The organism is Rhizobium sp. AN73 (genome assembly GCF_030757975.1).
In the GTDB taxonomy this organism is placed as follows: Bacteria; Pseudomonadota; Alphaproteobacteria; order Rhizobiales; family Rhizobiaceae; genus Agrobacterium; species Agrobacterium arsenijevicii.
Genome location: NZ_JARWME010000002.1, coordinates 2,819,608 through 2,877,278, shown reverse-complemented (window position 1 = coordinate 2,877,278; position 57,671 = coordinate 2,819,608). Strand labels below are relative to the sequence as shown.

General features: G+C 58.9%; 43 protein-coding genes and 4 pseudogenes (2 of these 47 only partly in view). 21 read left to right on the top strand and 26 right to left on the bottom strand.

Going from position 1 to position 57,671, the window contains the following annotated elements:
* Positions 1 to 1,385, top strand: a pseudogene (locus RBH10_RS23915) (adenylate/guanylate cyclase domain-containing protein) (it extends 310 nt beyond the left edge of the window).
* A 37-nt stretch (positions 1,386 to 1,422) separates the two neighbouring features.
* On the opposite strand, the gene RBH10_RS23910 reads toward RBH10_RS23915, so the two are convergent.
* Together RBH10_RS23910 and RBH10_RS23905 are read right to left on the bottom strand one after the other, a co-directional pair.
* Positions 1,423 to 1,905 carry a class I SAM-dependent methyltransferase gene (locus RBH10_RS23910; RefSeq protein ID WP_045021304.1) on the bottom strand — a complete coding sequence of 161 codons (483 nt, stop codon included), beginning with the start codon at positions 1,903 to 1,905 and terminating at the stop codon, positions 1,423 to 1,425.
* A gap of 45 nt (positions 1,906 to 1,950) precedes the next feature.
* Positions 1,951 to 3,291: a nucleotide sugar dehydrogenase gene (locus RBH10_RS23905; RefSeq protein WP_281038179.1), complete on the bottom strand. Its 1,341-nt coding sequence runs from the start codon at positions 3,289 to 3,291 to the stop codon at positions 1,951 to 1,953.
* A gap of 127 nt (positions 3,292 to 3,418) precedes the next feature.
* On the opposite strand from RBH10_RS23905, the gene RBH10_RS23900 reads away from it, so the two are divergent.
* Together RBH10_RS23900 and RBH10_RS23895 are read left to right on the top strand one after the other, a co-directional pair.
* Entirely contained in the window at positions 3,419 to 4,516 is a 1,098-nt protein-coding gene (locus tag RBH10_RS23900) for a glycosyltransferase family 4 protein (protein WP_281038180.1), read from the top strand.
* On the top strand, positions 4,513 to 5,256 hold the full coding sequence (locus RBH10_RS23895; protein WP_281038181.1) for a polysaccharide deacetylase family protein: 744 nt from the start codon (positions 4,513 to 4,515) through the stop codon (positions 5,254 to 5,256). Before RBH10_RS23900 ends, RBH10_RS23895 begins: the two co-directional genes overlap by 4 nt.
* Here RBH10_RS23895 and RBH10_RS23890 read toward each other — a convergent pair.
* Positions 5,248 to 6,207: a glycosyltransferase family 32 protein gene (locus tag RBH10_RS23890; RefSeq protein WP_281038182.1), complete on the bottom strand. Its 960-nt coding sequence runs from the start codon at positions 6,205 to 6,207 to the stop codon at positions 5,248 to 5,250. The two genes, RBH10_RS23895 and RBH10_RS23890, sit on opposite strands and share 9 nt — an antisense overlap.
* A gap of 211 nt (positions 6,208 to 6,418) precedes the next feature.
* Between RBH10_RS23890 and RBH10_RS23885 the strand changes: the two genes are divergently transcribed.
* The 7 genes and pseudogenes from RBH10_RS23885 (at position 6,419) to RBH10_RS23855 (ending at position 16,102) form a co-directional block, all read left to right on the top strand.
* On the top strand, positions 6,419 to 8,311 hold the full coding sequence (locus tag RBH10_RS23885; protein ID WP_281038183.1) for an ABC transporter ATP-binding protein: 1,893 nt from the start codon (positions 6,419 to 6,421) through the stop codon (positions 8,309 to 8,311).
* Positions 8,308 to 10,209, top strand: a complete 1,902-nt coding sequence (locus RBH10_RS23880) for an ABC transporter substrate-binding protein (RefSeq protein ID WP_281038184.1) — start codon at positions 8,308 to 8,310, stop codon at positions 10,207 to 10,209. Before RBH10_RS23885 ends, RBH10_RS23880 begins: the two co-directional genes overlap by 4 nt.
* A gap of 1 nt (position 10,210) precedes the next feature.
* On the top strand, positions 10,211 to 11,209 hold the full coding sequence (locus tag RBH10_RS23875; protein ID WP_045021136.1) for an ABC transporter permease: 999 nt from the start codon (positions 10,211 to 10,213) through the stop codon (positions 11,207 to 11,209).
* Positions 11,206 to 12,381, top strand: coding sequence for an ABC transporter permease (locus RBH10_RS23870; protein WP_281038185.1), 1,176 nt, complete (start codon positions 11,206 to 11,208; stop codon positions 12,379 to 12,381). Before RBH10_RS23875 ends, RBH10_RS23870 begins: the two co-directional genes overlap by 4 nt.
* Positions 12,382 to 12,453: 72 nt before the next feature.
* A complete protein-coding gene (locus RBH10_RS23865; RefSeq protein ID WP_281038186.1) occupies positions 12,454 to 13,662 on the top strand; it encodes a glycosyltransferase family protein in 1,209 nt (402 codons plus the stop codon).
* Positions 13,663 to 13,705: 43 nt separating this feature from the next.
* Positions 13,706 to 14,953, top strand: coding sequence for a glycosyltransferase family 4 protein (locus RBH10_RS23860; protein ID WP_281038187.1), 1,248 nt, complete (start codon positions 13,706 to 13,708; stop codon positions 14,951 to 14,953).
* Positions 14,950 to 16,102, top strand: a pseudogene (locus RBH10_RS23855) (glycosyltransferase family protein). The gene RBH10_RS23860 and the pseudogene RBH10_RS23855 overlap by 4 nt, the downstream one beginning before the upstream one ends.
* On the opposite strand, the gene RBH10_RS23850 reads toward RBH10_RS23855, so the two are convergent.
* From RBH10_RS23850 to RBH10_RS23825, 6 genes are all read right to left on the bottom strand, one after another.
* Positions 16,068 to 16,808, bottom strand: coding sequence for a copper homeostasis protein CutC (locus tag RBH10_RS23850; RefSeq protein ID WP_281038189.1), 741 nt, complete (start codon positions 16,806 to 16,808; stop codon positions 16,068 to 16,070). The pseudogene RBH10_RS23855 and the gene RBH10_RS23850 overlap by 35 nt on opposite strands.
* A 26-nt stretch (positions 16,809 to 16,834) precedes the next feature.
* Positions 16,835 to 18,040 (bottom strand): MFS transporter, encoded by a 1,206-nt coding sequence (locus RBH10_RS23845; protein WP_281038190.1) that lies wholly within the window; start codon positions 18,038 to 18,040, stop codon positions 16,835 to 16,837.
* 63 nt (positions 18,041 to 18,103) lie between these two features.
* Entirely contained in the window at positions 18,104 to 19,537 is a 1,434-nt protein-coding gene (locus RBH10_RS23840; RefSeq protein ID WP_281038191.1) for a M81 family metallopeptidase, read from the bottom strand.
* A gap of 12 nt (positions 19,538 to 19,549) precedes the next feature.
* Entirely contained in the window at positions 19,550 to 21,469 is a 1,920-nt protein-coding gene (locus tag RBH10_RS23835; RefSeq protein ID WP_281038192.1) for a beta-N-acetylhexosaminidase, read from the bottom strand.
* Between the two features lie 44 nt (positions 21,470 to 21,513).
* A complete protein-coding gene (locus RBH10_RS23830; protein WP_281038193.1) occupies positions 21,514 to 22,296 on the bottom strand; it encodes an SDR family oxidoreductase in 783 nt (260 codons plus the stop codon).
* Positions 22,297 to 22,381: 85 nt separating this feature from the next.
* Complete coding sequence (locus tag RBH10_RS23825; protein ID WP_281038194.1) at positions 22,382 to 23,245, bottom strand: MurR/RpiR family transcriptional regulator; 864 nt, start codon at positions 23,243 to 23,245, stop codon at positions 22,382 to 22,384.
* A 243-nt stretch (positions 23,246 to 23,488) separates the two neighbouring features.
* Between RBH10_RS23825 and RBH10_RS23820 the strand changes: the two genes are divergently transcribed.
* Entirely contained in the window at positions 23,489 to 23,974 is a 486-nt protein-coding gene (locus RBH10_RS23820; RefSeq protein WP_281038195.1) for a hypothetical protein, read from the top strand.
* 152 nt (positions 23,975 to 24,126) lie between these two features.
* Here RBH10_RS23820 and RBH10_RS23815 read toward each other — a convergent pair whose 3' ends face one another.
* The 5 genes from RBH10_RS23815 to RBH10_RS23795 all read right to left on the bottom strand — a co-directional run bounded on the left by RBH10_RS23815 (position 24,127) and on the right by RBH10_RS23795 (position 29,630).
* Entirely contained in the window at positions 24,127 to 25,239 is a 1,113-nt protein-coding gene (locus RBH10_RS23815; protein ID WP_281038196.1) for an ABC transporter ATP-binding protein, read from the bottom strand.
* Positions 25,240 to 25,425: 186 nt separating this feature from the next.
* Positions 25,426 to 26,658, bottom strand: coding sequence for an ABC transporter substrate-binding protein (locus RBH10_RS23810; protein WP_003504912.1), 1,233 nt, complete (start codon positions 26,656 to 26,658; stop codon positions 25,426 to 25,428).
* A 40-nt stretch (positions 26,659 to 26,698) separates the two neighbouring features.
* The gene (locus tag RBH10_RS23805) at positions 26,699 to 27,556 is read right to left on the bottom strand and encodes a carbohydrate ABC transporter permease (protein ID WP_003504914.1); all 858 of its coding nucleotides are present in this window, start codon (positions 27,554 to 27,556) and stop codon (positions 26,699 to 26,701) included.
* Positions 27,553 to 28,437, bottom strand: coding sequence for a carbohydrate ABC transporter permease (locus RBH10_RS23800; RefSeq protein ID WP_281038197.1), 885 nt, complete (start codon positions 28,435 to 28,437; stop codon positions 27,553 to 27,555). Before RBH10_RS23800 ends, RBH10_RS23805 begins: the two co-directional genes overlap by 4 nt.
* A gap of 11 nt (positions 28,438 to 28,448) precedes the next feature.
* Entirely contained in the window at positions 28,449 to 29,630 is a 1,182-nt protein-coding gene (locus tag RBH10_RS23795) for a Gfo/Idh/MocA family protein (RefSeq protein WP_281038198.1), read from the bottom strand.
* A 428-nt stretch (positions 29,631 to 30,058) separates the two neighbouring features.
* Here RBH10_RS23795 and RBH10_RS23790 point away from each other — a divergent pair, with 428 nt between their 5' ends.
* The 4 genes from RBH10_RS23790 to RBH10_RS23775 are packed head-to-tail and all read left to right on the top strand — an operon-like array spanning position 30,059 to position 33,956.
* The gene (locus RBH10_RS23790) at positions 30,059 to 30,814 is read left to right on the top strand and encodes a GntR family transcriptional regulator (protein WP_281038199.1); all 756 of its coding nucleotides are present in this window, start codon (positions 30,059 to 30,061) and stop codon (positions 30,812 to 30,814) included.
* Between the two features lie 26 nt (positions 30,815 to 30,840).
* Positions 30,841 to 31,863 (top strand): SIS domain-containing protein, encoded by a 1,023-nt coding sequence (locus RBH10_RS23785; RefSeq protein ID WP_281038200.1) that lies wholly within the window; start codon positions 30,841 to 30,843, stop codon positions 31,861 to 31,863.
* Positions 31,860 to 33,026, top strand: coding sequence for an N-acetylglucosamine-6-phosphate deacetylase (nagA, locus tag RBH10_RS23780; RefSeq protein ID WP_281038201.1), 1,167 nt, complete (start codon positions 31,860 to 31,862; stop codon positions 33,024 to 33,026). Before RBH10_RS23785 ends, nagA begins: the two co-directional genes overlap by 4 nt.
* A 3-nt stretch (positions 33,027 to 33,029) precedes the next feature.
* Positions 33,030 to 33,956, top strand: a complete 927-nt coding sequence (locus tag RBH10_RS23775; RefSeq protein WP_281038202.1) for an ROK family protein — start codon at positions 33,030 to 33,032, stop codon at positions 33,954 to 33,956.
* Positions 33,957 to 33,962: 6 nt separating this feature from the next.
* On the opposite strand, the gene RBH10_RS23770 is transcribed toward RBH10_RS23775, so the two are convergent.
* Both RBH10_RS23770 and RBH10_RS23765 read right to left on the bottom strand, forming a co-directional pair.
* Positions 33,963 to 35,219, bottom strand: coding sequence for an FAD-dependent oxidoreductase (locus tag RBH10_RS23770; RefSeq protein ID WP_281038203.1), 1,257 nt, complete (start codon positions 35,217 to 35,219; stop codon positions 33,963 to 33,965).
* Positions 35,220 to 35,251: 32 nt separating this feature from the next.
* Positions 35,252 to 35,953 carry a phosphatase PAP2 family protein gene (locus RBH10_RS23765; RefSeq protein WP_281038204.1) on the bottom strand — a complete coding sequence of 234 codons (702 nt, stop codon included), beginning with the start codon at positions 35,951 to 35,953 and terminating at the stop codon, positions 35,252 to 35,254.
* 134 nt (positions 35,954 to 36,087) lie between these two features.
* On the opposite strand from RBH10_RS23765, the pseudogene dxr reads away from it, so the two are divergent.
* Positions 36,088 to 37,280, top strand: a pseudogene (gene dxr / locus RBH10_RS23760) (1-deoxy-D-xylulose-5-phosphate reductoisomerase).
* Between the two features lie 118 nt (positions 37,281 to 37,398).
* Here dxr and RBH10_RS23755 read toward each other — a convergent pair.
* Positions 37,399 to 37,881, bottom strand: coding sequence for a hypothetical protein (locus RBH10_RS23755; RefSeq protein WP_306180920.1), 483 nt, complete (start codon positions 37,879 to 37,881; stop codon positions 37,399 to 37,401).
* 168 nt (positions 37,882 to 38,049) lie between these two features.
* The gene (hemA, locus tag RBH10_RS23750) at positions 38,050 to 39,267 is read right to left on the bottom strand and encodes a 5-aminolevulinate synthase (protein WP_045021181.1); all 1,218 of its coding nucleotides are present in this window, start codon (positions 39,265 to 39,267) and stop codon (positions 38,050 to 38,052) included.
* A 372-nt stretch (positions 39,268 to 39,639) separates the two neighbouring features.
* Here hemA and RBH10_RS23745 point away from each other — a divergent pair, with 372 nt between their 5' ends.
* From RBH10_RS23745 to RBH10_RS23725, 5 genes are all read left to right on the top strand, one after another.
* Positions 39,640 to 39,891, top strand: a complete 252-nt coding sequence (locus tag RBH10_RS23745) for a YMGG-like glycine zipper-containing protein (protein ID WP_003504940.1) — start codon at positions 39,640 to 39,642, stop codon at positions 39,889 to 39,891.
* 174 nt (positions 39,892 to 40,065) lie between these two features.
* Positions 40,066 to 41,991 carry an autotransporter assembly complex family protein gene (locus tag RBH10_RS23740; protein ID WP_281038207.1) on the top strand — a complete coding sequence of 642 codons (1,926 nt, stop codon included), beginning with the start codon at positions 40,066 to 40,068 and terminating at the stop codon, positions 41,989 to 41,991.
* Between the two features lie 45 nt (positions 41,992 to 42,036).
* Entirely contained in the window at positions 42,037 to 46,197 is a 4,161-nt protein-coding gene (locus RBH10_RS23735; protein WP_281038208.1) for a translocation/assembly module TamB domain-containing protein, read from the top strand.
* Positions 46,198 to 46,364: 167 nt separating this feature from the next.
* On the top strand, positions 46,365 to 46,841 hold the full coding sequence (locus RBH10_RS23730) for a chemotaxis protein CheW (protein ID WP_003504949.1): 477 nt from the start codon (positions 46,365 to 46,367) through the stop codon (positions 46,839 to 46,841).
* Positions 46,842 to 47,213: 372 nt separating this feature from the next.
* On the top strand, positions 47,214 to 48,950 hold the full coding sequence (locus RBH10_RS23725; RefSeq protein ID WP_372339800.1) for a methyl-accepting chemotaxis protein: 1,737 nt from the start codon (positions 47,214 to 47,216) through the stop codon (positions 48,948 to 48,950).
* A gap of 53 nt (positions 48,951 to 49,003) precedes the next feature.
* Here the strand turns inward: RBH10_RS23725 and fdhD are convergent, their stop codons facing one another.
* The 8 genes and pseudogenes from fdhD to RBH10_RS23685 all read right to left on the bottom strand — a co-directional run.
* Complete coding sequence (gene fdhD / locus RBH10_RS23720) at positions 49,004 to 49,819, bottom strand: formate dehydrogenase accessory sulfurtransferase FdhD (RefSeq protein WP_281038210.1); 816 nt, start codon at positions 49,817 to 49,819, stop codon at positions 49,004 to 49,006.
* A 276-nt stretch (positions 49,820 to 50,095) separates the two neighbouring features.
* Positions 50,096 to 50,506, bottom strand: coding sequence for a F0F1 ATP synthase subunit epsilon (locus tag RBH10_RS23715; RefSeq protein ID WP_281038211.1), 411 nt, complete (start codon positions 50,504 to 50,506; stop codon positions 50,096 to 50,098).
* Positions 50,507 to 50,635: 129 nt separating this feature from the next.
* The gene (gene atpD / locus RBH10_RS23710; RefSeq protein WP_003516750.1) at positions 50,636 to 52,090 is read right to left on the bottom strand and encodes a F0F1 ATP synthase subunit beta; all 1,455 of its coding nucleotides are present in this window, start codon (positions 52,088 to 52,090) and stop codon (positions 50,636 to 50,638) included.
* A gap of 23 nt (positions 52,091 to 52,113) precedes the next feature.
* Complete coding sequence (locus RBH10_RS23705; RefSeq protein WP_281038212.1) at positions 52,114 to 52,992, bottom strand: F0F1 ATP synthase subunit gamma; 879 nt, start codon at positions 52,990 to 52,992, stop codon at positions 52,114 to 52,116.
* A 34-nt stretch (positions 52,993 to 53,026) separates the two neighbouring features.
* Complete coding sequence (gene atpA, locus RBH10_RS23700) at positions 53,027 to 54,556, bottom strand: F0F1 ATP synthase subunit alpha (protein WP_281038213.1); 1,530 nt, start codon at positions 54,554 to 54,556, stop codon at positions 53,027 to 53,029.
* Positions 54,556 to 55,122 carry a F0F1 ATP synthase subunit delta gene (locus tag RBH10_RS23695; RefSeq protein WP_281038214.1) on the bottom strand — a complete coding sequence of 189 codons (567 nt, stop codon included), beginning with the start codon at positions 55,120 to 55,122 and terminating at the stop codon, positions 54,556 to 54,558. Before RBH10_RS23695 ends, atpA begins: the two co-directional genes overlap by 1 nt.
* A gap of 261 nt (positions 55,123 to 55,383) precedes the next feature.
* The gene (locus RBH10_RS23690) at positions 55,384 to 55,770 is read right to left on the bottom strand and encodes a phage infection protein (protein WP_045021196.1); all 387 of its coding nucleotides are present in this window, start codon (positions 55,768 to 55,770) and stop codon (positions 55,384 to 55,386) included.
* 78 nt (positions 55,771 to 55,848) lie between these two features.
* Positions 55,849 to 57,671, bottom strand: a pseudogene (locus RBH10_RS23685) (primosomal protein N') (it continues 393 nt past the right edge of the window).

Genomic DNA, 57,671 nt, shown 5'->3' with positions numbered 1-57,671 from the left:
TCAGCCACGTCGTCAATATCCGTGTGTCGCACATGATCTACAACATCGACGTGGGATATTACTCGGTCGTTCGCCGGCTCTGGATCAACAACCCGATGGGAGGCGCGTGGCAAAGCCTCGCATTGATCGTGATCTGGACCCACGGATGTATCGGCCTGTTTTTCTGGTTGCGTTACCGGGACTGGTATCCAAAAATAGCTGGGATATTCATGACTGTAGCGGTGATGCTGCCTCTATTGGCGCTTCTAGGCTTCAGTGATGCCGGCCGCTGGCTGGAGGAGGTGGATAGAAAATACTCGCTTCCCCCCGGGCTTGTCGATACCACCGTTCAAAGAGACGACATACCGTTGCAACGGGAGATGGAGACGCGTATCCGTTTCGTCACCGGCGCAACGGAAGCGATTTTCGCAGGCGCGGTAATGCTGGTTTTCGTCTTGCGCGGCGTGCGCAGCTGGCGGCAGAGATCGACCGCTATAGAAATCCGTTATGAACATGGCGCACAAGCGCGCGTCCCCGCCGGGCTCAGCATTCTGGAGGCCAGCAGACTTGCGGGCATCCCGCATTATTCCGTATGTGGCGGCAAAGGGCGCTGCTCAACCTGCCGGGTCAGGATTGTCGACAGCAATGGCCCGCTTCCACCTCCCGGAGACATCGAGCAAACCACGTTGAGGCGCATCCATGCCGATTCGGACGTGCGGCTCGGCTGCCAGTTGCGACCCACCCAGGATATTGGAATAGCGCTTCTCGTATCGCCACCCCAGCAAAGCGATCTGCCTATGGATGCCCAGCCGGCGCGGCCCGGCAAGGAAGAGGAGATCGCCGTCCTTTTTGCGATATCCGCAATTTCACCACGCTCTCCGAGGCCAAACTGCCTTACGATGTCGTGTTTCTTCTGAACCGCTACTTCACCATTGTCGGGCAGGCCGTCGAACAGGCCGGTGGACATCTCGATAAATTCATCGGCGACGGCGCCATGGCCCTTTTCGGGCTGGGCGATGATGCGGAAAACGCTTGCCGCAATGCCATGAGGGCAGCCGCGATCATATTGCGGGAGCTATCAATACTGAACGAGGGGCTGGAAAAGCAATTCGCCGTCCGGCTGGAAGTGGTGGTCGGAATTCACGCTGGCCCGACGATTGTCGGCATCATGGGATATGGCGCCGCGAAAACCCTGACGGCCATCGGCGACACCGTGAACGTGGCGAGCAGGCTGGAAACCAAGGCCAAGGAGTTCGGAGCCGCCATCGTCGTTTCCGAACCCGCCATCATTCAGGCAGGACAGGAGATTGCCGATCTGCGCAGCGAAAAAAATCGCCATTCGCGGGCGGAACTCGCAGATGAAGGTTTTCCTGCTCTCGAAGGAAGAGAGCGAGCGCTATCTATAAGGCAATCCCGGCATTCTCGCCGCCGGGCCGCCCAGCCTCAAATCTTGCGATAGAGAAAATAACGGTCCGTCGGCACGCTTTCCGGCACCGGTAGCGGCTTCAGCATGGGATGGTCCAGAGGCAGACCGCTGACCGCGACACCGCCTTTTGCCAGCATTCCCGCGGTAAGATCAGGCAGCCACGTCAGGGTGATCGCATCCTTTTCGGGATAACCCGTACCGATATCAGCATGCACCATGGCCGCCTCTACACCGATGAAGGCCGGAGCGGTTTCCGATATTTCGCCGATCACGAGATCTTCCTGCGCGGGAACCGACGAGGCGTGTGCGCCCATGGCCCTGTCAAAGGCAACGATGCGGCGTTCCGGAAACAGTTCCCGCAAGTGATTGAACGTGCGCCCGTTCCCAAGCCCGATTTCCATGATCGCACCTTCGTCAGGAAGATCGAGATCGGCCTTGACGTGGTTGAGTATATCCCGCTGCGCGGTCAACCGGCGAATGAAACTGTCTAGTCTGCTCATGTTCGTCCAATCAGAAATCCACCGGAAACCCTCTATGCGAGGCGATCAGGCCTTGATGATGTGTTTTGCGGCAATATCCCGGCGCGCGAAGACGTTGCGCGTGTCGATGATCAGCGGCGCCCATTCGCAGAGTGCGGCATAGTCGACATTGTCGTGATCGGTCGCCACGAGAACGGCGTCGAAGGCGCTGATCGACTGCCTGTCCCATGCCACGGATTTCATGCCCATCAGGTGGCTATATTCCCGGGTTTTCGGGATTTCGGCCACATAGGGGTCGAAATAGGCCGCTTCGCCGCCGCGTTCGTGAATAAGCTCTATGAGTTTCAGCGAGGGGCTTTCACGAATATCGGGCACATTCTTCTTGTAGGCGAGGCCGACGACCAGCACCTTCGAGCGGCTAAGCGCCTTGCCAGAGTGGATATCCAGCGCTTCCGCAACCCGGCCGATGACATGGCGCGGCATACCGGTGTTGATTTCGCCGGCGAGTTCGATGAACCGCGTCGGCAGTTCATACTCCCGCGATTTCCAGGTGAGGTAGAACGGGTCGATCGGTATGCAATGGCCGCCGAGGCCCGGGCCGGGATAAAACGGCATGAAACCGAACGGCTTGGTTTTCGCCGCATCGATCACTTCCCATATGTCGATACCCATCGCCTCGTAGACGACCTTGAGTTCGTTGACGAGCGCGATATTCACGGCGCGGAAGACGTTTTCGGTGATTTTCACGGCCTCGGCCGTGGCGTTTGTCGAGACCGGAACGATCTTCTTGACCACAGAACCGTAGAAGGCCGCCATCAGCTTCCCAGCCGCTTCGCCATCGCCCGCCACGACCTTCGGAATGGTCGAAGTCTCGAAATCGCGATTGCCGGGATCTTCCCGCTCGGGCGAAAAACCGATGAAGAAATCGACACCGGAGACAAGCCCGGTCCCTTCAAGAATGGTCTTCACCACCCCGTCGGTCGTGCCGGGATAGGTAGTCGATTCCAGAACCACGAGCTGCCCCTGCCGCAGATGGGCGGCAATGTCCCGACAGGTTTTTTCGACATAGGAAAGATCCGGCTCGCGATATTTCGTCAAAGGCGTCGGCACACAAATGGCGATCACGTCGCATTCGGCCAGCCTGGAAAAATCTGAAGTAGCGACAAAGCCGTCATTGAGCCTGACGCTTGCCAGCACCTCGTCCGAAACCGCCTCGATATAGCTGCGGCCCGCATCGATCGCGGTAATTTTACCCGGATCGATATCGAAGCCGACCACCTTGAAACCGGCTTTGGCGATCGTCATGGCCAGTGGCAGGCCGACATAACCGAGGCCGATAACTGCAGCTTTGGCGCTCTTGTTTTCGATGCTGGAAAGCAGGTTCTGGGAGATAACTGAAGAAGTCAAAGCGTGTCACGCTCCGCGCATGTGCAAAAGATGCCTTTCAGTTGGGCAAGAATGGCCGGGCTGTCAAGGCTCGCCCCTCTCAAATTCCGGTTGACGCCAGCGCCGCGGCCAACGCACAACCGTCGGCATGAAGATCGCTTTTTATTCACCGCTCAAATCGCCCAACCATCCCGTTCCCTCCGGAGACCGGCTGATGGCTCGCCTGCTGATGAAGGCGATGGCTCTGGGCGGCCACGAGGTTTCCGTCGCCTCCGAGCTACGCAGCTTTCTGAAACAGGCGGATGATCCGGCGCGAACCTTGCTCGCCGATGAGGCCAATCGCGAAATCGAGACCATTGCGACACGCTGGCAGCGACACGGTGCACCGGACCTCTGGTTTTGTTATCACCCCTACTACAAGGCCCCGGATTTGCTCGGGCCGGAACTGAGCAGACGTTTCAACATCCCCTACGCCACTGCCGAAGCGTCCTATTCCCCCAAACGCAATGGAATGGGCTGGCAGGTGGTTCAGGACGGATTGCTGACCGCATTGAACGCCGCCTCGGTAAATATCTGTTTCACTGCGCGGGACCGCGAGGGGCTTTCACGCGCATCGCCAACCCTTAACTTGGCGATGTTGCCACCCTTTATCGATGCCGACGCCTTTCTCAAGAATACACCCCGCCCCACCCCCGGAAAGCTCATCACCGTCGCCATGATGCGGGCGGGCGACAAGCTGGACAGCTATTGCGCGCTTTCCGAGGCACTTGCCCTGCTGCCGCAAGAGCTGAACTGGACACTGGATATCGTCGGTGACGGGCCGGAACGTGCGGCTGTGCAAGCCATGTTCAGTTCCTTCCCGGATCACCGTCTTGTCTGGCACGGGGAAAAAACCGCGACGGAAATCGCCTCTCTTCTTTCCAGGGCATCGCTTTATGTCTGGCCGGGGCACGGCGAGGCCTATGGTCTTGCCTATCTAGAAGCGCAGGCCGCCGGACTGCCCGTTGTCGCCGAAGAGGTGGCCGGTGTTCCGGAAGTGGTAAAATCCGGAACCACCGGATTACTGACACCAGAAAATGATACAGCCGCCTATGCCGCAGCAATTGAGACCTTGCTCGGCGATGACGGGCGGCGTGAAGAGCTGGCAAGGGCGGCCTGCCAGTTCGTAAAAAATGAACGATCTCTGGAAAATGCCGCAAAAGAGCTGAACGACATCCTGTTGCGAGCAAAGGCACGAACATCATGAGTCTGGAAAAACTCGTAGCGGCACTGGACGAATGCGGACGGCGCGGCGTGACGGCCGATCTCTGGCTGAGAGACGACGATGCGGTGGAGCCGACACCGGCGCTCGACACGCTGCTTGATCTTTGCAGCCGCTTTTCCGCTCCGGTCACCCTCGCAGTTATCCCGGAGATGACCACGGATAAGCTCGCACAGCACTTGGATGCGGCTGACATTGCCCAGATCGCCGTCCATGGCTGGTCGCATACGAATTATGCCGGCGAGAACGAAAAGAAGCAGGAACTCGGATCACACCGCGACCTGTCCGTTGTTCTCGACGAGTTGCAATCCGGGCTGGAAAAACTGCATGATCTGCATGGCAAGCGTTTTGTGCCGATGCTCGTTCCGCCGTGGAACCGCATCGATGCCAATATCGTGAAGGGTCTGGCGGACCTTGGATATCGTGCGCTTTCGGTTTTCGGACCGGAGAAGAACACCGTGCCGCCGTGCCTGAACACCCATGTTGATGTGATCGACTGGCACGGCAGCCGCGGCGGCCGTGACGACGACGTCCTTTTCGCCGAAACCGCCGCCCGTGTCCTGCGAGTTGCGGAGGATGGCGGCGCGACTGGCATCCTCACCCATCATCTCGTGCATGATGAAAACGTCTGGCGCTTTCTGAGGCAGCTTTTCGAAGTGACCTCAAACCATCCCGCCGCGCGCTGGCGTTCCTCGGCGGAACTCATCAACGAAATATCACCATGACTTCCAGGCAATCAGCATCCCGCCTGTCTCGTCAAGTCCCCGCCTGATGGCCTCCACCTCCTGAAACGCGGCGCGGTCAGCAAGAGCAGCGGCAACAAACCCCGCAGGCGCAAGACTGATACTTCCTGCGCGGGCGACGACGGTAAAGATCAGCGGGCCGGTCGACCACCAGGCAGGCGCGCGTGGCATCTCCTCAAGAATCCCCGGAAACGCTTCCAGCATCCTGCGAAAAACCGGATGACCGGCAGGCGCTGCGATGAAGGAATTGGCGAGAAGCATGCTGCCCTGTCCGGTATCACGCGGCGTTTTTTCATCGAACGCTGTCAACCCTGACAATGGCAGGAAAGCGTCGAAACTCACGTCGTCCCGCGCCGGATACCAGTCGCAATCGAGATAGATGCCGCCAAAACGCTCCAGCAAAACATAGCGGGCCACATCGACAGCACCGGGATAATCGCCCTTGTCCAGCATCATCCTGAAAACATCGTTCGAAAACACGCCCTCGCGCTCAAGATCGGTCTCCCGCCAGAGGTGATATTCGTAACCATGCGCCGCGGCGTGGGCGGCCCAGGCCTTGACCGATACCGGCAGAGCCTTTTCCCCGATCCATATCTGGTGAATGAGCCTCGGCACATCTTCCCTGCTTTTCAGGTTGATCGTGCGGCGCTCCTGCGGGGAAAATTGTGCATATTTTGCCAGCGTCTGCGGCGGTGGAACCAGCGTATATTGATAGCCGATTTTGGCGACCATATCGCCTTCGGCCTTAGCGAGCCGCAGCCGTGCCGCATGCAGCCTGCGCGGCAGGCCGAGCACCGTTCGCTCACCCATCAGGTGTCCGTCTTTTTCTGCAACCAGAGATAATAGAAGCGCATGCGCTTCGCCATATTGGCCTTCGTTTTGCAACTGCCGGGCTCTATCCAGCTGGGCATCGTAATATTTCTTGTCGGACATGGATCCTCACCCGGAAACGCTCGTTAACATATCGCCAAACACGAGCCATCAGGCAAGCCATAGCGTTTTGGAAGCCGGCTTTGAATTTGCTGCACATTTCGATGTTTCAGGAGCATAGACAGACAACAGACCCTGCGATAACGTGCCTTTAAGCCCTCCTGAGCAAATTGTCACAAGGCAACGATAAAGAGACGGCAAGGAACCCTTTGGCATGAGCGCAGGCGCAGATTTGCTCCGTATTGAAAACCTGCAGGTCTCGTTTTCTCTTATGGGTGGCACGATTGACGCCGTGAGGGGTGCCAGTCTTCGCATTCTTCCGGGAAAAGTCACGGCACTCGTCGGAGAATCCGGCTCCGGAAAATCCGTGATCGGCCAGACGATCATGGGTATCCACCCCAAGACGGCGCGCGTGAACGGCCGTGTGCTGTTCACCGATCCCGCAAATGCCGCCGCCGGTCCCATCGATCTGCTGCAACTGCCGAAGGACGGTCGGGAAATCCGCGCCATACGCGGAAATCGCATCGGGCTGATTTTTCAGGAACCGATGACGTCTTTTTCGCCGCTGCATACGATCGGCAACCAGATCGACGAAGCGCTGAGAATCCACAGCATCCTGTCGCCGGCCGAGCGCGCGGAAAAAATGTATGAAACGCTCGACCTTGTGGGGTTTTCCAACCCCAAAAAGGTCGTGAACATGTATCCCTTCGAATTGTCGGGCGGCATGCGCCAGCGCGCCATGATCGCCATGGCGCTGATCTGTCGCCCCGCCCTTCTGATCGCCGACGAGCCGACGACCGCTCTGGACGTGACCATCCAGGCGCAAATCCTTAAGCTGCTGCGCGATCTCCAGAGCCGGCTGAACATGAGCATGCTGCTCATCACCCACGATCTTGGCGTGGTAGCAAACATCGCCGACGAGGTTGCCGTGATCTACCAGGGCGAGATCATGGAAGCCGGAACGGTCGATGACATCTTCAAGGCACCGAGCCATCCCTACCTCAAGGGCCTGATGGCCGCCGTGCCGCATTTCGATATGAAGCCCGGCGAGAGGCTGAAGGCGCTGCGCGAAATCAACGTCGATCACGAAAGCCTTGTCGGCAAAAAAACCGCCGCAGTGAATAAAACCCCCGGCCCGCTTCTGACCGTGGACAATATCAGCAAGACCTTCACGACCCGGAAATCCAGCTGGTTCAGCCGCCGCGACGCCAACGCCACCAAGGCGGTCAACAGCGTCAGTTTTGAAATCCGCCGGGGAGAATGCCTCGGGCTGGTGGGCGAAAGCGGCAGCGGCAAGACAACCGTCAGCAAAATCCTCATGCGCGCCGTGCGCCCGGATGAAGGCTCGGTGACCTTTCACCGGCCGCAGGGCGATATCGATGTCCTCAATGCCAGGGACGGCGATCTCAAGGAATTACGGTCGAAGATTCAGATGGTCTTCCAGGACCCGATCTCGTCGCTTTCGCCGCGCATGACCGTGCGCAATCTCTTGAGCGAGCCGCTTGAAATTCATGGACGGGGCGATGCGAAATACCGCGCGGAGAAAGTCCGCAACCTCGTCAAGGCCATCGGCCTTGGCGAAAGCGCGCTGAACCGTTACCCGCACAGCTTCTCGGGCGGCCAAAGGCAGCGTATCGGCATTGCGAGAGCCCTGGCGCTCGGTCCCGAATTATTGATCTGCGACGAACCCGTTTCCGCCCTCGACGTTTCGGTACAGGCACAAATTCTCAACCTGCTCAAGGATTTGCAAAAAGACCTCGGGCTTACCTACCTCTTCATCTCGCACAATCTGGCGGTCGTGGATTATATGGCTGACCGCGTGGCCGTGATGTGCGAGGGCCGTATTGTCGAGCTGGCGCCGCGGGAAATCATGATGCGCTCCCCGGTGCATCCCTATACCAAATCGCTGCTGGCAGCCGTGCCTTTCCCCGATCTCGACCGTCCGCTCGATTTCCGCACCATCGGCAAGATCAGCGCGACGGGCAAGTTCGACTGGGGCAAGCAATTCCGCGACGAGGGTGATGGCGAAATGATCTCCGCCGATCTGGGCGACGGCCATTTCGTTCTTGCAAACGGCAATGCCGACATCCGGGAGCTTCGCCCTTGATCACGCGCCGCACCACCCTTGCCTTGATGGCCTCCGTATTTTTGCCGGCCTATGCGCGCGCCGCCTATACCGATCCCGCCTATTTCAAGGAGAAGCGGGACAAGGGCGAGTTGCCTGATATAGCGGAGCGCCTGCCGAAAAATCCGCGCGTCATCGATATGAAAGCACTTGGCCGGGAACCGGGAAAACACGGCGGCTCGGTGCGCATGCTGATCGGCGGCCAGCGCGATATCAGGCTCATGCCCATCAGCAACTATGCCCGCCTGGTCGGTTATGACGAAAAATTTGAGCTTCATCCGGACATTCTGGAAAGCTACGACGTTCAGGACGAACGCATCTTCACCTTCAAGCTGCGCGAAGGCCACAAATGGTCCGACGGCAGCGATTTGACGTCCGAGGATTTCCGCTATTTCTGGGAGGACGTCGCTCTCAACAAGGAAATCCACAAGGGCGGCCCGCCGATCGAACTTCTGGTCAACAACAATCCGCCCCTGATCGAAGTCATCGACCGGCTGACGGTGCGCTACACCTGGGAAGGTCCGAACCCGGATTTTCTGGCGAAGCTCGCGGCGGCGTCGCCCGCGCGGCTGTTCCTGCCCGCTGCCTATATGAAGCAGTTCCACATCAAATATCAGACTGCGGAAAACCTCGCCAAGCTCATCAAGAAAAACAAGACGGATGACTGGAGCGGGCTGCATATCAAGATGTCGCGGCAGGTCCGCCCGGAAAATCCCGCCCTGCCGACGCTCGACGCATGGCGCAATACGACTTCGCCGCCGGCCGAACAGTTCGTGTTCGAGCGTAACCCCTATTATCACCGTGTCGACGAAAACGGCCTGCAACTGCCCTATCTCGACCGGTTCCTGCTGAACGTCACCTCTTCCGACATCATCTCGGCCAAGACGGCGTCGGGCGATAGCGATCTGCAATATTTCGGCCTCGATTTCGCCGATTACACCTTCCTGAAGGATGCCGAAAAGCGCTTCCCATTGAAGGTAAATCTCTACAAGCGCTCTCAGGGGTCGCGGATCGCACTTTTGCCCAATCTGAATTGCGCAGATCTGGTGTGGCGGCAATGTTTCCAGGACGTTCGTGTGCGCCGCGCAATGTCGCTCGCAATAAACCGGCACGAAATCAACATGGTCTGCTTTTACGGGCTGGCAAAGGAAAGCGCCGATACGGTCCTGCCCGAAAGCCCGCTTTACCGGCCGGAATTTGCCGAAGCCTGGAGCGCCTTTGACCGGGCGATGGCCAACAGGTTGCTCGACGAAGCGGGTCTTGAGAAGCGTGACAATGCCGGCAATCGGCTTCTGCCGGATGGCCGCCCGGCCTATATCATCGTCGAGACAACAGGTGAAAGCACGCTCGAGACCGACGTGATGGAACTGGTGACGGATCACTGGCGGCACATCGGCATTGCGGTTTCCGTCCGCCCCACCCAGCGCGATGTCTTCCGCAAGCGCGCCATGGGCGGCGAGGTGTTGATGTCGGTGTGGATGGGCATGGACAATGGCGTGCCGACCCCCGACATGCTGCCGTCAGGCCTTGCTCCCACCGGCGACGACCAGCTGCAATGGCCGGTCTGGGGCATCCATTATCTTTCCGGCGGGCGCGAAGGCAAGGAGCCAGATCTGCCGGAAGCGGTGCACCTGCTGGACCTGCTTAAAAAATGGCGCCGAAGCGTCGCCGAAGAAGAGCGCGAGGCCATCTGGCTGGAAATGCTGGAAATCTACACACAGCAGGTGTTTTCCATCGGCATCGTCAACGGCGCACTGCAACCCGTCGTCCATGTCAAACGTATGCGAAACGTGCCGGAAAAGGCGCTTTTCGGTTTTGAACCCACATCGTATCTCGGCGTCTACATGCCGGATGCCTTCTGGTATGACGGAGACGCCTGATATGCTGCGGTATATTCTCAAGCGCATCCTCGTCATGATCCCCACACTGATCCTGATCTCGATGCTGGTCTTCACCATCATCGAATTGCCGCCGGGCGATTATTTCGAAAGCTACGTTGCCGAACTGCGCGCCATGGGCGAGACCGCAAACCTTGCCGAAATCGAAGAGTTGCGCATCCGTTACGGCTTCGACCAACCGGCGCCGATCCGCTATTTCCGCTGGGCGACCGGCATGCTGGTTGGCGATTTCGGTTATTCCTTCGAATATCAGCTGCCTGTAAACGAGGTGGTGGGAGACCGTCTGTGGCTGACAGTTCTGGTGTCCTTCGTCACCATCATCGTCACCTGGCTCCTGGCCTTTCCGATCGGCATCTATTCCGCCACGCACAAATACAGCTGGGGTGACTACGGCCTGACCTTCCTCGGTCTGCTCGGCATCGCCATCCCCAACTTCATGCTGGCGCTGATCCTGATGTATTTCGCCAACATCTGGTTCGGCATTTCCATCGGCCATCTGATGGACCGGGAATATCTGAACCAGGCGATGAGCTGGCCGAAGTTCAAGTCGATCCTCGAACATATCTGGATCCCCGTCCTCATCATCGGAACGGCGGGTACGGCGGGCATGATCCGCCGCCTGCGCGCCAACCTTCTGGACGAATTGCAGAAGCAATATGTCGTGACCGCCCGCGCCAAGGGGCTTCACCCCTTCAAGGTACTGATCAAATATCCGCTGCGCATGGCGCTGAATTTCTTCATCTCTGATATCGGCTCGATCCTGCCCGCGATCATATCAGGCGCGGAAATCACCGCCGTCGTGCTGTCGCTCGAAACCACCGGTCCGATGCTGATCCGGGCGCTGCAAAGCCAGGATATGTATCTGGCGGGTTCGTTCCTGATGTTCCTCGCATTCCTGACGGTGATCGGTGTTCTTGTCTCGGATATCGCCCTTGCAATACTTGACCCGAGAATCCGCTTTGGAGGTGGTAACGTCAAATGACTTCATCCATCCCCACACCGGGCGACGCCTTGCCCCATTACGTCTCGGCGGCACCGTTCGACCCGTCGCTCATCGAACCCAACACGTCTGGAATGGCGGCCTTCAGCAAGGCATCGCAGCTGCGGCTCATGTGGTGGCAGTTCCGCCAGCACAAGATCGCCGTCTGGTCCGGCGCTTTTCTGGTGGTGCTTTATCTTTCGATCCTGATCAGCGAGTTTCTCGCCCCTTACAATCTCCATACCCGCAATATCGATCATATCTACGCCCCGCCCCAGGGCATTCACCTCTTTAATGACGGCAAATTTGTCGGCCCCTTCGTTTATGGCCGGGAAATGACGCTGGACATGGACAATCTGAGGCGCGTCTACCGCGATGTGCCGACGGATATCCAGCCGCTGCGCTTGTTCTGCAAGGGCGATACCTACCATTTCTGGGGCATGATCGAGGGCAGAACCCATTTCGTATGCCCGGCCGAAGGCGGTGAGATGTTCCTGCTCGGCACCGACCGGCTCGGACGTGACGTGCTGTCGCGGATCATCTATGGCGCGCGTATCTCGCTGACGATCGGCCTTCTCGGCGTCGCCATGAGCTTCGTTCTCGGCATTGTGATCGGCGGTCTAGCCGGTTATCGCGGCGGCACGTTCGATCTCATCGTCCAGCGCATCATCGAAGTCCTGCAATCCATTCCGAGCATTCCGCTATGGCTCGCACTTGCGGCGATCATGCCAGTGACCTGGAGCCCGATCCTCGTCTATCTCGGCATCACCATCATTCTCGGTATGCTGGACTGGACAGGACTGGCACGCGCCGTGCGCTCGAAATTGCTTGCGCTTCGTGAGGAAGACTATGTTTTGGCTGCACAATTGATGGGCGCCGGCACGCCGCGCATCATTGGCAGACACCTTATCCCCGGCTTCATGTCGCACCTGATCGCGTCGGCAACGCTGACGATACCGGGCATGATTCTCGGCGAAACCGCGTTGAGCTTCCTCGGCCTCGGCCTCAGGCCACCGATCACAAGTTGGGGAATTTTGCTCACGGAGGCGCGCAGCGTCAGCGTCATTGCGCTATATCCGTGGCTTCTCATCCCGACGATTCCGGTTGTTCTCGTCATTCTGGCCTTTAATTTCTTCGGTGACGGACTACGTGATGCTGCTGATCCCTTCAGATAAAATGGAACACGCCTTGATAAACTGCTCTTCCGCCATCGCCTTTTTTGTGAAAGGCAAAAAGAGGTGTGGCCGATGACCTCCCGTTTGAACGACGCACGCATCCTCATGTACAGCCACGATTCCTTCGGCCTTGGCCATCTGCGGCGGTGTCGCACGATCGCCCACGCACTGGTCGAGGATTATCGCGGCCTCAACGTCCTCATCATCTCAGGCGCGACCATTGCCGGCGCCTTCGATTATCGCGCCCGCGTCGATTTCGTGAAGATCCCGAGCGTCATCAAGCTGCGCAACGGCGAATACACCTCCATGGACAGGCATATCGATCTTCAGGAAACGCTGAAGATGCGCCGCTCCATCATCTATCACACCGCCGAAAGCTTCCAGCCGGACATCTTCATCGTCGACAAGGAGCCCATGGGCCTTCGCGGCGAGGTGGAAGAAACGCTTACCTACCTCAAAAGCCAGGGAACCAAGCTCGTCATCGGCCTGCGTGACGTCATGGATGCGCCACAGCTGCTTGAGGCGGAGTGGAAGCGCAATGACGTGATGACCAAGATCGGCAAATTCTACGACCACGTCTGGATTTATGGCCCGCCGGATTTCCATGACCCGCTGACCGGGCTCGACGTTCCTCAAACGGTTCGCGACAAGATGGATTTCGTCGGTTTCCTGCAACGCTCCAAAACGCAGGCCGAAACCGTTGCGCACCGGCCGGAAGGCGACTATCTCCTTATCACCACCGGCGGCGGCGGTGACGGCAGCGAATTGATCGACGACGTCATCAACGCTTACCGCCATGATAGCGAACTGACCCACAAGGCACTCGTGGTTCTCGGCCCCTATATGCCGGCAGACCAGCGCCAGCGCTTCATGAGCAGCGTCGCCGATATTCCGTATATCGAGATCATCGAATTCGATAACCGCATGGAAGACCTCGTTGCCGGCGCCCAGGCTGTCGTGTCGATGGGCGGCTACAACACCGTTTGCGAGATATTGTCCTTCGACAAGCCCGCCCTCGTCGTGCCGCGCACGGTGCCGAGGGAAGAGCAGCTCATCCGCGCCAGCCGCGCATCGGAGCTTGGCCTTTTCGACATGCTTCTACCGGAAGACGCCGAGAACCCCGCAAAAATGGCCGCAGCTCTCAAAGCGCTGCCGAACCGCGCGCCACCTTCCGTCAATTCGCGGGAGCTGAAGCTCGACGGTCTGGAAAACATATCGAAACGGATAGCCGAATGGCTGCCGCCCGAGGGTGAAAAGGCGCCGATCACGCTGACCGCGTGACTGGCTCCCCGACAACCGCCGCTTCAAAAGAGACACGCGCAACGTGACCGATACAAAAAAAATCGTGGTGCTCCTCAAGGGCTATCCGCGCCTGTCCGAGACTTTCATCGCCCAGGAACTTCTGGGGCTTGAAAAGGCTGGCCTCACACTTGAACTCATGTCCATGCGTCGCCCGACGGATAAAAAACGCCACCCCGTTCATGATGAAATCCGCGCACCCGTCACCTATCTGCCGGAATATCTGCACGAGGAACCTCTGCGTGTTTTGAAAGCATTGTGGGCCTGCCGCAAGAAGCCGGGCTTCACCAAGGCGCTTCGCCGGTTTTTCAGCGATCTGCCGCATGATCTCAGCCGCAACCGCTTCCGCCGTTTCGGGCAGGCCGCCGTGCTATCCCACGAATGGCCAGCGGATGCCGAGTGGCTGCATGTTCACTTCATTCACACGCCCGCCTCGGTCGCCGCCTATGCGCACCTCATCACCGGCACGCCCTGGACGATTTCGGCCCACGCCAAGGATATCTGGACCTCCAGCGACCGCGACCTTGCCGCCAAACTGGAAAGCGCCCGCTGGGCTGTAACCTGCACGGCGAGTGGCTTTCAGCACCTCCGCGACCTTTCCGGCCTCAAGCAGAATGTGCACTTGAGCTATCACGGACTTGATCTCACCCGCTTCCCGCATTTCGACGCGCCGCGCCCGCAGAGAGATGGATCGAACGCCCTTGATCCGGTCAGGATTTTGAGTGTCGGCCGCGCGGTCAAGAAAAAGGGCATCGATATTCTGTTGCAGGCACTGGCCTCGCTTCCGCAGGATATCCATTGGCGTTTCACCCATATCGGCGGCGGTGACGAGCTTGCAGCACTGAAGAAACTCGCCGACGAGCTTGGCATTGCCGACAAGATCGTCTGGACCGGGGCAATGGACCAGAAGCAGGTGCTGGAGAATTACCGTGAGGCGGATCTGTTTGCCCTTGCCTGCCGCATCACCAGCGATGGTGATCGCGACGGTCTCCCCAATGTGCTGGTCGAGGCTGCCAGCCAGGCGCTAACCTGCATTTCCACCAATATATCAGGCATTCCAGAATTCTTTGTCAACGGTGAAAACGGGCTGCTGACGGAGCCGGAAAATCCGGCCGCCTTCGCGGAAGCGCTACGCACTGCAATCACCGATCCGCAATTGCGCCAGCGTCTGGGGAGTGCTGCCGAGAACCGTGTACGAACCGCCTTCGACAACCGCACCAGCATTGCCGAGTTGAAGGCCCTGTTCGAAACCGAGTGGGAAAAAACGCCATGACCGATGCGGAAAAGCGTCCTTCCGTTTTCTTTTACGTCCAGCACCTTCTGGGCATCGGCCATATCGCCCGTGCCAGCCGCGTTGCCAATGCCCTTCAGGCGGATGGTTTCGATGTCGTTCTGGTGACGGGCGGCACGCCGGTTCCGGGTTTTCCGGGCGAAGGCATCCGCCACGTCGAATTGCCGCCGATCGCCGTCAGCGACGAAAGCTTTTCCGGCCTTGTCGACAGCTCTGGCAAACCGGTGGATGACGACTTCAAGAAACTCCGCACGGATATGCTCATCGGCGCTTATCACGGTGCAAAACCGGATATCGTCATCATCGAGGCGTTCCCCCTTCGGCCGCAGGCAGGTGCGTTTCGAATTGCTGCCGCTTCTGGATGAGATTGAGGATAGTGAACCGCGCCCGCTCGTCATGGCGTCGCTGCGCGACATTCTGCAGGAAAAAACCAAACCGGGCCGGGACGAAGAAACCGTATCGCTGGTGAAGAAACATTTCGACGCGGTTCTGGTCCACGGTGATCCGGATTTCGTCCGGCTTGAAGAGACCTTTCCCCTTGCCGGTGAGATCAGCCAGCGCATTGTCTATACCGGCCTCGTTGCACCGCTACCGCCACCGGAACCGGCTGAGAAATTCGATATCGTGGTGTCCGCAGGCGGCGGCGCCGTTGGTGCGGCACTCGTCCGGTCAGCACTTGAAGCCGCCCCGCTGCTGGATGACATCAAGAGCTGGTGCCTCGTGACCGGCCCCAATATGCCGCAAGCGGATTTCGATGCGATCTCGGCGCAGGCAGCGGATAATGTTTCCGTTTTCCGCTTCCGCAAGGATTTCGCAAGCCTGCTCGCCGGCGCGCGGCTTTCGGTTTCGCAAGCCGGTTACAATACGGTCTGCGATATTCTTCAGGCAAAATGCCGCTCGCTCCTCATACCCTTCGCGGCCGGTGGTGAAACGGAGCAGAGCGCCCGCGCCGAACGTCTGGCGCGACTGGGACTGGCGCAGGTGCTGGAGGAGAAAGATATCTCCGCGCAATCCATGGCCGACGCGATCGAGGCGGCATTGGCCCTGCCGGAACCGGACACGATCACACTCGATCTCGACGGGGCGGCCGGAACTGCTAGAGCCCTACGCCGCCTTTTTGATGAGCGGTGAGGATCGCCTTCAACTCGCGAACCGCCGCCTCATCCGTACCCTTGCGCCCCGCACCGGTGAAACCGAGCTTTGCCACCCGGCTTTCCGGATCGTAAAACGGAACGGTGGAACAGGACGCATGGATTTCCGTGATGGGAAAGCGATCCAGCAGTGCCTGCACGATTGGCGGGCGCACACCGGCACCCGGCATGATGATAATCCGGCCGTCAGCCAGCTCGGATAACCGCGCCAGCGTCTCGATACCTTCGAGTGCCGAACGCGCACCGCCGGAAGTCAGAATTCTCGGAAAACCGAGCGCGATGGCAGCCTCCAAAGCCTCATCCATGTCGGGAACGACATCGATGGCCCGGTGCAGCGTCACATCCAGCCCATCGGCGTGACGGCGCAATTCTTCAAGCAGGGGAATATCAAGCGAGCCATCGGCAAGCGAGGCGCCAAGCACAACGCCGGAAAGCCCCGCCGCCCGTGCCGCGTCGATATCGCGTTTCATCACATCAGCCTCGTCGTGCGTGAACACGAAATCACCAGCCCGCGGCCTGATCATCACGCTCACCGGCAGGTCATATGCCGCCGCCCGATGCATGAAGCCGACAGAGGGCGTCACGCCGCCGCCGGACAGCGCCGCGCAGAGTTCGATCCGGTCGGCTCCGCCTCTGACCGCCGCTTCCAGCCCCGCCACATCGTCCACGCAAATCTCGAGAATCATCGTAACCTCTTTCATTCGAATGGCCGTTACCTGCGACGGCCCTTCCCATCAAGCGCGTAGAGCATGTAAACGCCACCAAGCCCCACAATTGCGCCCAGGATGGAGGTTCCCGAATAGTTGGAGACCTGCGTCCCAACGGCAAAAATCAACGCGCCCAGACCGGCGCCGAGGAAAATGTTGACGGCGATCAGCGAGCTTCCAAGCCCCGGTCGGTCCGCGATCAGTTCCTGCAAGTAAGTGATCGGGATACTGATGATGGCGGCAGCACCCAGCGCGCTGATGACAGTCTGGGCATAGATATGCCATGGCGCGGAAGCGAGCCCCTGCAGGATGAGATAGACGGCATAGAGCACTGCTCCCGCCGCAAGTGTCAGCGTTTGCGGCACCTTCTTCTCGATCCAGCCCCACAGGAGAATGAAAACGATCTCCAGCGCGGCAACGATGCCCGCGACAATACCGATATCCGCGACCGTGCCCTTCGCTTGGCCCGTTATGATGAGCGAGCGTATGGAATCATTGAGATGCAGCATTGAGCAGATCAAGGCGATGGCGATGATGCGCAGCAGCACCCGCCGCGAGCCGATTTCAGCAAGCGAAGCACGCAAACCGAACCGCGCCTGCGTGTTCACCGATACCGGCGTGGCGGCGCGCGGCAGACAAAAGGCCACGAGCAGAAAGCAGATAAGTGCGCAAATGCCTGAAAACAGGAAAGCCGTCAGCATATTGCCGGAACTCACCAGAAAAATACCGACGATGCCGGGCACCAGCACCCAGGAGAGCGAGATGGTTGCGCGCATGATCGAATTCACGGCGATCATATCGCCTGTCGAAAGATTGCGGGCATCGGCACGCACATGCGCGAAAATCAGCGAGTTCATCGCCCCGAAAATCGGCAGGAGAACCAGCTTGGCGCTCACGAAAGCCGTGGCATTGCCAACCAGATAAACCAGCATATAGCCGCTGACGCCAAAGAGCGCGATGAGCAGCATGGGCTTGCGATATTCGCCTAGCCTGTCGGCGACGATGCCCATCAGCACGCTGGCGCTGACATTGATGACGGCGGCAAACAGCATCAGCAGGGAATAGACGGTGTTGCTGAGCCCGATTTCGCGAATGCCGATCACCGCCTGATAAGGGGCGGTCGCGGCATTCGAAAAGCCGAAGAAAAGAATGGCGAGCGCCCCGATGCGGATCGACGGATTGTTGATAACGATGGAAAGAGCCGACGGCATGAAGGTTCGCCTGAGATGATCCGGCTGGGCCGGATCGCTGGATGAAAAGCTATCGAACCGCTGTCATCGCCAGCGGGCCGAAAGGATAGGTTGCGGCATATAATCGAAATGCGGCTTCCATGGGTAAAAATCGCCATCCCGGCGGCGATTGGGAAGGTTTTCGATATCCTGATTGATAACCCCTTCCGTCAGCGCCATGAGGTTGGGATTGGCGATGGGCGCGAGCTCCGGCGAAAGATAACCTGATTTGACGACCAGCAATCGCACCGCCTTCGGATCGAAACCGAGACGGGTGAAATCCGACATCATGTGATAGGGCCTGCGCCGCGCCGCCAGAATGACGGTGATACCCCCAATAGCGACCACAGCCTGCCGCTGACCCCTAGCACCTGGATCGTCCAGTTTCAGGACCTCGGCTTCGACGGTGACGGAGGGGCTCTCTGGATCAAGACTGCCGCCGATCTTCACAAAAAGCTTGGCCCCCTCACCCGCCGCAAAACAGGCTTCGACCGCTGGCCGGTCGGTGATGCCGCCCATCAGCGCGCCCTGCCAGTTGCGCGTAATCAGCGCCGCCAGAACATCGGCACGATCGCCCACTCCGCCGCCGGTCGGGTTGTCGCCCGAGTCTGCAAGAATGATCGGGCTGGTGGTCGTCTTTTCCGCAATATCCATGATAGCATCAAGCGGCTCGGTCACGGGACCGAAACGAAAATCCTGCCGGGCATTCCAGTAGGATTGCGCAATCTCGGCGGCAACCGCCTGCGCGGCCTCCCTGTCCGTCCCCGTCACCACAGCACAGGCCGTTGCCCTTGGTTCGTCGGCCCAGACGTAGCCGATCATGAAATTCGCATCCCATATGCCGGGCCGGGCATCGTGATCCGGTAGGACGGCATAGAGGCTTTTGGCCGGTTCATCTTCCGTGGAGGTCTTTTCACCCGGCAGCAGAACAGGGATTTTCGCCCAGGCCACACCGGGCTTCTCACCCGTTTTCAGTGCCTTGAGGAGCATCGTCCACGCCCGCACCATCGTCTCGCGCACATCGATATGCGGCGCAGTTCGGTAGCCGGCGAATATATCCAGTTGATCGATGATCTTCTGGCTGACGTTGCCGTGCAGGTCGTAGCTGGCAGAAACGACCACATTCGGCCCGACCACGGCGCGGGCGCTGGAAATCCAGTCGCCTTCCGCATCGTCCATGCCTTCGACATTCATCGCGCCGTGCATGGCGAGATAAAGTCCATCCAATGGTAATGAGGCTTTCAGACGCTCGAGGAATTCCTGCTTGAACGCATCATAGGCCACGCGCGAGACCGGACCACCCGGCACCGCCCGCGCATGTAGAAGCGGCAGCACCTCTGCCCCGCCTTCGCCCAGAAAATTGAAATACTCGGCCTCCAGCAACTCCGCGCCGCGAAAAACGCGAAAGTCTTCCTGACGCATCAGCACCGGCGAATAGGTGCTGCATTCGGTATGAATACCACCAACGGCAATACGCATCTCGCCTTCCTCTCAATAAACCGGGCTCAAGGGGACGATGGCGGAGAAACGCAGCCAATCCTTCTGCGCTTTTGGCGTCCACGCCGCCTCGGCAATGGCCGGCAGTCTCGGGAAAACCAGATGGTTGAAATAGGCACGGTTGAGGAAATGTTCCGACCAGATGCAGGCCTGAACGCCTTTCATCCGCTCCTTCAATTCCTCAGGAAAATCGCCCACCGCCTCATAAGCATAGGTATGCGAAGGCGGAACGGTGCCGGCCCAGCTTGCGCCCGGCTCCTGCCAGGCTTCATCCTGCACCATGTCGAGATAATAAGCCTGTCCCGGCGTCATCACCACGTCATAGCCCTGCTTTGCAAGCTCAAGGCCAACTTCCGGCTTCTGCCAGGCCATCAGCAATGTGCCAGCCGGATCAACGCCGCCGCCATGCGAAACTTCGTCCCAGCCGGCAAGCTGACGGCCGCGCTCATGCAACATCCCCTGAATACGTTTCATGAAATAGGACTGGATGCCGAAGGTGCCGTCGAGCCCTTCCTTTTCCATCAATGCCTTGGCAAGCGGCGAGGCAAGCCACGAACCATCCGCAACCTCGTCGCCACCAATATGGATCAGCCGCGAGGGGAAGAGTTCCACCATCTCGTCGAAGATCTTGCCGAGGAACTCATAGGTCGGCTCGATGGCCGGATTGAGCGCATTATTGGGATATCCCTGCACCGAGCGGTAGCTGTCCGGTGCCTCCTGCCCGTCCGTCAACTCCGGATAGGCAACAAGAGCCGCCGTGCTGTGGCCGGGAATATCGACTTCCGGCACGATTTCGATGTTCAATGCGGCCGCATGCGCAACGACCATGCGCACATCGTCCTGGCTATAATAGCCGGAAACGGGTTCGGCCCCGTTGCCAAGCTGCGGCAGAAGCGGCGCATCAGGGCCGCGCGTCGCGCCAACGGTGGTCAGCAGCGGATAAGCCTTGATTTCAAGCCGCCACGCCTCGTCATCGGTCAGGTGCCAATGGAACCTGTTCATGCGCAGCCAGGCGAGAATATCGATAAGCCGCACGACATCATCAGTCGGATAGAACTGCCGCGAGACATCAAGATGGCAACCGCGCCAGCTGTAACGCGGTGCATCGGTGATGGTGCCGGAGGCCGGGAAGCGGAACTTGGGATCGATCCGCGCGCCATGCAGCAATTGCGCCAGCACCGTCAGGCCATATTGCAAACCGGCAGCGGCCGAATATTCCACGACAACGGCTTCATCCGAGAAAGACAGGCGATAACCTTCCGCCTCCAGGCCGCTATGTTTCTTGAAGCGAAGCGGTTTGCCCTCATGAACCGGCGCAAGGCTGAAAGGCACATGCCCAACGGCAAAAAGCCTGCGGAACAGAGACAGCACGGTTTCCACCGCAAGCACTTCCTCAGCCTTTGCATCCTCCGTCGGGAAAAGTGCGACGGGGAAGGCCTCGCCGGGCTCGGCATCGATTTCCGCTGGCCAGGGCTGGATGGAAAAGGGCAGATCGAGCTTTCCTTCGGGAAGCAGGACCGGCGCGGGCTCGCTGTGACGCCCGTCCAGCATCAAATCGCCGACATCAACGGCGCGATGCGTACCGTCGGCAAGGCTGACATAGGCGGATTTCGCCCCGTCCGTGCGATGGCGGGCGGGTCTCAGCAGACCATCGACGGTGAAACGCCAGGATTTTCCAGCCTCGAGCACGAAGCCGGGCGGCGGCGCAAACTCATGGAAATTGGCATTGCGGCGCAGATAAACGGCATTGCCGCAAACGGGCTTGTCGATGGTCCGCGTCAGCGACGTGTAGACGATCCGGAAATCCTTCAACGGCTCATGGGAAAGATTGACCAAGGTAAAGGTAAACCCGCCCGAGGCGGAATTTTCGAGCGGATGCCATGAATTTTCAAGACGATATTGTGCGAGCGCCATGATGCTCCCCTTTATTGCGCATTGAACCCTCTGGAGGGCTTTGATCAGTAGTGTTCGGATTGCGAGAAAGTACGGGCAAGTGGGGCTTGCCCCGCCGTCAGCCCGCAGTCGACCGGCAGGCACACGCCGCTGATGGCGGCGGCCTGTGGGCCGGCCAGAAAGGCGACGGCGTTGGCCACATCTTCGGGCTTTACGATGCGCTGCAACGGATACCAGTGCTTCGCTTCCTCGAAGACCTGAGGATTGGCCGCGGCCCGCGCCTCCCACGCCTGCGTGCGCACGGTGCCCGGTGCAACGGCGTTGGAACGGATGCCGAATTTTCCGTATTCGACGGCGATCAGCTTCGTCAGATGGATCAGCCCGGCCTTTGCCGCGCTATAGGCGGGATGGCCGAACACAGCCATGCCGTTGACAGAAGTGATATTGATGACAGACCCCTCAGTCCGCTTCAGCGCTTCCTCGAAAGCCCTGAAGCAGAGAAACGGTGCTTCCAGATTGAGCGCATTATCCTTGCGCCATATTTCCGCGGTTGTGTCGTGCAGACTGACCGCCCTTGCAGCACCCGCATTGTTGACGAGGGTCGCGACATCGCCCAGCTCCGCGACCTCCAAGGCCAGCCTTGCAAGGTCTTGCGGATCGGTAACATCGCAGGTTTTCGAAACGAAAGCGGGACCGGAAAGCAGGGAAAGTGCATTGGCAAGGGCGTCGGGATCGATATCCACCAACACCACCTTTGCATGGCTTTCAGAAAGCGCCGCGGCAATTGCCCGGCCTATGTCACCTGCCGCCCCCGTTACGACGGCGACCCGGTCTTTCCTGTCCTGCATCTCATGCCACTCCTTCGAAGCTTTCAAATCAGTCTCGGAGCGGAATTTTCAGGCAAAACCGCTCACAGTTTTCACCATCCCGCCTTCAGTCACCCAGCAATTGCCGGTCATCCGGATCGCGATGTTCCACGAGTTGCTGCTTGATGTGACGCAGGGTCACCATCGACCGTTGCCGGTGGTGGTAGGCAGCAAGGGTCGCCAGAATATCGACGGCAGCCAGATAGGCGTAACGCGATGAGGTCGGGCGGAAGATATTGTTTCCCTCGGGCACGTTGACGGCCACGACGATGTCGGCGGCCATGGCGACAGGCGTATCGCTCTGGGTGAGCGCAATGGTGGTGACCCCCATTTCGCGCGCCAGCCTGAAGCATTTCACCAGCTCCATGTTGCGGCCGGAGAAGGAGGAACCGATAATCACGTCCTCCTTACGCGCGGCAGCCGTCATCATCAGTTGCATGCTGTGGTCGGCGCTGGTGGAAACACGCAGGCCCAGGCGAAACAGCCGGTTTTGAACTTCCGACGCGATCATCGAGGAATTACCGCCGGCACCGAAGGCATAGATCATGCCGCTATTGGCAATCTTGATCGCCGCTTCGTCGGCAAGGGCGGGGTCGAGCGTCTTGTGCAGCAGGAAAAGCGCCTCCTGTGCCTTGGCGAGCACTTCCTCGGCGACATCCGACGGGCCGGTGCTGGTCGGTTCCGAGGTAAGGTAGCGAATGCCCACATAGGCGGTCTTGGCGAGGCTGACCTTGAAATCCGAAAAGCTCTGGCAACCCAGACGCCGGCAGAAGCGCGTCACCGTCGGCGGAGAAACCTCGGCGCGAGCGGCAAGCTCGATGATCGAGGCATTGACGGCGAATTCGAAGTCCGAAACCAGAATATCGGCGATCCGCCGTTCCGATTGCGAGAACTGTCCCCTGTCGTCTTGAATCCTTGCGAAAATATCCATGCTCACCGGTCTCCGTTCTGCCAAAACTTAAGGCTTGGCCCCGTTTCCGATGCATCCTAATCCGAGACGCCCGTCAACCGTACATACCCATGAATCGACCATGCTTCGTCCCGTTGACGACACGCCGGATATCCTCAATCTGAAAATTATTTTCTCTGTTGATTGATAGATGAGCATATGCCAACAATCTTCGCCAGAGAAATCTCCAAACTGTGAAAATAATTTCAACGACGGACCCAAATCATGCGCGATCCATTCAAAAATCCCTTTCCCGAAACAAACGTCGCCCGCCACTCCATCTGGGAGATGCTGGTGACGCGGGATATCGACGCTTTCCTCACTGCCGACTGGTCGAAGGTCGCGGATGATTTCGTCGAGGACGGCTTTCTCGGCATCAACGCCAACCGGGATGCGAACCCGGATAACTGGCGCCTGTCCTTCCCCTCGCTTGAGGCCTATCGCGACGAATGGCTGCGACAGGCGAAGGATTTCCAGACACAGCAATTCGCTGAAGACCCGCGCAATGCGATCTTCACGACCACCACGCTGGAAGAGATCGAAGTGGAAGGTGAGACCGCGCTGGTACGCAAGAAGTTCGACGGCGGGCTTCGCAAGGCCGATGGCAGCTTCGACGTGATGAAATGGCAGACGCTCTATTATTGCCGGGTGCATGAGGGACGCTGGAAGATCAGCGGTTTCACCGGCTACATGCCCAATCCCATGCCGTGATCCAGCGGACATGCAAGAGAATATCGAGCGCCGGGCCAAAAGCCCGGCGTTGCTTTTTCGTCTGGCGACGACAGAAGAAGACCGCCGAAAACGGATCGCGTCAGGAAAAACCGGGCATGGGGAGACAGATTTCATGGCCCGGTTCCCGCCCATTATTGTATCAGCTTGAGGACGGAAAGATCGACACGCCGTTCCAGCGCGATACCGCTCTCATCAAACAGATGGCAATCCGATGCCTTGATACCGGTGACGATGAGTTCATCGACGATGACAGGCGCGGAACCGGAAAGAAGCGCGCAATAATTTTCACCCGTCGGCGCGACACCGTAAGCGATGGTATTCACCCCCAGCCGCTCGATGACGCTGGGCGAAACCTTGATATTGAGGTCGGCTGTTTCGAGACCGGTATGTTCCGGGCGAATGCCGAGCGTCAGCTGCGTGCCTTCAAGACCGGCGCGCGGCTCCACCGGCACGGTAATCGTCTGGCCCTCATACTCCACCGTCACACCTTCGGCGCTGACGGATTTGCAGGTGACCTTGAGGAAATTCATTTTCGGATTGCCGATGAAACCGGCGACAAACACGTTCGCCGGCTTGTGATAAAGCTCGAGCGGCGCGCCAACCTGGGCGATTTCGCCGCCATTCAGCACCACGATGCGTTCGGCCATGGTCATGGCTTCTACCTGGTCGTGTGTCACATAGATCATCGTCGCCTTCAGCGTCCGGTGAAGATTGGTGAGTTCGATGCGCATGTCGGCGCGAAGTGCCGCATCAAGGTTGGAAAGCGGCTCGTCGAACAGGAATATCTTCGGCTCGCGAACGATGGCGCGGCCGATCGCGACGCGCTGGCGCTGGCCGCCGGACAACATGCCGGGGCGCTGCTGCAGGCGCTGGTCAAGTTGCAGGATCTTGGCGACGCCCTCGACCTTTTCCTTGATCTTGGCCTCTTCCATCTTTTCGACGCGGAGGGGAAATGCGATGTTTTCGAAAACCGTCATATGCGGATAAAGCGCATAGGACTGGAAGACCATGGCGATGCCGCGTTTCACCGGCGGCAAGTCATTGACCTTCACACCGTTGATGACGATATCACCGGCGGAAATATCCTCAAGGCCGGCGATCATACGCAGCAATGTGGATTTGCCACATCCCGAGGGGCCGACAAAAACGACGAACTCGCCATCCCTGATGTCGAGCTGAACGCCCTTGATGACTTCGAAATGTCCATAGTTCTTGCGGACGTTGTTGAGATAAAGCTGACCCAAAACTTGCCTCTCCCGTCACCAGCCGACATCAGGCTGCGTTCAGAGACGTTCCGCAACACGGGAAAAATCGCGTCGAACCGGAACCGTTGAAAAACACAAGACGCCCCTTCCGTCATAACGGCAGGCATTCTCGCGGCGGATTATTGGGTTGCGGGCGATCTGCGCCCGCAACCGTATCAATGTGGATTATTTGTACTGCTCGAGAGCGGCAGAGGCCTTCTTTGCGGCATCTTCCGGTGTTGCCTTGCCGGTAACGACAGACTGCACCATCTCGATCATCGTGTCCTGGAAGCCCTTGTAGTCAGTAAAGAGCGGCTCGGGACCGCCATAGGCGATACCGTCGATCAGCGGCTTCCAGAAGGGGTCCTTGGCGATGAATTCATCAACCTTGGGCGACGGACGAAGCGGGGTGAGGCCAGCGCCGCCCTGCAGCTCATATTCGCCCTGCGGGCCGGGCGAGGTGATGAATTTGGCGAATTCGGTCGCCTTTTCTTCCACGCCGGTTCCCTTGAAGATCGCCAGGCTGTCGGTGATGAGCAGCGTGCCGGGGCCCTTGGCTTCAGGGCCGAGCGGCAGGGTTGCGATACCCCAGTTGATCTTGGTTTCCTGCAGGCGGGTTGCGGCACCCGATCCGGCCTGGATCATGCCGACCTTGCCATCGAGGAAGATGGCGCGGATTTCGTTCTGCTCATAGGCCGTCGGACCTTCGACGGAATAGGGCGTGATATCCTTGTAGGCCTTAAGCGCTGCGAGAACCTGCGGGCTGTCAACGGTGATCTTGTCGCCATCGATGACCTTGCCGTTGTTGGTGTAAACCCAGTGCATGAACTGGTGCATGGTATTGTCGAAGGTCTTGGCGGGCAGGCCGTAACCGGCAACGCCGGTCTTTTCCTTGATCTGCTTGGCAAAGGCGATCTCTTCAGCCCAGGTCTTCGGCGGCACTTCCGGATCGAGACCGGCCTGCTTGAACAGGTCCTTGTTCCAGTAGAGCGCCTTGGTCGAGAAAGCGACCGGCACGCCCCACTGCGTATCCTCGAAGGTGACCGTGTCGACGATGTTAGGGTAATAGGTCTTCTTTTCGTCTTCCGTCATCGGCACCGGAACGATGAGGTCGTTCTGGGCGAACTGCTTCAGCGTGCGCGAACCGACATAGGCCATGGCGACCGGGGTGCCGGCGGCAGCGAGCGTGGTTGCCTTGTCCTGGCACTGAGCCCAGCCGACGACTTCCGGAACGACCTTGTATCCGGCATTCTTGCCTTCCCATTCCTTGATGTATTTTTCATGGATGGGGTCCATCTTGTCGCCGCAATAGATCCAGCTGATCTCCTTGTCGGCGGCGTGTGCCGCCACCGTGCCAAGGGCAGTGGAACCGGCAAATGCGAAAGCGCAAAGCGCCAATCCGTAATGTTTCAGTGCCATAATTAGTCTCCCGTTTTCTGGTGGTCGTTCCTATTGTTGATTATTTCACCGCGCCGGCGGTAAGCCCGCTGACGAGATAGCGTTGCATGAAGAAGATGACGACCATGGCCGGCGCAATGCCGACGAAGCTGGCCGCCATCAACTCATTCCAGACGACTTCCTGACGACCGAAATAGGCGAACAGGCCGATGGGCAGCGGCATATATTCGGTCTTGGAATTGAAGGTGAGAGCGAAGATGAACTGCTGGGCATAAGCGCCGATGAAGGTGGTGATGGACACAACCGCGATGCCCGGCATCGCAAGCGGCAGGATCACCCGGCGGAAGGTATAGAAGTAGCTCGCGCCATCCACATAGGCCGCCTCCTCCAGTTCACGCGGGATACGCAGCATGTAGGTCCGCAAAAGCCAGATAGCGGTGGGGATCAAAAAGGCGGCACCGGGAATGATCATCGCCAGATAGGTGTTCAGCACACCCATATTGCGCATCAGCCGGTAAAGCGGGATCAACAGCACCGCGCCGGAAAACATGTTGATGGCCAGAAATGCGCCGAGCAATTGTCCGCGCCCGCGAAACTGGAACCGGGCAAAGGCATAGGACGCCGGCACCACCAGCAGCAGGACGATAATGGTCGAGATCGTCGAGATGAAGAAGGAATTGAAGACGTAGCGGGCAAAGCCCGGAACGCTGACCCACATGGTCCGGTAGGCTTCGAAGGAGCCGTTTTGCGGCCAGAACTTGTAGGGCGAGGAGAAAAGCAGGCTGAGCGGCTTCAGCGAAACCAGAAATCCTTCCACGAAGGGCGCCAGCACAAAGGTCAGGAACACGGCGATGCCGCAATAGATCCCGACGATTTCATACCACCTGTAACGGTTGATCATCGCATTCTTGTCGGTCATCGGCTGGCCTCCTGCGAGATACGGCTGGTGATGCGGAAGTAGAAATAGGTGAAGATCGACAGGAAGATGCAGATCAGCACGGCGCGAGCTGCACCCTCACCGTATTTGTAGGAACCGATCGCCGTTTTATAGGTGTCGATGATCATGGTGGTCGTCTGGCCTGTCGGCCCGCCCTGCGTCAGGATCCAGATGATATCGAACGAGTTGAAGGTCGAAATCAGCGAGATCATCGACATGGTGATCATGGCGGGCAGCATCAGCGGCAGCGTGATGCGGCGGAAGCGGTAGGTGCGGCTGGCGCCGTCTGTCCAGGCTGCCTCGTAGAGATCCTGCGGAATGGCCTGGATTGCCGCCAGCAGATAAAGCGTCACCATCGGCACGCCGATCCACACATCGGTAATGATCGTCGCCCAGAAAGCCGTGCTGCCATAGGCGAGGAAAGCAACCGGACCGTTCACCAGACCGATGTTCTGCAGGACACCGGAAATCATGCCGAACTGGCCGTTATACATCCAGCCCCACATGAAGATGCCGATAGCCATCGGCACGATCCAAGGCGGCATCGTCAGGATGCGAAACAACGCCCGGCCGGGAACGGCCGAATTCAGCAGCACTGCACCACATGTGCCGATGATCATCTTTATCGAGACGGAAAAGAACGTCCAGATAAAGGTCCGCGTGATGACCCCGGCAAAAGTCTCGTTGAAGATCTTCTCGTAATTGAAGAACCCTACCCAGTTCGTCGTCTTTTTCAGCGACGCATCGGTGAAGGACAGGATGAAGGTATCGACGAGCGGATAAGCAACGATAACCGTGATGTATAAAAGTGCCGGCAGAAGAAGAAGCCAGGCAAAGACGACCGCGCTGCGTTTCGCATCCATCGCCGCGCCCCTCAAGCCGATTTCACGGCGGGTGATTTCGGCTGCCCGTGGAGCGCCAGATCGTATTCCTCCCAGACGGGTTTGAGGTCGACCACCTTGCGGCCATGGCGCGCCTCGTCCATGGCAAGCGCCAGAATGCCGGCCTCGATCGCATCGAGGGCGGAAACCGGGAGCGGCGTACCCTTGACGATATGGGCGATCACGTCTTCGGCCATCTGCTCGTCGGCACCATAATGCTGCGAAAGCGTGGTTGCTGCCGAATAGGTCTTCGCGACGGTCTTTTCGTTGGTCCGGGCATTATGCACGTTCAGGAAGCCACGCACGAAGTCGCCTTCCGCCATGCCCTTGGCGCCGATGACGCAGAAACGGCGGAAATCGTCGGGAACGTTTAGATTGGTATGGAAGGCAAGCGACGCGCCGTTCTCATATTCGACGATCGCCGTCTGGTAGTCGATGATGTCTCCGTCACTGTCGAAGACCTTTTCGGAGCCCATCCAGCCGCTCGGCTTGCGATGGTAGACCTCCATGTCGTTGATGCCGTCATTTTGCGGAGCATTCGCGGGCGTGAAGCTCTTGCGCCCGCCGAAGCTCGAGACGAAACGCGGCCGCGCACCGACCACGCCATTGTAAAGATCGAGGTCGTGGCAGCATTTTTCCAGCATGAAGGAACCGGAATAATTCTCGTAGCGCCGCCAGTCGCGCATGAAGAATGCGCCATGATAGGGCGGAATATGCTCCGAAGCCTCAATGGAAACGACATCACCGAGCTTGCCCTCGGCCTGCGCCGCGCGCAGATCGCGGTAAAGCGGCGAATAACGCAGGACCAGACCGACCAACAACCGCTCATGGCCGTGCTTATTGAGCAACCGGGCGAGTTCGAGGCTTTCCTCGATGCTGACGACTATCGGCTTCTCGGAGAAGATGGTGCAACCGGCTTCAAGCCCGATGCGGATATGCTCCAGATGCATATGGTTCGGCGAGCCGATCATCAAAAGATCGAATGTCTCGCCGGCGATCAGTGCCTCCGGGCTATCATAGGCCTTGCCGGCCGAAATGCCTTTTTCTTGCAGACCCGGCAGACCGGCCGGGGCGGGATCGACATAACCGACGATCTCGAAATCCTTGTCGATCTCGTGAAAAACGTAGCCCAGATAACCGAGACGGAATCCGAGTCCGATAATTCCCACCTTCATGAACTTTGTTCCCTGTTCATTCGTAATTCATTTTCGCAGAAGCAACCATTTCTGTGCTGGTTATTCAGATATCTGCGATAATTTTCCGCCACGATGAAATTAATTTTCATGACGGTCAAGTTAAATTCGATCGCACGAATCTTGATGAAGGTCGGAGATCGATGTTTCCCGGCGAAACGGAACAACCCGACCACCGACGCAAAAAACAATACCAAAAAAATGCCAATCGTCTAGAGCAATTACCATCACCGGAAAATTTTTTTGGTTAATGCGAAAATATCAAGCACATAGCCTTATTATTTGGCAAAAGGTCGAAAAAAACACCGATTAATCGTACAAATTCGCCAATGGTTTTATTTTGGTATTGCCGATTATGATGCATATGGTATAGCCGGAACTCGCCACATCGATTGTGACAGAGGTTATGGATGAACGGGGCAGTGCTTAATCTGGACGACCTGCAATCGGGAGGCGGCGGCCCGCTGTACCTGAAACTGCGTCAGACGATTGAAGATGCCATCAATGGTGGCCGCCTCAAACATGGCGATGCCTTGCCGCCCGAGCGCGATATTGCCGAAAGCGCCTGTGTCAGCCGCGTCACCGTGCGCAAGGCGGTGGACGATCTGGTCCGCGATGGTCTTCTGGTCCGCAGGCACGGTTCGGGCACCTTCGTCGTCAAACCCATCACCCGCATGCAGCAGCCGTTGACCAAGCTCACCTCATTTACGGAGGACATGCGCCGCCGGGGCATGGCTGCAAGCACGCGCTGGCTGGACAGGGGATTGTTTTACCCGACCGGCGACGAGATGATGGCTCTCGGCCTTTCCCAATCCGCCATGGTTGCCCGGTTGACGCGACTGCGCCTTGCCAACGATCAGCCGATCGCGCTCGAAATAACCAGCCTGCCGGGCGATATTCTGCCGGACCCGCAACTGGTGGAAAACTCGCTCTATCAGGAGCTTGAGAAAAACGGCATCCGCCCCGTCCGCGCCATTCAGCGCATCTCCGCCCGCAACCTGACGGACGAGGAGACCATGTTGCTTGGGGTTCCGCCGGGATCGGCTGCACTTTCCGTCCAGCGTATGGCCTATCTCGAAAGCGGACGCCTCATGGAAATATCTCGCGCCCTTTACCGCAGCGACGCCTACGATCTCGTCGCCGAACTGACAATGACCTCCGAGTGAACCATATCGACCAAGGACACAAAACGATGACAACCCTGATGCGCCAGGAAATCAATGAGATTCCCGATGCCGTCGCCCGCCTGCTGGACAATGCCGATGCCGCATTCCGCGAAGCCGGAGGCAAGCTGAAGGCTCGCGATCCGGCCGTTATCGTCACCATTGCGCGCGGATCGTCCGATCACGCCGCGCATTTCCTGAAATATGCGATCGAATTGCAGACCGGGCTTCCGGTCGCCTCGCTCGGCCCCTCGCTCGCCTCGATCTACCAGACGAAACTGCGGCTGGAACGGGCGGCGGCCTTCGCCGTATCGCAATCGGGCAAAAGCCCTGACATCGTTGCTTTGGCGGAAAGCGCCCGCAAGGGCGGCGCGCTCACCTTCTCCCTCGTCAACACCTTGCCTTCCCCCCTTGGCGAGGCCGCCAATCACGCCATCGACATCCACGCGGGACCTGAGAAGGCGGTTGCCGCCACCAAGTCCTTCGTCAATTCCATCGTCGCCGGCCTCGCGATCCTTGCCGAATGGACGGAAGACAGCCTGCTGGCCAAGGCCGTCAGCGCCCTGCCACAGAATTTCGCCAAGGCAATCGCACTCGACTGGAGCCATATCGCCGAGGCGGTGAAGGGCGAGGATTCACTTTATATGCTGGGCCGTGGCCCCGCCCTTGCCATTGCTGCGGAAGCCGCATTGAAGTGCAAGGAAACCTGCGAGTTGCATGCGGAAGCCTATTCGTCGGCGGAAGTCATGCACGGGCCCGTCTCCCTCGTCGCGCCGAAATTTCCCATCATCGCTTTTGCCGCGCGCGACCGCGCCGAGACTTCCGTGACGGATATTGCCGCAAGCCTTGCCCATAAGGGCGCAAATGTTTTCGTCACGTCAGCCAAAGGCAGCCCGGCCAAGCCCCTACCCTTCGTGGAAACCAACCATCCGCTGACCGATGCCCTGTTGCTGATCGCGCCGTTTTACGGCTTCATCGAGCAATTGTCGCGTGCACGGGGCTTCAACCCGGATGCCCCCGTGGCATTGAAGAAGGTTACGGAAACCCAATGAGCGGCATCAAGGCATTTGTCGGCGCCCGCATTTTCGATGGCGCCGCTTGGCACGATGGCAAGGTGCTTCTGACCCGCGACGGGCATGTCGCTGATATCACAGACCAAGCGCCCGCCAGGGCAGAGCTTATCGATGCGGACGGGCTGTTGATTGCGCCGGGCTTCATCGACCTTCAGGTCAATGGCGGCGGCGGGGTTATGTTCAACAACCAGCCGGATGTGGCAGGCATTGCCCGCATCTGTTCCGCCCACGCCAAATTCGGCACCACGGCGCTGATGGTCACGCTCATCACCGACCGGCCGGACGTGACAGCCAAAGCGGCACAGGCGGGCATTGCCGCAGGCAAGGCACATGTGCCCGGTTTCCTCGGCCTGCATTTCGAGGGACCGCATCTTTCCGTTGCGCGCAAGGGCACGCATGATCCGGCGCTGATCCGCAAGATGGAGACGACCGATCTCGCTGTTCTGACAGCTTGCAAGACGGAGCTGCCCTTCGTGCTGACGACCATTGCCCCGGAAAACGTGACGGTTGAGCAGGTTGCAGCACTCAGGGACGCCGGCATCGTCGTCAGCCTCGGCCATACCGATATGGGTCTCAGCGTGGCGACGGCCTATGCTGAAGCCGGCGCATCGATGGTGACCCATCTCTTCAACGCCATGAGCCCGCTCGGTCACCGTGAACCTGGGCTGGTCGGGGCAGCGCTTTCAAACGGCAAGCTGGATTGCGGGCTTATCGCCGACGGTTTCCATGTCGATCCGGCAGCAATCGGCATTGCGCTCCGTGCCAAGAACGGTCCTGCCCGCATCTTCCTCGTCACCGATGCCATGTCCACCATCGGCACGGATGATGACGGTTTCGAACTGAACGGCCGGCGGGTCTATCGCAACGGCGGCAGGCTGACGCTTGCCGACGGTACGCTGGCGGGCGCGGATATCGACATGCTCTCCTGCATCCGCTTCATGCATGAGAAGATGAAAACACCGCTGGAAGAAGCTTTGAGAATGGCATCCGCCTATCCGGCGCAGGCAATCGGCGCGTCGGCCAAGGGAAAACTTCTGCCCGGCTTCGATGCGGATTTCGTCATGCTGACACCAGACCTCCAGATGCATTCCACATGGATATCAGGAGAAAAAATCTACGATGCCACGCGTTCTGGAGTGTGAACCATGATCGTTTGTTTCGATATCGGCGGAACGACCATCAAGGGCGCGATTGCCCATGCGCCGGACGATATTCGCCCCGTGCCGCGCATACCGACGCCAAAGACCAGTTTCGAGGACTTTGCCGCCGGCCTCAAATCCGTCATCGACAGTAGCGGCGGCACACCCGACTGCGTGTCACTGTCGATTGCGGGCGTCATCGATCTCGACACCGGCAGGGCAACGGTCGCAAACATTCCGAGCATTCACCGCAGAGTGTTAAAAGACGATCTGGAAAAAGCCCTGAACCTTCCCGTCATTGTTTCGAACGATGCGGATTGTTTTGTGATCGCAGAATCGGAAATCGGCTCCGGACGGGGACATCGCGTCGTCTTCGGCGTCATCCTCGGATCGGGTGTTGGCGGCGGGCTGGTGATCGACGGCAAGCTCATCAACAGCGACGGCGGATTTGCCGGCGAATGGGGGCACGGGCCAGTGGCCGCGACTTTGGCCGGCAACCCGCCTGTATCGCTGCCGCGCTTCGAATGCGGTTGCGGCCTCACCGGCTGTGTCGATGCAATCGGTAGCGCTCGCGGCATGGAAAAGCTGCACTCACATCTTCACCGGCAAGATATGACCAGCGAGGATATTATTGCCGCATGGCAGGCGGGAGATGCGGAAGCAGCAAGAACCATCGATGTCCTCGTCGATATTCTCGCCTCGCCGCTGGCGATGGTGATCAACGTCACCGGCGCAACCATTGTCCCGGTGGGCGGTGGGCTTTCGAACTCCAGAGAACTTCTGACCGCACTGGACGAGGCGGTCAGAAGCCGCATTCTCAGACGCTTCGACCGCCCGCTGGTCGTGCCTGCCATCTGCCGGATCGAGCCGGGTCTGATCGGTTCTGCGGTTATCGGGCTGAAATATGCGAAGGAAATCGGCAACCCCGCCTGAGTTGCCTTATACCGTCTCTATCTTTTCCCGACGGAAGCCCAGCCCCACCAGCCGGCCGGTCAAATGGGCAAGAAGCGGAAACCGCATGATCGCCAGCACGAAGGCTGGTGGTCCTTTCCGCTTTTCCGGCGTATCCGCCTGCTCCTTCTTGCGGCCGATACGCATCATGCGCTGTAGAAATTGCGTGGCCTTGGTGGGGAAGGATCGCCGTTTTTCGATGGCGGCAAGATCGTCATCGGCGATGGCCCGACCGGACAGAAGCACCGGCACCAGGACATTGGCGGCCGCGACAGCATCCTGAACGGCCAGATTGATGCCGACGCCGCCAACGGGCGACATGGCATGGGCCGCGTCACCGATGCAGATCAGGCCGGGTTTCCACCAGCACTTCAGCCGGTCGATGCGAACGGTCAGCAGATGCACATCATCCCAACTCGCAATCTCGTCGAGCCTTTCACGAGGGAAAGGGCAGATTTCCGCAACCCTGTCCCTGAACGCCACGAGCCCCTCAAGCTTTATGTCCTCGAAAAAGCCCTTTCGCACCACATAACCGCATTGCCAGTAATCGCCGCGGTTGATCATCACGAAACCCTGCCGCGAGCCCGCATGACCCATGGTGTCGGCCGGATCGCCCGGCTGTCTCGAAAGGCGCAACCACAACACCTCGGTCGGGACGCCGAAACGCTGGACCTCGAGCCCCGCTAACTCGCGGACGATGGAGTTACGCCCATCCCCGCCTACCACCAGATCGGCGGCGATCTCGATTAAACCTTCCGCCGTATTGACGATGAGACCGCCGACACGCCCGTCGCCCTCGATCAAACCGGTAACCGGCGCATTCATCAGTAACCGAAAATTTTCGTATTGCCCGGCCTTGCCAACGATGAAATTGAGAAAATCCCATTGCGGCATGAAGGCGATGAAGCGATGGCGGACCGGCAGCTTAGAAAAATCCGCAATCGTGATGCGCTCGCCGCCGATAACCGCGTTCAACCGTGGCGCACGCGTATGCGGCAGGCTGAGGAACTCATCGACGAAACCCAGCTGCTCCATCAGTTCAAGCGTCGAGGGATGGATGGTATCGCCACGAAAATCGCGCAAAAAATCCCCGTGTTTCTCGACCACGGTGACGTCGATACCGCTGCGGGCAAGCAACAGGCCAAGCATCAAGCCCGCCGGCCCACCACCGGCGACAGCAACCGAGGTGCGGATGTGCTGAACGGCCCTGCCGTCATTGTCCGGCACGACTTTCGCTTCTTCCATCACCGTCCCCCTATCCGTTCCGTTAAACGGCGCTATCGCGTATCCGTCGCCGGAAGGTTTGCATTTTTCGGCTGTGGCCAGCCATGCTCATCGAAACGGAAAAGCATTTCGGACCGGGCAAAGATAAAGGCGAAGGCCGTGGCAGTCCACATGCCGAGCAGCAGGCCCGCGGCAACATCGCTTGGATAATGTGCACCAACGATGACACGCGAAACGCCGATGGCAAGGGCGAGCGGAAAAAACGCCCAGCGAAAACGCGGTATCAGCATGGCGAAGACGCCGAAAAACGCCCCGGCTGCGGTCGAATGGCCGGAGGGGAAACTTTCATAGAGATTGTTGCCGCTAAACGGGGTGAGACTGTAGGCACCCAGTTCCACAAAAAGCTCCGGTCGAGCCCGTCCGATCAGGTACTTCAGAACATGAACCAATATGCCCGCCGTGCCGATCGTCAGGAAGAAATAGGCAAGGAGACGCCATGCCGTTCTCAGCCGTCCGGCATAGGTCCGCGCCTGCAACACCCGCGCACCGACATAGGCGAGTATGGCGAGCGCGCCCGTGGAATAAAGCATCCAGCCGAAAGTTCCGAAATTGGTAATGGTGCGATTGAACGAAACCACTCCGCCGGGAAGGGCCTGAGCGCTTTCGGAAAGGCGTGGATCGAAAGGAATAAAGACGCAGACCAGCACAAGGCTTGCCGCAAAAATCCATCCGCTGGATACTAGGAAACGTCGCATCGAGGCTCTCTTTTGTTTTTCTTGTACATGGCTTTGCCATCCGCAAAAACAATAGCCTGGCTGTGTCCTTGTTATGGCAGGTTTTCGCGAGTAGAGGCTAAACGTGCGAACCGGAAACGACCCACGGACCAAAGATGACAAATACCAGTGAAATGCCACGCAAGCTGACAATATTGGGTTCGACTGGTTCGATCGGTACGAACACGCTGGACGTCGTCAGGCAACTGGGTGGTCGCGGCCAATTCGAGATCATGGCGCTGACCGGCGCGGGCAACATCGATCTTCTGGCGGAACAGGCGCGTGAGTTCGAGCGCAGCTTGCGGTTACGGCCGACGATGACAAATATGAAGCGCTGAAAGCCGCCCTCGCCGGCACGGGCATCAAGGTTGCGGCGGGTAAATCCGGTCTCGAAGAAGCGGCTTTGATGGATGCCGGCTGGGTAATGGCGGCAATTGCCGGAACACCCGGCCTTGCCCCGACGTTGACTGCGGCGCGACGCGGCGCGGACATCGCGCTTGCCAACAAGGAATGCCTGGTTTCGGCGGGCGATGTTTTTCTTCGCACGGTCAAACAGGGCGGCGGCAGGTTGATCCCGGTCGACAGCGAACACAGTGCGATTTTCCAGTGCCTGACGGGTGAACACAAACAGGCCGTGGAACGTATCGTGCTGACCGCATCCGGTGGGCCGTTCCGCACCTGGTCGCGCGATGAGATGGCCAATGTCACGGCGGATATCGCCCGCGCTCACCCCAACTGGTCGATGGGATTGAAAGTGTCGATCGGCAGCGCCTCCATGTTCAACAAGGGTCTGGAAATGATCGAGGCGAAATACCTCTTCGATCTCAGGCCCGATCAGGTGGAAGTGATCGTCCATCCGCAATCGATCATACATTCGATGGTCGGTTATACGGACGGTTCCTACATCGCCCAGCTCGGCTCCCCCGACATGCGCACCGCCATTTCCTATGCCCTCACCTACCCTGAGCGCGGCGATCTCAATGTCGAGCGTCTGGATTTTGCCAAACTGGCGCGGCTCGATTTCGAAGCGCCTGACGAGGTCAGGTTTCCGGCACTCCGGCTGGCGCGAACGGCGCTGGAACGCGGAGGCTTGCAGGGCGCGGCCCTGAATGCGGCCGAAGAAACCGCATTTCACGCCTTTGTCGAGGGCGGCATCGGTTTTCTCGATATGGCCGAAATCGTCGAAACGGTCATGGACCGCATGCATGACGGCCGCTCAGCCACCACCATCGAAGACGTATTCGCGGCGGACGAGGAAGCCCGCAATCACGCGCGGGAACTGGTTGTGGACATCGGGAAAGCGGCTTGAACTATATTGCTGAGGCGAGCCTCAAAGGGCGACGTCCTCGACAGTTCAAATTGGTGCGCGGCTCCGTTTCTGGAGCGTTCGTTGCACGGTCGCGCCGAGCAGCCGACTTGCCAGCGGCCTATTCCGACTTCATCCAGTAAGATATGACGCGAATTTTGTCTGGACTGTTCCAGTGGACCGATAGTTCGAAATCCGGGAACACCCAGCGGTGAATATCATAACGTCCTACCCGGGTCGGCTCACCAAGTTTGGCAATTGCGTCAGCCTTTGTGTCCGAGAAACGAAGGCCTTTCCACAAGGGTCCCCCATAGGTTTCGACACCTGCCTCATAGCCCCAGCAAGCGGAGCTGGTCAGCAGGTTAGGACCAACAGCATTGCCATCGCTTTCATCCACCAGGCTCTGGTCCTTGAAGTGGAAGCCCACGCCGAACGCCGTGGCGTCGAGATCAAATATCGGCAGATTCCTGTCGAGTTTGACGGCATTTGACCAGCTCACGCCAAAAGGCGCCACAAGCTTCGTGACGGCTTCGCTCTCGAATGGCTTTGCGATCGCGGATACGAAATCTTCCGGCTCGGGATACTGGATCGGGCTCTGCATCATACCTAGTCCGCATTTGAGTGGATTGTGCTCCACTCTGTCTGGCACCGATGGAATTCAACAGCTGTATGCGCCTGATATCAAGCGAAGAGTATCCGATGTAACGCATTCAGCGTCAAAATTCGCCTCGGACGGCTCTTCGCTCTCTTAACGAGAAATATCTGCCCGGTATTACGCTACTGCACGCGCCAGCGCGCAATGCGACCAGAGCTGGTGCAGCGCGCCGACCAGCTGTTCGATGTCGGCATCGGTGTGCAGCGGTGTCGGCGTGATGCGCAGACGCTCGGTCTTACGCGGAACGGTCGGATAATTGATCGGCTGCACGTAGACGCCGTGATTGTCGAGCAGGATATCCGAAATCCATTTGCACTTGGCGGCATCGCCCACCATGACCGGCACGATATGGCTGGGATTGTCCATATGCGGAATGCCGCGTGCATCCAGAAGGCCGCGCAGCTTGCGCACACGGTCCTGATGGCGGGCGCGCTCGAAGGGGCTTGCCTTCAGATGTTGGATCGAAGCGATTGCACCAGCGGCAAGCGAAGGCGGCAGGGCCGTCGTGAAGATGAAGCCGGAGGCGAAAGAACGGATGAAATCGCAGACCGCCGTGGAACCGGTAATATAACCGCCCATCACGCCGAAGGCCTTGCCGAGCGTTCCTTCGATGATTGTCAGGCGGTCCATCAGACCTTCGCGCTCGGCGATGCCGCCGCCGCGCGGGCCGTACATGCCGACGGCGTGAACCTCGTCGAGATAGGTCATTGCGCCATAACGATCGGCAAGATCGCAGATTTCCTTGATCGGCGCGATATCGCCGTCCATCGAATAGACGGATTCAAAGGCGATGAGCTTGGGCGCATTTGGATCGGCAGCCTTGAGCTTCGCCTCGAGATCTTCGAGATCGTTGTGCTTCCAGATCACCCGCTCGCAACGGCCGTAACGGATACCCTCAATCATCGATGCATGGTTGAGCGCATCGGAGAAAATGATGAGGCCGGGAATTTTCTGGCCAAGTGTGCCGAGTGTCGCCCAGTTGGAAACGTAACCCGACGTGAAGATCAGCGCCGATTCCTTGCCGTGCAGATCGGCAAGTTCCTGCTCCAGCAGGACGTGATAATGGTTGGTGCCCGAAATGTTCCGGGTGCCTCCCGCACCCGCGCCACAGTGATCGATGGCGGCTTTCATGGCTTCGATGACTTTCGGGTTCTGGCCCATGCCCAGATAATCGTTGGAACACCAGACGGTTACGTCCTTGCGTTCGCCATTGGCGTTGTACCGTGTCGCGCGGGGAAAATTGCCCTGCTGGCGTTCGATATCCGCAAAAACGCGATAGCGTCCCTCAGAATGCAGGCTCTGCAGTTCCGTTGTGAAAAATGCCTCGAAGTCCATGCCATGCTCCAGAATTGACCAGATCGTTTTTCTGCCTCGACACCGGGACCGTCAACCCTTGCGAGCTGCTTTAACCACGTCTGCGTCAATTCGCCGTTGTTTTGAACCATTCCAATAAACCGTTTATAGATGCGGATGAAAAGTACAAAATTGATTCACATCAAAAAACCGCGAGATTTGGAACCTTTTTCGCACCGCGCCGTTGTCTGGCACGCAATCGATTTACGCTCGCAGGAATGCCCGGAAGATGAGGCTTCCCTAAACGGTATCGAATTGTTAGTTATCTGTAGCGGTCGGAGGTAGCAGTCGCCGCAGATAAATATGGGACGCCTACCGAGCCGAAGAGCTCATTGTAACGTTGGAGAGAGTTTCATGAAAAAGGCAATCATATTTGCGCTCGTCGGCCTGTCGCTTGCAAGCTGCACGCAGACTGAAAAGGGCGCTTCGATCGGTGCCGTTTCCGGCGCTGTTATTGGTGGGGCAATCACGGGCAACGTTCGCGGCGCAGCAGTTGGCGCAGCGATCGGCGGTGTCGGCGGCGCGTTGATCGGCAATGCATCCGAGCCGGGTTATTGCTATTATCGCGACCAGTACGGTCAGCGTTACACGGCGCGTTGCCGTTAATCGCTGCACGAGATACCGTTGCACAGAAGCCCCGGTCACCCGGGGCTTTTTGCGTTAATGGGGCAAAACACGAGCCAAAGAGTCCCCAAAGCCGTTCGCTTATGATTAAATTGCAATGTTAACGGACAGGAAACGGGTCAGAGCGATAATAAATGCTCAACCATAAAGCAGCTTATGCGAAGAACACGGACTAACCCGAAGACAGGTATTGCGTATCGGAAAGCTTGCACCGCTCTTGCGGTTGCAGTCACGTTCGCCCTGTATCCGGCGTTTACCCGCGACGCTTTTGCCTTCAAGCTGTTCGGCGTGCGCCTCTGGGGTTCGGAAGAACCGGAGATTGAAGTTATCAATCCGGTCAAATATGCCGTCACGCTTGATGCGGCCGACGCCGATAAATCCCTCAAAGGCAGCCTGGAAAACAGCTCGCTTCTTCTGGCCGACAAGGACAAACCTGCCTCCGGCGATCTCGGCCTTCTGATCAAGGCGCGCGATGACCGGGACCGGCTGATCGCGGCACTTTATGAAAACGCCCGTTATGGCGGCATCGTCAAGGTCACCGTCGCCGGCAAGGACGTGGATGATCTGCCGCCCAATCCGGTGTTCGATCATTCCGCGCCGGTGCCCGTGGTGATCACGGTCACGCCCGGCCCGGTCTTCACGCTTGGCAATGTCCGGCTTGAGGGTGATGTGACCGGCCGCAACCTCGAGCAATACGGCCTGACGACCGGCGGCGATGCCGGATCTCTGGCGATTATTCGCGCCGGCAACAAACTGATCGCCGATCTGAAGGCCGAAGGCCGCCCGCTTGCCAAGCTGACGAAACGCGAGGCGGTTGCGAACCACGCGACGAACACGGTCGACATTACCATGGCCGCTGAAGGCGGACCGGTCGCTCCCCTCGGTGCTGTAACTGTCACCGGCGAAAAAACCGTCGATGGCGACTTCATTCGCCGTTATTCGCGCCTCAATGGCGGCGAACCCTATTCCCCGGAAAAGCTGCGCAAGGCTGCGGACCGGCTGCGCCAGCTCGGCGTCTTTTCCAGCCTGACAATCAAGGAAGCCGGAACGCTTTCGCGCGACGGCTCCATTCCGCTCACCATCGAGGTGTCGGAAGGCAAGCACCGCTATTTCGGTGTCGGCGCGCAATATTCCACTACGGAAGGCATCGGCCTTCAGGGTTATTGGGGCCACCGGAACCTGTTCGGACAGGCGGAATCGCTGCGTATCGAAGGCTCGGTTTCGCGCATTGCCGAAGCGTCGAGCGTCGAAGGCATGGACTATTCGGCGGGCATCACCTTCACCAAGCCCGGCATGTTCAATCCGCGCACCACATTCAAGACCAGCCTGATTGCCAAGACCGAGCATCCCGATACCTATGAGGCGAAGACGCTGACGGGAGCCGCCGGTTTCAGCTATGAGCTGAACGACACCGATACCGCCGCTGCCGGTCTTGAGGTGCAATGGTCCGACACCGAAGACGCATTCGGCAAGAATGAATATCTGACCACCTCCATTCCGCTGGAGTTTGTTCGCGACACGCGCGACGACAAGCTCAATCCCACCGAAGGCTTTCGCGCATCGCTGGCTGCCAAGCCCAGCTACGAAGCGCTGAACGGCACGTTCTTCTCCTCCTTTGAAGGCTCCATTTCGGGCTACAAGGGACTTGGCGCCGAAGACCGGCTGATCATGGCCGGAAAGCTCTCCGGCGGCGTGCTCGTCGGCGGCAGCAACCTGCAGGACATCCCCACCACCCGGCGCTTTTATGCCGGCGGCGGCGGATCGGTGCGCGGTTACAGCTATCAGGAAATATCGCCCTATAACGCTGCCGGCGACGCGACCGGCGGCCGTTCCTATGTGGTCGGCTCCATCGAGGCCCGCATCAAGGTCACCGATACGATCGGCATTGTGCCCTTCATCGACGCCGGCGTGGTTTCGGATGAGGTGACTCCCGATTTCTCCGATATCCGGGCTGGCGCCGGTATCGGTTTGCGTTACGCGACGCCCTTCGGGCCTCTGCGTCTCGATGTCGCCATGCCGCTTGAAAAATATGATGGTGGCAACAATTTCGGCATTTATGCTGGCATCGGCCAGTCTTTTTAAACGCCGCCATCGAACACCCTAGCAACAGAGTGTAGATTACGCTTGATGAAAACTTTGATTCGATTGCTGAAATGGCTGGGCTATGCTGCTCTTTGCGGCGTGGTGCTGGTGTTGCTTGCGGTTCTGTTCGTCGGTCTGACCCCGATGGGCGCCAGAATTGCCGCAAAGCAGATTTCATCACTCGTATCCACGCCTGACCAGACGATCGAAATCTCTCCGCCCAGCGGTCTTCTGACCGGTCGCCTGCGGCTCGACAATGTCACCCTTTCGGATCGACAGGGACCTTACGCCCGTGTGAACCAGATTGCCGTCGACTGGTCGCCGCTCTCGCTTCTTGCCGGAACCTTCCATGCCGACCGGGTGTCAGCCGGATCGATCGATGTCGAGCGCAAACCGCTTGCCCCTGAGCAAACAGCAACCAAAAGCTCCGGCAGTTCTTCGCTGCCGATTGAAATCGGCATCGACGATTTCAATTTTCCCGACATCAGCCTCGGGCAGTCGCTTCTTGGTCGCCCCTTCGACCTGACCGCCGAAGGCAATCTCAAGGCCGCAAAGGACGACATCAGGCTGTCGCTCACCGCCCGCCGGCAGAATGCTCCGGACGCCGCCATCAATGCAGACATTGCATTTCTGCCGAATGAAAATGTCTTAAAGCTGAAAGCCGAGATGAAGGAGCCCGAGGGCGGGCTTCTCGCCACGCTGCTTTCGCTTCCCGGCACGCCAGCAGTGGCCATCGACGTGAACGGCGAAGGACCGCTTTCCGATTGGACCGGCACCTTGCGCGGCAATGTTGCCGGCAACCAGGTTGTCAATGTCACCGGCCACCATCTTCTTGGCGATGACGGCACACGCCGTATCGAGATTGCAGGCGGCGGCCAGCCCGATCTGCTTCTGCCTCCTGCTTTCCGCCAGCTTTTTGCCGGTGAGACCAAGCTCGATGCAAACGCCACGCTCTCGCCGCAAGGCCGCATCGAAATCGGCAGCAGCACGCTGGAGACCGGCACATTGCTGCTGACAGCCTCCGGCATCGTCGATCCGAACGGCCAGAACGATCTCAGCGCCAACCTCATCGGCACCGCCGGCCCCGTAGATTTCCGCTGGCCGCTCAACAATGGCGAGGTCCAGGCCCTCATCAACGGCCTTGATCTTTCCCTGAAAGGCAACGCCGATGCCGCCCATCTCGACACCACCGCGTCGTTGCGCAGCCTTTCCCTGCCGCAGGGCAAGCTTGACGACATAAAACTGACGGCCAAGAGCAGCAATCTCAACATTGCCAATCGCAGCGGCACCATCGAAACCGTTCTGTCCGTAGCGCAATCGTCCTTCGTCAGCCCGGATATCGATCGGCTGGTGCGGGCGCCCGTCACCATCAAGGCACCACTCAGCCTCACCTCTTCCGCCATCGGCTTTGACGGCGCGACGCTGGAGAGCGCCAGTATCGGCGGAACGCTGAACGGCAGTTTCGACCTTACCAATAACCGCCTGACATCCAGCGTACAGCTCTTCGCGCTGCCCGCCACCCTGCCGCCAGCTCTGGCGGAAAAATTCGACACCACTATTGCCCTGCAGGGCGATATCGACCTGACCATTGGCGGGCGCACCAGCGTTCAGAACCTCGTGGTCAAATCCGGAACGATTGAGGCGGCTGGTGGTGTCAGCCTCGAAAACGATGCGTTAAGCGCCAGCCTGACGGGCAAATTTCCCGCTCTCGAAAAACTGACGCCGCAGGCGAAGGGCGTTGCCGATTTTGCAATCGAAGCCAGCGGCGCGCTCACCGCACCCGATTTCAACGTTACCTTGAGTTCCGAAAGTGCGACCCTTGCCGGACGAAAACTCGAAGCGCTGAAGGTCAATGCCTCTGGCAAGGCCGATCCGGCCGCACCGCAGGCAAAACTGACCGCCAGCGGCAGCCTTGACCGGCAGAAGATCGACGCCAACGCCAACGTAGTGCAGACCGAAAACGGCACGGCAATCCCCGAACTTCATGTGGCGGTGGGCCGCAACATATTGAACGGGCAGCTGCAATTCTCGCAGCAGTTCCTCCCCTCGGGCAATCTCTCCTTCAATTTCCCGGACCTGGCACTGCTGGCGGCACTTGCTGCGCAACAGGCGGAAGGCGATGTTGCCGGTGATATAGCCCTGAGCAACGCCAATGGCCGGATTGCCGCAACGATAAAGGCGAATGGCGGCAGCATCCGCCAGGGCACGACGGTGATTTCCAAGCTCGCCGCCGATATCTCCATCGATGACCTGCAGGCTCTCGCCATCAACGGAAAGATCAGCGCCGACAGCGTCAACGCCGGCACTGCGGCGATTTCTGCGCTGAATGCCACCATCGGACATTCCGGCACGACGACCAATTTCGATGTCAACGGTCGCTACGACAACGCGCCGCTGGTGGCGAAAGGCAGCGCCAGCACCGGCGGAACGCCGATAACAGTGCGGATCGATGCTTTCTCGGCCGCCCCCAAGGGCATTGCCGTCAGGCTCGAAAAACCGAGCACCATTGCGATCGAGAACGGTACGGCCCGCATCTCCGGCCTGACAATTATCACGGGCGACGGGCGCGTCGAAGTCAACGGTAGCGCCGGATCGACACTCGACATCAACGCCGATATCCGCTCGCTTCCCGCAAGTCTGGCCAATGCCTTCGCCACCGGTCTGGATGCGGCGGGCAACATATCCGGTACGGTCAGCGCCAAGGGTGCAGCATCCGATCCGGCCGTCGACTATAATCTGAACTGGACCAATGCCGAGGTGGCCCAGACCCGTGCCGCCGGGCTTGCCGCACTCGGCATCAAGGCCAACGGCCGTTTTGCCGCTGGTACCCTGCAGATCGACACAAACGTAACCGGTCAGGGCGGCATGTCGCTTTCGGGCGGCGGCTCCCTCGGCATTGCCGGCAACCGCCCCCTTTCCATGGCCTTTACCGGAAAACTGCCCTTCTCCGCCATTGCGGCGCAAACTGCGGCACAGGGCCTCGACGTGGACGGCACAGCCGCCATCGATGTGAAAATCTCCGGCAGCGCTTCTGCCCCTGTCGTTACTGGCAGCATCACCACCGATGGCACGCGCCTGACCGATGTGCGCCGGAACCTGACGATCAACGGATTGGCCGCAACCGTCACCTTCGATCGCGATCGCGCCGTCATCTCCCGCCTGACGGGCAAGCTTGCGGGCGGCGGAACTATCTCCGGAACCGGCAGTGTCGGTATAGTCGGCGGATCGGGTTTCCCGGCAGACATTACCATCACCCTGGATCGCGCCGGTTATAATGACGGCACGCTGGTGACGACGGTCGTCAGCGGCACGCTGACGCTGAAAGGTCCGCTCCTGAATTCGCCCATGCTTGGCGGCAAGCTGACGCTGGACAGAAGCGCCATCACCATTCCGGAGAAACTTCCAGCCTCGCTGACGGAAATCGACGTCAAGCACAAGAACGCCCCACCGCAGGTGCGGGCGCAGGTAAAGGCACTCGGTAACGATCAGGGCGGCAGTGGTAGTTCATCGACCATCAATCTCGATCTGCAGGTGAGCGCTCCGAGCGGTATCTTCGTGCGCGGGCGTGGCGTCGATGCCGAACTGACGGGCAACCTGACCATTCGCGGCACGGCGGCTGTTCCCGTTATTTCCGGCGGATTTGAAATGCGCCGCGGCAGGCTCGAAATCCTGACCCGCCGCCTCGATTTCAAGACCGGCAAGATAACCTTCGGCGGCGGCCTCGTGCCGGTTCTGGATATGGCGGCAGAGTCTACCACGGGTTCCGCCACCATCACCGTCGCGGTTTCCGGCAATGCCAACGACCCGACATTCGCCTTCTCCTCATCCCCTGCTTTGCCGCAGGATGAAGTTATGGCGCAGCTGATCTTCGGCCAGTCCATGTCCAAGCTCTCCGCCTTGCAGATCGCCCGGCTGGCGGATGCCGCCGCCCAGCTCGCCGGCGGGCGTTCCACCTCGCTGTTCGACAAGCTTAGAAGCAATCTCGGCGTCGACGATCTCGATATCTCCACCGACTCCGAAGGGCAGGCCCGCGTTTCCGCCGGCAAATATCTCAATGAAAGAACCTATCTCGAGTTGCAGCAGAGCGGTGATTCCGGCGCGAAGGCGATCATCAACCTCGATGTCGGGCGCGGCGTGAAATTGCGCGGCGAAGCGGGTGGCAATGGCGAGGGTGCGGCCGGCATATTTTACGAGAAGGAATATTGAGACCGGCTGCATTTAGGTTTGCGAAACCATCTCATGCTACGAATCATCCATTGAAGGCGGAAACGTGATTTCCGACTGTTCAGGCACCAGGCAGAACGCCAAATTCGCACATGCAAGTGTCGGTGCACTTGCGCTGGCCTCCACAGCGAGCATTGGGAAGAATTCTGATGGCAATGATAAACTCTACGAACTTTGGCGGCGAGACGCTCGAAATCATCGCATTCCGCCTGCATGACCAGGAATTCTGCGTGAAGACGACGACCATCCGCGAAATTCGCGGCTGGGCGCCTTCCACGCCCATTCCGCACGCGCCGAAAGACGTCATCGGCGTCATGAACCTGCGCGGCTCGGTCATCCCGATCATCGATCTGGCTCACAAGCTGGGGATGAAAAGCACCGTTGCAAATGAAAGAAGCGCCATCGTGGTGGCCGAAGTGCACAACATGGTCATCGGCATGCTCGTCGACCGCGTTTCGGATATCCTGACGATCCCGGCAAATCAGGTCCAGCCGGTTCCTGAAATCTCGGCCTCTTTCGACAAGTCCTATTCCGAAGGCATCATCGCCAACGAACATGGCATGATCTGCTTCCTGAACCTCGCAAAGATGTTCAAGGGAACCGAAGCAGAAGATCTCGCCGCCTGATCAGGCGATTACAGTCTGACGCAAGCGTTCAACTGCGATTATCGACAACAGAACCAGACCGCCGGAGCACCTGCCCGGCGGTTTTTGTTTTCCCGCTAGTCCTGCAACTTAAATAAGAACATTTTAATATTATAGATATCTAATATTAAAAGCCGACGAATAGTACCCGGCCTGCACGATATCACGTGGGCTGATACCTGACCGAGGTTGAAAAGTCGCAAGTGCCTGCATTGCTGCCTTCGGTGGCAAAACCTGTTCGTTGTTCAACATTATACGGCCCGAACCGCACCTCCTGTGCGGCAGCACGTGCCGTGAGCCGATATTTGGGGGACGTTAATGCTGGGGTTAGGGAAAAGCGCAGATAACCGAAATATGCTCGATGCGATCTCCAGATCGCAGGCGGTCATAGAGTTCGATCTCAAAGGCAATATTCTCACGGCAAACCGCAATTTCTGCATGGCGCTCGGCTATGATCTTACAGAGATCGTCGGCAAGCACCATCGCATGTTCTGCGACGGGGATCTTGTCGCATCGCGTGCCTATCAGGAATTCTGGGAATCTCTTGCACGCGGCGAATTTCAGGCCAAGGAATATCGCCGCATCCGCAAGGACGGATCGGCCATCTGGATCGAGGCCTCCTACAACCCCGTCTTTCGGTCTGGAAAGCCCTATAAGGTCATCAAGATCGCAACCGACATCACCGCAAAAAAGATCAAGGCAGTAGAAGATGCGGGCAAGCTGGAGGCGCTTTCCCGCTCCCAGGCCACCATCGAGTTTTTGCCTGACGGAACGATCATCACCGCCAATCCGAATTTCTGCGCCACGGTGAACTACGATCTGAAGGAGATCGAGGGCAGGCATCATCGCATGTTCTGCGACCCAGCCTATACCGCATCCCCGGCTTACGCCAGTTTCTGGCAACGGCTGGCATCGGGTGAATTCATCTCGGATGAATTCGTTCGCTACGGAAAGAACGGCAAGGAAATATGGATCCAGGCCGCCTATAATCCGGTGCTGAACGAGGCCGGCAAGGTGGTGAAAGTTGTGAAATTCGCGACCGACGTAACACCACGCATGAGCGCCATCACCGCTCTAGCCGATGCGTTGCAGGCGCTGGCCGAAGGCGATCTGTTGCAGCGCCTCGACAATAGCTTCGTGCCCAGCATGGAAAAACTGCGCCACGACTTCAACGACGTGGTCGGCAAGCTTCAGTCCACCATGCAGACGATCGCCCATAACGCCTCGACAATCGCATCCGGCTCGGGTGAAATCCGCATAGCCGCCGATCAACTCTCGCAACGCACCGAACAGCAAGCCGCCTCGCTGGAGGAAACCGCAGCCGCGCTGGAGGAAATCACCACCACCGTTACCGATGCCAGCCAGCGGGCCGGCGAGGCCGGGAAGCTGGTGCTGCGCACGAAAGATCACGCGGAACATTCCGGTGAAGTCGTTCAGCAGGCAATTTCCGCCATGGACGCGATTTCGCGCTCGTCCGGCGAAATCACCAACATCATCGGCGTCATCGACGATATCGCCTTCCAGACCAACCTTCTGGCGCTGAATGCGGGTGTCGAAGCAGCCCGTGCTGGCGAAGCGGGCAAGGGGTTTGCTGTGGTGGCACAGGAGGTGCGGGAACTTGCGCAACGATCCGCCGTTGCGGCCAAGGAAATCAAGTCCCTCATCAACACCTCCCGCGAGCAGGTCGCCAATGGTGTGGATCTGGTCGGCAGAACCGGCGGTGCCTTGCGTGATATTCAGTCGCAGATGGGCGAAATCGATGCCAATGTCTCGGCCATCGTCGAGGCATCGCGCGAACAGGCGAACGGGCTTCGAGAAATCAACCAGGCAGTCAACGTCATGGATCAGGCAACCCAGAAAAATGCTGCCATGGTGGAGGAAACCACCGCTGCCAGCCACGGCCTCGCCAATGAGGCGGACAATCTGCACGAATTGCTGCGGCAGTTCAGAATATCGCGCGAGGGACAAGTATCACCTGCCCAGCCGACAGACAAAAGGCCCGCTACAATCACCAGACTGCCGGCACCACAGCCACGATACGCCACGGCAAGGGCTCACGGAAACACGGTAGCCGAATGGGCGGAGTTTTAGGCCCCGCCTCGGCTGACGCCGCAACGCCACGGACAAGACTGTGGCCTTCGGCGCTATAAAATAACGCGGTCCGCACGGGTGAAGATTTCAAAATCTTCACCCCGGACCAGTGCAACAAGCGTGATGCCCGCTCTCTCCGCGGTTTCGATGGCAAGCGCGGTAGGTGCAGAAATCGCCGCCAGAACCGGACAACCGAGGATCGCCGTCTTCTGCACCATCTCCACCGACAGGCGGCTGGTGACGGCCACAATACCTGCCTCCGCGGAAATACTGGCATTCACGACCGCGCCAGCCAATTTATCGAGCGCATTGTGGCGGCCCACATCTTCGCGCACAGCAAGCAAGCCGTCTTGTGGATTGAAGAAACCCGCGCCGTGAACGGCTCGTGTTTCCCGGTTGAGGCTTTGCGCCTCGCTAAGCGCCTTCACCGCGGCAACGATGTCATCCCCCTGGACCGACATTGTCATGTCGCTCAAATCAGGGACCACACGAACCGCCTGTTCTATGGATTCGATCCCGCAGAGGCCGCAGCCCACCGGGCCCGCCATATGCCGCCGTCTCACCCGCAGGGCATCGGCCTCGGCATCCATCAAATCCACCTGGACATCATAACCCTGCCCGGCCTCGACCACCTCTATGCTCTGAATTTCAGCGCGTGCCGATATGATTCCCTCGGTAAGGCTGAAGCCAACGGCAAAATCGATGAGATCGGCAGGACTGGCCATCATCACCGCATGGGTGCTGCCACCATAAGAAAAGGCGACAGGCACCTCCTCCGGCACGGCACGCTCACCCGTGGTAAGGGCGCCCTGTCGCAGCGCGGTTCTCGCAACCCTTCGATAACTTGCTTCAGCCGACACGACGATCATCCCTCCATGATAAGGAACGCGCCCTCACGTCAGTTTCTAATCGACAACGTCGGCGCTCCTCTTCGCCATCACATCTAGCCTATCGCCCAGATAATCGGAATCGATTTCCTCAAGCGACACTAAGTAGACCAAGACGCCTCCACATAAGTGGGAATCGGATTTCTTCTGTGTTGAGGAGAAACACATGGCTGCTGAAAACAAAAAAGCGACCGAAACGGCCGCTTTCTGTTTTAAATATTTTGTGGGCAGTCATTCTTTCGAACCCGCCCGGTGCTTTCAAGCGGCGACGAGAACCTCATGCAGGTTCGTCAGTTCGTAGAGGTGCTTTTCAAGCTTGGTCAGGTGTTCGTGGTGATGATTGCCTTCCTGGATTTCGGACCGTGCCGCATCGATACGCTTCTGCAGCGTGTCGGGGGACATATCATCGGCCGAAACGGCGGATTCAGCCAGAAGCGTGCAACCCGTCGGAAGAATGTCAGCAAAACCACCGAAAACGACATACTTATGCGTTTCGCCGGAGGCAAACTTCACCGTTACCAGACCGGGCTTGATTGTCGTCATGGTCGGCGCGTGATTGGCCAGAACCGTCATTTCACCCAGCGTAGCCGGGATGACGACTTCCGTAACCGTTTCGGAAACGAGCAGACGTTCCGGGGAAACGAGATCGAATTTGAAACTGTCAGCCATGGCTATTCACTTCTTTTCAATTACGCGGGCGTCACGGACTTGTTTGCTACAACGTCGGCAAAACCCTTCCGGTTTCACCGTCATCGTCGGCAAGGCGCGCAGTTGAACCACGCGCCCGCCAATTCATAATCAGGCAGCTTCAGCAGTCAGCTTCTTTGCCTTTTCGATGGCTTCTTCCATCGAACCGACCATGTAGAAAGCTGCTTCCGGCAGGCTGTCGTATTCGCCGTTGACCAGGCCCTTGAAGCCCTTGATCGTGTCTTCGAGCGCGACGAGCTTGCCCGGCGAACCGGTGAAGACTTCGGCAACGAAGAACGGCTGCGACAGGAAACGCTCGATCTTACGGGCGCGGGCAACCGTCAGCTTGTCTTCTTCCGACAGTTCGTCCATGCCGAGGATGGCGATGATGTCCTGAAGGGACTTGTAGCGCTGCAGGGTCGACTGAACCTTACGGGCAACTTCGTAATGTTCTTCACCGACGATCATCGGGTCGAGCATGCGCGAGGTGGAGTCGAGCGGGTCAACAGCCGGGTAAATACCCTTTTCGGCGATCGAACGCGACAGAACCGTCGTTGCGTCAAGGTGCGCAAACGAAGTGGCTGGCGCGGGGTCGGTCAAGTCGTCGGCGGGAACATAAATCGCCTGAACCGAGGTGATCGAACCCTTGTTCGTGGTGGTGATGCGTTCCTGCATCTGGCCCATGTCCGTTGCGAGCGTCGGCTGATAGCCCACGGCCGAAGGAATACGGCCGAGCAGAGCCGACACTTCCGAACCAGCCTGCGTGAAGCGGAAAATGTTGTCCACGAAGAACAGAACGTCCTGACCTTCGTCACGGAAGTTTTCAGCGATCGTCAGACCGGTCAGAGCGACGCGAGCGCGGGCGCCCGGCGGTTCGTTCATCTGGCCGTAAACGAGAGCTGCCTTGGAACCTTCGCCGCCACCAAGCTTGTTGACGTTCGACTCGATCATTTCGTGATAGAGGTCGTTACCTTCGCGGGTACGTTCACCCACGCCGGCGAATACCGAGTAACCGCCGTGCGCCTTGGCGACGTTGTTGATCAGTTCCATGATGAGAACCGTCTTGCCAACGCCGGCGCCGCCGAACAGGCCGATCTTGCCGCCCTTGGCGTAAGGAGCCAGAAGGTCAACGACCTTGATGCCGGTAACCAGGATCTGGCCTTCCGTCGACTGCTCGACGTAAGACGGTGCATCCTGGTGGATGGCGCGCTTCTTGGCCGTCACGATCGGGCCAGCTTCGTCAACCGGCTCGCCGATGACGTTCATGATACGGCCGAGCGTTTCCAGACCGACCGGAACCTCGATCGGAGCGCCGGTATCAGCGACGACCTGACCACGGACCAGACCTTCGGTCGAGTCCATCGCGATCGTGCGGACGACGTTTTCGCCGAGATGCTGCGCGACTTCCAGAACAAGGCGGTTGCCGTTGTTATCGGTCTCGAGCGCGTTGAGGATCGGAGGCAGTTCGCCTTCGAACGCCACGTCGACAACAGCGCCGATAACCTGGGTAACCTTGCCCGCGCCGTTCACCGCTGCGGTTTTCTTGGGGGTAGCTGCCTTAGCCATTATCCTTACCCTCTTTCCTTACCTCAGAGCGCTTCCGCGCCCGAAATGATTTCAATGAGTTCCTTGGTGATCTGAGCCTGACGCTGACGGTTGTAGGAAAGCGTCAGCTTGTTGATCATATCACCGGCATTGCGCGTTGCGTTGTCCATCGCGCTCATCTTGGCGCCCATTTCACCGGCAACGTTTTCGAGCAGAGCCCGGAAAACCTGAACCGAAATGTTGCGCGGAATAAGGTCTTCCAGAATAGAAGCCGCATCGGGCTCATATTCGTAGACGGCGTTCTGCGTAGCCTCAACCTCTTCCACAACAGGGGCTGCGGCAGGAATAAGCTGCAGGCCGGTCGGGATCTGGCTGATGACGGACTTGAATTCCGAATAGATCAGCGTGCAGACGTCGAATTCACCCGCATTGAACAGGGAGATCACCTTCTTGGCGATCTGGTCGGCGTTTTCGAAACCGACCTTCTTCACTTCGCGCAGTTCAATACGCTCGATGATGTTCGCAGCAAATTCGCGACGAAGGCTGTCGTAACCCTTCTTGCCAACCGTGATGATCTTGACCGTCTTGCCTTCGGAAATCAGCTTGCGGGCTTGATCGCGGGCAAAACGGGAAATCTGCGAGTTGAAACCACCGCAAAGACCACGTTCAGCCGTGCAGACAACGAGCAGGTGCACGTTGTCCTTGCCGGTGCCGGTCATCAGCGCCGGAGCAACGTCCGCCTCAACCGCCTTGGCGATGTTGGCAAGAACGACGCTCATGCGCTGAGAATAAGGCCGGGCGGCCTCCGCAGCTTCCTGGGCGCGCCGAAGCTTCGCCGCGGCGACCATTTTCATCGCCTTGGTAATCTTCTGCGTCGCCTTTACTGAGGCAATGCGGTTTTTCAGATCCTTTAGTGAAGGCATCCGTTATCCGTCCGAGTAAAAGAGCCCTAATAAATTACGAGAAAGACTTCGCGAAGTTATCGAGAGCGCCCTTGAGCTTGCTCTTGGTATCGTCGCTGATTGCCTTTTCCGTGCGGATGGTGTCGAGGATCGCCTTGCCTTCCGAGCGGAGGTAGGAGAGGAAACCCTGCTCGAACTTGCCGACCTGTGCGACCGGGATCTTGTCGAGGTAACCGTTGACACCAGCGAAAATCACCGCGACCTGTTCTTCCGTCTTGAGCGGAGAGAACTGCGGCTGCTTCAGAAGCTCGGTCAGGCGGGCACCGCGGTTAAGCAGGCGCTGCGTCGAAGCGTCAAGGTCCGAGCCGAACTGGGCGAAAGCGGCCATTTCGCGATACTGGGCAAGCTCGCCCTTGATCGAACCGGCAACCTGCTTCATCGCCTTGATCTGGGCGGCGGAGCCAACGCGCGAAACCGACAGACCGACGTTAACGGCCGGACGAATGCCCTGATAGAACAGGTCGGTTTCAAGGAAGATCTGGCCGTCGGTGATCGAGATCACGTTGGTCGGAATGAAGGCCGAAACGTCGTTACCCTGGGTTTCGATAACCGGCAGAGCCGTCAGCGAACCAGCACCCATTTCGTCAGAGAGCTTCGCAGCGCGCTCCAGAAGACGGGAGTGAAGGTAGAAAACGTCGCCCGGATAAGCTTCGCGGCCCGGCGGGCGGCGCAGCAGAAGCGACATCTGACGATAAGCGACGGCCTGCTTGGAAAGGTCGTCATAACCGATGAGAGCATGCTTGCCGTTGTCACGGAAGTATTCGCCCATGGCGCAACCGGCAAACGGAGCGAGATACTGCATCGGAGCAGGATCGGAAGCCGTAGCGGCAACGATGATCGAATACTGCAGGGCGCCGCGCTCTTCCAGAACCTTTACGAACTGGGCAACGGTCGAACGCTTCTGGCCGATAGCAACGTAGACGCAATAAAGCTTGTCGCCTTCCGGACCATTGTCGTGAATGGCCTTCTGGTTCAGGATCGCGTCGAGAATGATCGCGGTCTTGCCGGTCTGGCGGTCGCCGATGACGAGCTCGCGCTGGCCGCGGCCAACCGGGATAAGGGCGTCGATAGCCTTGAGGCCGGTCGACATCGGCTCATGAACCGACTTGCGCGGAATGATGCCGGGAGCCTTGACGTCCACGCGCGAACGCTTGGCGGCATTGATCGGGCCTTTGCCGTCGATCGGGTTGCCCAGAGCGTCAACAACGCGGCCGAGCAGTTCCGGACCGACTGGAACGTCAACGATAGCGCCAGTCCGCTTTACGGTGTCGCCTTCCTTGATGTAACGGTCCGAACCGAAGATAACCACACCGACGTTGTCGGCTTCAAGGTTGAGCGCCATGCCGCGAATGCCGCCGGGAAACTCGACCATTTCGCCGGCCTGAACATTGTCGAGGCCATAGACGCGGGCGATACCGTCACCGACGGAAAGCACCTGACCGACTTCCGAGACTTCCGCCTCATTGCCGAAATTTTTGATTTGATCTTTTAGAATTGCGGAAATTTCCGCGGCGCGGATATCCATCAGCCAACCTCTTTCAGTGCAAGCTTAAGGGTGGAAAGTTTGGTGCGAAGAGACGTATCGATCTGGCGAGAGCCGACCTTGACGATCAGGCCGCCGAGGATCGACGGATCGACGGTAACGGAAACCGTCACATCCTTACCGGTAACGCTCTTCAGCGCCGCCTTCAGTTCAGTTTCCTGCGCTTCGTCGAGCGCATGTGCCGAGGTGACCTCGGCGGTAATCTCGCCACGATGGGCGGCGGCAATGCTGCGGTAGGCGCGAATCATGCCGGGAACGGCAAAGAGACGGCGGTTATTCGCAACGACCTTGAGGAAATTGATAGCTAGACCGGCAATACCGGCCTTCTCGCAGATTGCGGTGATTGCCTTGAACTGATCCTCGGCGGAAAACACCGGGCTCGCAACCAGACGCTTCAAATCGTCACTCTCGTCGAGAAGTGCGCCGAACCTGTCCAGATCGGCTCCAACCGCCTCGACCGCACCCGCTTCCAAAGCAAGCTCGAAAAGCGACGATGCATACCTTTCGGCTACACCGGATGTTCCATGGGAGGTATCTGCCACGGGCACTTTTTCCCTGCTAATCGTCCAAGAACATCAGCGAGGGGGCTCCACCGCATCAAATTCTTGAAATCGTTTCAATTTCCCCGAAAAAGACCGGAATTCCCCCCTGCCTTTTCCCAATTTCGCGGTCCGTCTAGCATAGGACGCCGGGACTCGCAACACGCGTAATAGCGGAAAGCGCCGTTTGGGCAAGGGGGAATGCGTTTAAATTTTCCGATTCCGCCCAGGATGCGCCATAGGTGCGGCACAAAAGCCAAAAAGCACGTCTCAGACCAGTCCGAACACGTAGCTCAACGACAGTGCAGACAACAGAAGGTGCACAACCAGAAGTATGAAATTCCGCACTGTTGCGCCTCCATCGGAGAGAATGGAGAGAATGCCGCCGAACACACTGAGACCGAAGGCCGCGCCGAAAGCGAGATAGACCATGGGCTGCGCCAGAAGCAGCGCGGCAGCGCCGAGGCCGAGATAGAAGCCGGCAAGCGATGAGCGCACAAGCGCGTAGCCATCACGGCGCTCGCCGATCGCCTGCAGACCGAAGGCGCGCAGGGTAAGGCCCGGCGCAAACATGAAGAAGAGGCCGATCACGGCCGACACCACCGCCGCGCCGAAGGCCAGCTGCTCGCCGAATTCGGCAGGAAAATAAAACTCCATCTCGTTCCCCAAATCGTTTTTTGCCTGCTGCGTTATGACACGGTCATGACAGCGGGAAAACGCCCCTGTTGATAAAGTTCAAAGGAAACTTTGCGGATCGATATCGAGCTGTACATGCACGCTGCCCCGCTCCTTCGGGCCATTGGCCAGAACCGTTCGGAGGAAAGACTGCATGTCGGAATTGCGCCGCCCATGCACCAGCAGACGGAAGCGGTGGCGGCCACGGATCAGCGCCAGTGGCGCTTCCGCCGGACCGAGCAGCATGATGCCTGTAACCTGCGGCGCGGCCGCTCTGAGGCCACGCGCATGGGTTTCCGCTTCCGCCCGCGTATCGGCGGAAACGATGATCGAGGCGAGGCGCCCGAAGGGCGGCAGAACGGCTTTCTCCCGCTCCACGATCTCCCTTTCGTAAAAGGCCGACGCATCGCCGGAGACGATCGCCTGCATGACGGGATGCTGCGGCTGATATGTCTGCAGCAAGCCATGGCTTTTAAGTCCCGTACGCCCGGCACGGCCCGTCACCTGCGAAAGCAGCTGGAACGTTCGCTCCGCTGCGCGCGGATCGCCATTGGCAAGGCCGAGATCGGCGTCGACGATGCCGACAAGCGTCATCAGGGGGAAATTGTGCCCCTTGGCGACGAGCTGCGTACCGATGACGATATCAGCCTCGCCCTTGACGATCGCCTCCAGTTCCAGACGCAGCCGCTTGACGCCCATCAGGTCTGAGGAGAGCACGATGGTGCGGGCATCCGGAAAATGTTTCTCCACCTCCTCGGCGATCCGCTCCACGCCCGGCCCGCAGGCGACCAGATGATCGAAGGTGCCGCATTCCGGGCAATGGTCCGGCGTCGGCTCGTTGTGACCGCACTGGTGGCATTGCAATTGATTGCGGAACCGGTGCTCCACCAGCCAGCTGGAACATTGCGGGCACTGGAAACGGTGTCCGCAAACCCGGCAGAGCGTCAACGGTGCGTAACCGCGACGATTGAGAAACAGTAGGGACTGCTCACCCTTTTCGATGGTCTTGCCGATACCGCGCAGGAGAACCGACGAAAGAAACCCTCCCCTTTCCGGCGGATGACGACGCATATCGACCAGATGCAGATCGGGCATCGCCGCATCGCCGAAACGCGTGTGCAGATGGATGGTGTTGTAGCGGCCTGAACTGCCGTTGACCTGGCTTTCCACCGACGGCGTGGCGGACACCAGCACCACCGGGAAATCCGCGATCCGGGCTCTGACGACCGCCATGTCGCGGGCATTATAATAGACCCGGTCCTCCTGCTTGTAGGCCGGGTCGTGTTCCTCGTCGACAATGATGAGACCGAGATTGTCGAAGGGCAGGAAAAGCGCCGAGCGGGCGCCGGCCACCACCTTCACCTCGCCCGTCACCGCCTGCCGCCATACCTTTTCGCGCATGCGCGGCGACAGATCCGAATGCCACTCCGCCGGCTTCGCCCCGAACCGATCCTGAAAACGTTCGAGGAAGGCCGCGGTCAGGGCTATTTCCGGCAACAGGATAAGGACCTGCTTGCCCTGTCGCAGCGTCTCGGCCACCGCCTCAAAATAGACCTCGGTCTTGCCCGAGCCGGTCACGCCGTCAATCAGCGAAACATGAAAACCGCCTTTGCGCACATCCTCAAGAATTTCCGATGCCGCCTGTCTCTGCGGGCCTTCCAGTCGTGGCTCGGCATAGTCTGGATCCGGCTCTGCCACGACAGGCGGCGCGGGCAGAAAGACCGTCTCGAACACGCCCTGCTTGACGAGACCGTCGACAACGCTGGTGGAGACGCCGGCGGCATGGGCAAGTCCGCTCTTCGTCCAGCCATGACCCTCGGCCGCCAGTTCCATCACCCGCTCACGGGCAGGCGTCAGGCGCTCCGGTCTGCCTTCGGTCAACC

Bases quoted from the DNA above. Each gene is read 5' to 3' on its own strand.
- RBH10_RS23910 (WP_045021304.1), bottom strand. From the start codon at position 1,905: ATGAGCAGACTAGACAGTTTCATTCGCCGGTTGACCGCGCAGCGGGAT.
- RBH10_RS23900 (WP_281038180.1), top strand. From the start codon at position 3,419: ATGAAGATCGCTTTTTATTCACCGCTCAAATCGCCCAACCATCCCGTT.
- RBH10_RS23895 (WP_281038181.1), top strand. From the start codon at position 4,513: ATGAGTCTGGAAAAACTCGTAGCGGCACTGGACGAATGCGGACGGCGC.
- RBH10_RS23890 (WP_281038182.1), bottom strand. From the start codon at position 6,207: ATGTCCGACAAGAAATATTACGATGCCCAGCTGGATAGAGCCCGGCAG.
- RBH10_RS23885 (WP_281038183.1), top strand. From the start codon at position 6,419: ATGAGCGCAGGCGCAGATTTGCTCCGTATTGAAAACCTGCAGGTCTCG.
- RBH10_RS23875 (WP_045021136.1), top strand. From the start codon at position 10,211: ATGCTGCGGTATATTCTCAAGCGCATCCTCGTCATGATCCCCACACTG.
- RBH10_RS23870 (WP_281038185.1), top strand. From the start codon at position 11,206: ATGACTTCATCCATCCCCACACCGGGCGACGCCTTGCCCCATTACGTC.
- RBH10_RS23865 (WP_281038186.1), top strand. From the start codon at position 12,454: ATGACCTCCCGTTTGAACGACGCACGCATCCTCATGTACAGCCACGAT.
- RBH10_RS23850 (WP_281038189.1), bottom strand. From the start codon at position 16,808: ATGATTCTCGAGATTTGCGTGGACGATGTGGCGGGGCTGGAAGCGGCG.
- RBH10_RS23845 (WP_281038190.1), bottom strand. From the start codon at position 18,040: ATGCCGTCGGCTCTTTCCATCGTTATCAACAATCCGTCGATCCGCATC.
- RBH10_RS23840 (WP_281038191.1), bottom strand. From the start codon at position 19,537: ATGCGTATTGCCGTTGGTGGTATTCATACCGAATGCAGCACCTATTCG.
- RBH10_RS23835 (WP_281038192.1), bottom strand. From the start codon at position 21,469: ATGGCGCTCGCACAATATCGTCTTGAAAATTCATGGCATCCGCTCGAA.
- RBH10_RS23830 (WP_281038193.1), bottom strand. From the start codon at position 22,296: ATGCAGGACAGGAAAGACCGGGTCGCCGTCGTAACGGGGGCGGCAGGT.
- RBH10_RS23825 (WP_281038194.1), bottom strand. From the start codon at position 23,245: ATGGATATTTTCGCAAGGATTCAAGACGACAGGGGACAGTTCTCGCAA.
- RBH10_RS23820 (WP_281038195.1), top strand. From the start codon at position 23,489: ATGCGCGATCCATTCAAAAATCCCTTTCCCGAAACAAACGTCGCCCGC.
- RBH10_RS23810 (WP_003504912.1), bottom strand. From the start codon at position 26,658: ATGGCACTGAAACATTACGGATTGGCGCTTTGCGCTTTCGCATTTGCC.
- RBH10_RS23805 (WP_003504914.1), bottom strand. From the start codon at position 27,556: ATGACCGACAAGAATGCGATGATCAACCGTTACAGGTGGTATGAAATC.
- RBH10_RS23800 (WP_281038197.1), bottom strand. From the start codon at position 28,437: ATGGATGCGAAACGCAGCGCGGTCGTCTTTGCCTGGCTTCTTCTTCTG.
- RBH10_RS23795 (WP_281038198.1), bottom strand. From the start codon at position 29,630: ATGAAGGTGGGAATTATCGGACTCGGATTCCGTCTCGGTTATCTGGGC.
- RBH10_RS23790 (WP_281038199.1), top strand. From the start codon at position 30,059: ATGAACGGGGCAGTGCTTAATCTGGACGACCTGCAATCGGGAGGCGGC.
- RBH10_RS23785 (WP_281038200.1), top strand. From the start codon at position 30,841: ATGACAACCCTGATGCGCCAGGAAATCAATGAGATTCCCGATGCCGTC.
- nagA (WP_281038201.1), top strand. From the start codon at position 31,860: ATGAGCGGCATCAAGGCATTTGTCGGCGCCCGCATTTTCGATGGCGCC.
- RBH10_RS23775 (WP_281038202.1), top strand. From the start codon at position 33,030: ATGATCGTTTGTTTCGATATCGGCGGAACGACCATCAAGGGCGCGATT.
- RBH10_RS23770 (WP_281038203.1), bottom strand. From the start codon at position 35,219: ATGGAAGAAGCGAAAGTCGTGCCGGACAATGACGGCAGGGCCGTTCAG.
- RBH10_RS23765 (WP_281038204.1), bottom strand. From the start codon at position 35,953: ATGCGACGTTTCCTAGTATCCAGCGGATGGATTTTTGCGGCAAGCCTT.
- RBH10_RS23755 (WP_306180920.1), bottom strand. From the start codon at position 37,881: ATGATGCAGAGCCCGATCCAGTATCCCGAGCCGGAAGATTTCGTATCC.
- hemA (WP_045021181.1), bottom strand. From the start codon at position 39,267: ATGGACTTCGAGGCATTTTTCACAACGGAACTGCAGAGCCTGCATTCT.
- RBH10_RS23745 (WP_003504940.1), top strand. From the start codon at position 39,640: ATGAAAAAGGCAATCATATTTGCGCTCGTCGGCCTGTCGCTTGCAAGC.
- RBH10_RS23740 (WP_281038207.1), top strand. From the start codon at position 40,066: ATGCGAAGAACACGGACTAACCCGAAGACAGGTATTGCGTATCGGAAA.
- RBH10_RS23735 (WP_281038208.1), top strand. From the start codon at position 42,037: ATGAAAACTTTGATTCGATTGCTGAAATGGCTGGGCTATGCTGCTCTT.
- RBH10_RS23730 (WP_003504949.1), top strand. From the start codon at position 46,365: ATGGCAATGATAAACTCTACGAACTTTGGCGGCGAGACGCTCGAAATC.
- RBH10_RS23725 (WP_372339800.1), top strand. From the start codon at position 47,214: ATGCTCGATGCGATCTCCAGATCGCAGGCGGTCATAGAGTTCGATCTC.
- fdhD (WP_281038210.1), bottom strand. From the start codon at position 49,819: ATGATCGTCGTGTCGGCTGAAGCAAGTTATCGAAGGGTTGCGAGAACC.
- RBH10_RS23715 (WP_281038211.1), bottom strand. From the start codon at position 50,506: ATGGCTGACAGTTTCAAATTCGATCTCGTTTCCCCGGAACGTCTGCTC.
- atpD (WP_003516750.1), bottom strand. From the start codon at position 52,090: ATGGCTAAGGCAGCTACCCCCAAGAAAACCGCAGCGGTGAACGGCGCG.
- RBH10_RS23705 (WP_281038212.1), bottom strand. From the start codon at position 52,992: ATGCCTTCACTAAAGGATCTGAAAAACCGCATTGCCTCAGTAAAGGCG.
- atpA (WP_281038213.1), bottom strand. From the start codon at position 54,556: ATGGATATCCGCGCCGCGGAAATTTCCGCAATTCTAAAAGATCAAATC.
- RBH10_RS23690 (WP_045021196.1), bottom strand. From the start codon at position 55,770: ATGGAGTTTTATTTTCCTGCCGAATTCGGCGAGCAGCTGGCCTTCGGC.